This is a genomic window from Hyphomicrobium sp. MC8b, from assembly GCF_905067615.1.
GTDB lineage: Bacteria > Pseudomonadota > Alphaproteobacteria > Rhizobiales > Hyphomicrobiaceae > Hyphomicrobium_B.
The window spans coordinates 3,564,360-3,622,030 of sequence record NZ_LR898465.1 but is presented as its reverse complement, the minus strand read 5'-3'; the positions used below and the strand labels follow the sequence as shown (position 1 = coordinate 3,622,030).

Genomic DNA, 57,671 nt, shown 5'->3' with positions numbered 1-57,671 from the left:
TTCGGTTCTGTTGGCGGCGGCGGTCGCTACGACGATCTCATCGCGCGCTTCACCGGCCAGCAAGTTGCTGCCACGGGCTTCTCCATTGGCGTGTCGCGCTTGCAGGCTGCGCTGTCACTCATCAATGAGAGCAAGATCCAAGCGCTCGGCCCAGTGGTCGTTCTCGTCATGGATAAGGACGCCGACTCGGTGGCCGGTTATCAAAAAATGACGCAAGCGCTCCGCAACGCCGGTATCCGCGCCGAGATGTACCTCGGAAACGCAAAATCATTCGGCGACCAAATTAAATACGCCGACAAGCGCAACAGCCCGTGCGTCATCATTCAAGGTTCGGATGAGCGCGCCAAGGGCGAGGTGACGATCAAGGATCTGATCGAAGGCGCGAAAGCCGCCGCCGCGATCAAGGACAACAAGGAATGGAAAGAGACGCGCCCGGCTCAGTTCTCTGTTTCCGAAGCGCACCTCGTGCAAGAAGTTCACAATCTCATCAAGCGGCACCAGGAATAGCTATGACCGCTGAGACAGTCCAAAATCTCGAAGCGCTGGCAAGCCAAGCGCAGACGATGATGTCGGTCTTCATCAAGGCCGGCTACGATGCCGTCGCGCCGCCGATCATCCAGCCCGCTGACGTCTTTCTCGACGTCATCGGCGAGAGCCTGCGCGCGCGAACGTACGTCTTCACTGATCAGGACGGCGCCGAGCTGTGCCTGCGCCCCGACATCACCGTGCCGACCTGCCGCCTGCACTTAGAGCGTCATGCTGATCCGATGACGCCCGCGCGCTATTGCTACAACGGCCCGGCGTTCCGATTTCAGCCGCAAGGCGCAACCGCCGCGCACCCGCGCGAGTTCCGCCAAGCCGGTATCGAGCGCTTCGGCGATAAGTCGCGCGAAGTGGCCGAAGCTGAGACAGTCGCGATCATCATCAAGGCCATCGAGAAGACGGGCTTCAAGGACTGGACGATGCGCCTCGGCGATCTCGGCCTGTTTTCGAGCGTGCTCGATGCCGCTGGCCTGTCCCCGAACTGGAAAAAGCGTCTCGACGATGCGTTCCTGCGGCCGCTTTCGTTCCGTGAAGCCCTGAAAGGCTATGCGGCAAGCGTGCGCCCGGCGTCTTCGAGCATCCCGGAAGAGGTTCTCTCCTCGCTTCGCCGCGACGACATGGAGGCAAGCGAAGCCGCGGTCGCCGTCTATCTCGAAGAAGAAGCCATCGAGCTGATCGGTACGCGCTCGCTCACCGACATCACGACGCACCTCATCGACATCGCCGAGGATCGCCAGGAGAAGCCGCTCGACACGCAAACCATCGAGCTGATCGAGCGTTACATCAATGTCTCCGGTCCGGCGATCACGGCGGGCGAAAAGATCTCTGCGCTGATCAAGGAAGCGCCGAACGGTTCTGGCTACGCGCTCGAAACCTACGACCGCCGCCTGGCTCTCCTCGCCAACGCCGGCATCGACCTCGACCGCGTGACGTTTTCCGCCGAGTTCGGCCGCACACTCGCATATTATACCGGCCTCGTCTTCGAGGTGAACGCCGCGGAACTTGGCGCCAAAAGTCCGATCGCCGGAGGTGGTCGTTATGACGGTTTGATGCGCGCCGCGGGCTCGAACGAAGACATTCCGGCCGTCGGCGCGGCGGTTCATTCCGAGCGCTTGCTGGCAGTCCGGGGAGGCAAAGCATGAGCAAGCTGACGCTCGCTATCCCCTCAAAGGGCCGTCTGATGGAACAGACGACCGACATGTTCGCGCGAGCTGGTCTTGTCGTGCGCAAGGTCGGCCACGTTCGCGGCTATCGCGGCGAGATCGAAGGCCTTCCCGGCGTCGACGTCGCGTATGTGTCGTCGAGCGAAATCGCAGAAGCCTTGAAGTCCGGCAGCGTCCACCTCGGTATTACCGGCGAAGACTTGATCCGCGAGAACATCTCCGACGCCGCTACGCGCATTCGTTTCCTGCACAAGCTTGGCTTCGGTTTCGCTGACGTCGTCGTTGCAGTGCCGACGTGCTGGATCGATGTTTCGACCGTGGCCGAACTCGAAGAGATCGCCATTCCGTTTCGCCGCAAGCACGGCCGCTGGCCTCGCGTCGCGACGAAATACATCAACCTGACGCGCCGCTTCTTCGGCTCCAAGGGTTACGGTGATTATCGCATCATCGAAAGCGCCGGCGCGACCGAGGGAGCCCCGTCATCCGGCATGGCGGAGCTGATCGTCGACATAACGACGACGGGCGAAACGCTCCGCGCCAACGGTCTCAAGATTTTGGACGACGGCGTGATCCTCAAATCGCAAGCCAACCTGTTCGCGACGAACGCCGCGCCATGGACGCCGGAACTCGAAGCGCTTTGCGCTGAACTGACGGGCAAGCTGTCCGCCTCGATCCCGGAGAAAGCGACGGCCCGCTAACGCGCCTTCGCCGTACGGCAGCGAAGTTTACATGCTATCCGCGAGCAGGCATTTCAGGATGCCATAGTCGTACTGCCCGTCGAGCGCCGCGAATGCGGGACCAAGCTTGCCGCTATCACGGGTCTGACAACGCTCAAATGCCGCTTCGATTTCGTCGCGCTCCGCCGGCTCGAGCTTCAAGGCATCGTCCGCCGTGACGAGACCGGCTTCGATGGCTTCCGCCAGATGACCGTAAACCGTCGACACCTCGATCCCGCGATCCGCTGCGATCGCTTCGGCATCAAGCCCGCGCAGGTGCGCGGCAAGCGTGACATTCACCGTCGCCGACAAACGGTTGTTTAGTGCCGGATGCTTCTTGAATTGCGAGATCACCTCAAGAAACGCCGCGCCGTAGCGCGCGATCTTGCTGGCGCCGAGGCCCATGATGTCGTGCAGAGCGCTTTCCGTCGTCGGCCGCTTCTCAGATAACTCGATCAGCGTCTTGTCCTGCGCGACCACGTAAGGCGGCAGCTTCGCAGACGCCGCAAGTTTCTGGCGCATCGCGCGCAGTGCGTCGAACAGCGGCTGGTTTTCGCGCGCGACTTTGGGGCTCGCCGATGCCGAACGCTTCGACGATTTCGCGCTCTGCCGCGTCACGCGCAAAAGGAAACGCTCCTCGCCGCGCAGCAAAGGCCGCGACCGTTCGGTCAGCACGAGCGAACCGACGCCCTCTTCGTCGATCGAGAGATAGCCGAGCGCCGTGAGCTGCCGGTAAAGCCCTTTCCACGTTGCCTGCGGCACGTCCTTGCCGATGCCGTAAACAGAAAGTCGGTCATGGCCGTTACGGATGATCCGCTCATCGACGCCGCCGGTCAGAACGTCAACGAGATAGGTAACGCCGAAACGCTGCTCGGTGCGATAGACGGCGGAGAGCGCCTTCTGTGCCAACACCGTGCCATCTTCGGTGTGGGGAGGATTGAGACAGTTATCGCAGTTCCCGCACGGCTCCGAACGCGTCTCGCCGAAATAGGCAAGCAATGCTTGACGGCGGCAGCCCGGCATTTCCGCCAGCCCGATCAGCGCGTCGAGCTTCTGCCGCTGCACCTTCTTGAAGGCGTCCGAACCTTCAGATTGATTGATCCATTGCCGAAGCTGCACGATATCCTGGAAGCCGTAGGCCATCCAGGCATTCGCCGCTTCGCCGTCACGCCCCGCACGGCCCGTCTCCTGATAGTAGGACTCGATCGACTTCGGCAGATTGAGATGCGCGACAAAGCGCACGTCCGGCTTGTCGATTCCCATGCCGAACGCGATCGTGGCGACGATAATAAGCCCGTCTTCCGTGAGAAACTTCGACTGCGCCGCTGCACGCAAGTGTGCATCGAGGCCTGCGTGATAGGCGAGCGCCTTGCGGCCTTTCGATGACAGCCACGCCGCCGTCTCTTCGACCGACTTGCGCGACAGGCAATAGACGATCCCGGCATCGGTCGGATGCTCGCTCTCGATGAACTGCCACAAGCGCTCGCGAGAACTGACGCTGCCGAGTTCCGCGATGGTATAGCGAATGTTCGGCCGGTCGAAGCTGGCAATGAAGGCCGCCGCGTTTTCGAGCGACAACTCCGAAATGATGTCCTGCCGCGTGCGCTCGTCCGCCGTCGCCGTCAGCGCCACACGCGGCACGTTCGGAAAACGCTGCGCCAGGATTTTGAGCTGCCGGTACTCCGGCCGGAAGTCGTGTCCCCATTGCGAGACGCAGTGTGCCTCGTCGATGGCAAAAATCGCGATGTCGCTGCGTTCCAGCAGATTGAGCGTGCGCTCCTGCACGAGCCGTTCGGGAGCGACGTAGAGCAGGTCGAGCCCACCGGCCGCGAATTGCCGCTCGATCTGGTCTTGGGTCGCGCGATCCTGCGTCGAGTTGAGGAACGCGGCCTTCACCCCGAGATCGCGCAGGGCATCGACCTGATCCTGCATCAAGGCGATGAGCGGTGAGACGACAATGCCGGTGCCGGGTCGGACGAGGGCAGGGATTTGATAGCACAGCGACTTGCCGCCTCCGGTCGGCATCAGCGCCAGGCAATCGCCGCCGCTGAGGAGCGTCCGGATGATGTCGCTTTGGTGAGACCGGAAACCCTTGTAGCCGAAGACATTTTCAAGGGTCGCGCGAGCGGCCTCCATCTGGCTGTCCGTGGTTGGCGCAAGCGGAAGGGAAAGCGGCGCGGCGCGGGCCGGCATTCGAAAACCTTTGAACTGAACGATCGAAGCCGGAACGCTAATCTGATTCGAGGGCCGGGGTCTCCGCTCATGGCCCGTGCAACTCAAAAAGTCGTTGATTCTATTGAGGGCTTCCCTGATGCCGAAAGGTTGCGACTATTTAACCCTGCGTTCAGGATGAGTTCATGTTTTCCCGGCTATGTTGCTCCTCAAGCTGGTGTCGACACCTCCCCCCGTGCGCACCAGATGCTGCTGAGCCCGACCGAGCCCCAAGACATCCCCCCGTCTTCCCCGCTTGGTCGGGCCGCAGCCTAATCCTCACAGAAAATCAGAATCTTAGGACCTATGCCGAAGCCGGTGTGGCGGCTGTTGCGTCCTTGGCGCCGAGGGCGATTCCGATAATGCCGAGCGCTGTCGCTCCGGCCTCATCCATGGTGATGGCTCTGGCCGAACCAAGATCTGCGGGAATATGGACGAAGCCTACCGCTCCTGACCCGCGCGCTTCGGCGCTCGCGAGCGATTGATAGAGCACGGCATTGCAGAGATAGCCCCCGGCGTCGTCGGAAATCGTGCAGGTTGTGCCACGTGCCCGCAAGGCGGCTGCAATCGCGGCGTTATCGATGCTGGCGCGGCGTTCCGACGGTCCGCCGGCACACAGTGAGGTCGCGAGCGGTAGCAACCCCGCAGCATCGGGTGCCGCCCGGCACACATTTCCCGCGCATGTCTCAAGCCGAATGCCCAGCTCACCCGATGCCACACCGATATGCAGCGTTAGGCTCGGACGAAAGCGATCGTGTAGCGTCGCGACAAGTTCAGGCGCGCGCCGCCATTCCGTCGGCAGCACCGCGGCGACGAAATGAAATGCCGGAAATGCCCGGCGTGCAAGGCGAACGACAACCCTGACAACTTCTCCAGACACATTAACCGGGACACCCGGAAATGGGCCAAAACCCGTCAGCAGGACCGTCGGAGATGAAGCGAGCTCGTCGGAATTGGGCATCTGCCGACTATAGCGGCTGTCCGTTATCCCTTGAACGGCCGGGATCGCATGTCTCACGCCTCACCGACCGGCGTCTCACGGCGTCTTCGGAGGCTCCTTGCTGAACACTAGCCGGCCCTCCTCAGCTTTGTTGAAGTACTGGCTCGCGATGAGCCATCCCTTGAGAGGCCGCAGTGGCGGAATGCACGTCAGCAGGATCAACGGCAGGCTGGTGACGAGATGCACCCAGTACGGAGGGGAATGCGCGACCTCCAGCCAGACCGCGAACAAGGCGCTCGGAATACAGGCGAAGCACATTACGAAAAACGCCGGTCCATCGGCCGGATCGGCAAATGACAGGTCCAGTCCGCACACAGGGCAGGCCTTCTTGAGCGTCAGGAATCCGTCGAAAATCTTGCCCTTGCCGCAGCGCGGGCAAAGGCCCCACAGCCCCGTTTTCGTTGGGGGAAGTTCCGGCCATTGATGTTCCGCACACATGATAACAATCCTTTTTTAGTCAGTTTCAGACCACGTGCACACATAATGTATGGCTTATGGGCCGGACATTATAGCTATTGTATGGCTCAGCGTCTTTTGGTCTAAAAGGCTTCAAAACACGACAAGATACGAGTAAATAGCTACTTTCGTCAGACTCGGAAGTCAACGGTGGCGAAACTGTATGATTTGCACTTCCGTGTATTTGCCATACATGATAGAACCATATATGGCTTCTGTATTCAAGGATATCGGAAATGTCTTGGAAACCTTGGCTGGTTGAAGGTAGCCAGCTCAAATACCGCGGCATTGTCGAAGCCATCGAGGCGGACCTGAAGGAAGGGCACATTCAGCCCGGCGATCGGCTGCCGCCGCAAAGGACGATCGCCGAGGTGCTGGGGGTCGACCTCACGACGGTTACGCGTGCGTTCAACGAGGCGCGGCGGCGTGGACTTGTGGAAGCCAATGCCGGACGCGGGACGTTTATTCGCCGCCGCATTGATGATGGCCGCATGTTGGGTCTCGGATCACCGCCTGCCGTCGATCTCAGCATGAATATTCCCCCACAGCCGACAAGTGCGAATCTCAAGCGCCTGATTCCGGAGACCGTCGCCAATCTCCTCTCCGAAGAACATGGCATGCTCCACCTGCACTATCAGGAGAGCACCGGCAGCGACACCGATCGCGCCGCGGCGGCAACATGGCTTGGGCGTCGCATCAATCAGGTTCGGCCATCGTCGATCGTGTTGGCGAGTGGCGCCCAGAGCGCGCTCTTCGCCATTTGCGAATGCGTGCTCGCTGCAGGCGATACGATTGCCGCCGGCTGCGTCACCTATCCTGGGCTGAAGGCAGTCGCACAGCAGCGCGGGTTTGCTTTGTATCCGCTGGCAATGGATGACAAAGGTATCGTTCCGCAGTCGTTCGAGGCCTGCTGCCTGAAACGGCCGCCGAAGGCGCTCTATGTCATCCCGTCCATCGACAACCCGACGACGGCAACCCTTCCCGAAGAACGCCGCCGCGAGATCGTCGCCATCGCCCGACGCTACGGCGTGACGATCATTGAGGACGATCCTTATTCGGCACTGCAGTTCGAGCCGCTGGCACCGCTCGCGGCTTTAGCGCCGGAGTTGACATGGCATATTGCGACCTTATCGAAGTGCGCAACACCAGCGCTGCGTATCGCCTACGTCGTTGCGCCCGGCGCAGCCCAGGCGATGCGGCTGGCGGGCGTCATCCGCGCCGTCAACTTGATGGTGCCGCCGATCAATGCCGCCGTCGCTTCGCGTTGGATTTCGACGGGCATCGTCGACGATCTGACTGTCGCCATTCGCGATGAAAATATCGCCCGTCAGCGTTTGGCAAAAACAGTCCTCGGCGACGCCAATATCGCAGCCGACCGCTGCGGCCATCACATCTGGCTGAAAATGCCGGTGCATTGGCGTGCTGCGGATTTCGCCGATCACGCAGGCCGATCAGGAATTTCCGTTGTCCCGAGTTCCGCTTTTGCGACGGGCACCGAAGAACCTGAAGCGCTGCGGCTCTCGCTTGGCGTCGCACCCGACCGCGAGTCGCTGGTCGAAGCGCTAAAGCAGGTCGCGACCATCATCTCGCAACCGGCAGTCGCCGTAAAGGCGATCGTCTGAAATTTGAAAGCAAGGTTCGGGGTGTATTGAAATGGGCCTCGCGCTACGATGCGCGCACCATGACATCCCGAACCGCAATGGCCCGCAAAGATAAAGCTCCACAGAAATCCGCTGAGACGGCCGAGCCGGATGCGGAGCGCTGGGCCGCCGTCCTTGCGCGCGATAGATCTGCCGACGGAGCGTTTTTTTTCTCCGTCACGTCGACGGGCGTCTATTGCCGGCCGTCATGCCCATCGCGTCGCGCTAAGCGAGAGAACGTGGCATTTCATGTAACGCCGGCGGCCGCCGAAGCCGCAGGCTTTCGCCCCTGCAAGCGTTGTCGTCCCGATGAGATGTCGCTGGTTGCGCGTCGCGCCGAAATCATCGCTGCCGCATGCCGTGCGCTGGAGGACGGCAGCGATGTTCCAAACCTCGACGAACTGGCGAAGGCGAGCGGCCTCAGCCGGTTTCACTTCCATCGGATCTTCAAGGAGATCGTCGGCGTGACACCGAAAGAGTTTGCGCTCGCGCATCGCCGCAAAGCCGTTCGCAAGGAATTGCAGAGGAGCACGTCCGTGACAGAAGCAATTTACGATGCTGGCTTCAATTCGAGCGCTCGCTTTTATGCGAACGCCTCCGAGTCGCTTGGCATGTCGCCGAAAACGTTCCGTCGCGGCGGCAAAAACGAGGTGCTGACGTTTGCCTATGGACGCAGCTCTCTGGGAGATATTCTGGTCGCCGCAAGCGCTAAGGGAATAGCCGCCATTCTGATCGGCGACGACCGCGAGCAACTGATCGCAGACCTTGAAGCTATTTTTCCCCACGCCGAACGCATTGCCGGAGATCGCCAGTTCGAAAAAATCGTCTCGGACGTCGTCGGTCTGGTCGAGCATCCGCAACAGCCGGTTGACCTGCCGCTCGATATTCGCGGCACGGCATTTCAGCAGCGCGTCTGGAAGGCGCTTCGGGACATACCGCTCGGCGCAACTGCCACGTACACGGAAATTGCTGACCGGGTCGGCCGTCCCAAAGCTGTCCGGGCCGTCGCGAGGGCCTGCGCAACCAACCCGTTGGCGATTGCCGTTCCCTGCCATCGCGTCGTTCGTGCCGACGGCAGCCTGGCTGGTTACCGCTGGGGCGTGGAGCGTAAAAGCATGTTGATCGCGCGCGAGGCGGGTAGTGCCAAAAAGCCAAAGCCGCGCGGTTAATGGCGCACCGAAGGTCGATTGAACCTCATGTGTCGCGTATCCCGGCGACGGCCTTTAGGAGTCGAAGTTTGAACTAAGTCTGGATTATGCTTCCAAACGACCCGTTGCAAACGCTCCCGCCCTAGATATCCTTGCGACTATATCGCAATCGATCATCAGGGTGGGTCTGGAAATGCTCGCGGCGTCGATTCTGTCACGTCTGTCTCTGCGTATCGCCCTTGCCGGCCTCATGCTGGTTTCAACGCTTTGGGCCGACGCCCAGGCGCAAAACACCGGTACATCAACCATCACTATCTTCGCCGCAGCCAGTCTGAGGAACGCACTCAACGACGCCGCCAAGGCCTATGAGAAGAGCACCGGCAACAAGATCGTCATCTCTTACGCGGGTTCATCCGCGCTCGCTAAGCAGATCGAGCAGGGGGCACCTGCCGACATCTTCATTTCGGCCGATCTCGACTGGATGGATTACGTCCAGAAAAAAGATCTGATCAAGACCGACACGCGCTTCAACCTGCTTGGCAACCGCCTTGTCCTGATTGCTCCGAAAGACAGCACGGTCTCGTTGAAGATCGCGAAGGATTTCCCGCTCGCCGCGACCCTGGGCGACAATCACATCGCGATGGCGAACGTCAAATCGGTGCCGGCCGGCAAGTATGGACATGCCGCACTTGAAAAGCTGGGCGTTTGGAAGGATGTCGAACCCAAAGTCGCGCAAGCCGATAATGTCCGCGCCGCCTTGGCGCTCGTTGCGCAGGGCGAAGCACCACTCGGTATCGTCTACGAAACGGACGCTGCTGCGGAGCCCAAGGTTAAGATCGTCGACGCGTTCCCCGCCGACACGCATCCGCCGATCATCTATCCCATTGCGATCATCGCCGCATCGAAGAATGCAGACGCCGATACGGCCTTCGTCAGCTATCTGAAGACGCCAGAAGCACACGCATTCTTCACGAAGCAAGGCTTCACCGTTCTCAACAAATAGCGAAACGATCCGCGAAATTGCGAATGAAAGGCGGCTAGGGTGCTAGGATTTTCCCCCGACGAATGGACGGCCATTCTGCTTAGCCTGCGCGTCGCAACGGTCGGCACGCTTGTCGGACTGCCGATCGCGCTTTTTCTGGCCTACGTTCTCGCGAGGTGGCGGTTTCCAGGGAAGGTCATTCTTGACGGGTTCCTCCACTTGCCGCTCGTCCTGCCTCCCGTCGTTACCGGCTATTTTCTGCTGCTGACGTTCGGCCGCCATGGGCCGGTGGGCAGAGAGCTCTATGACCTTTTCGGTATCACCTTTTCTTTTCGGTGGACGGGCGCCGCGCTCGCATGTGGCGTCATGGGCTTTCCATTGATGTTGCGCGCGATAAGGCTGTCTTTTGAAGCCATCGACCGCCGCCTCGAAACAGCGGCGTCTACGCTCGGCGCCAATGCCTGGTGGACCTTCACACTTGTGACACTGCCGTTGGCGCTGCCCGGAATCCTGGTCGGCGCCATTCTCTGTTTCGCGAAGGCGCTCGGCGAATTCGGCGCGACGATCACCTTCGTTTCCAACATCCCAGGCGAAACACAAACGATACCCTCGGCGATTTACACCTATACGCAGGTGCCGGGCGGCGACTATCAGGCTCTCCGGCTGGCGGCAGTCTCGATTTTCATCGCCATGATCGCATTGATTGTGTCCGAAATGCTGAACCGCCGCATCCAGAAGCGGATTGCCGTATTCGAATGACGAGCATGGAGCCGGCACTCAGCGTCTGGGCGTTTCAAAAGCGAAACGGATTTACCCTCGACATCGCCTTCGAGAGCAATTGTCCGCTGACGGCGCTTTTCGGGCCGTCCGGCTCGGGCAAGACGTCGGTCTTGAATATGATCGCTGGCGTTCACAGGCCTGACAAGGGCCGCATCGTTGTTTCAGGTCACGTGCTGACCGATATCGAAGCCGGCATCTTCGTGCCGCGCCATCGCCGCCGCGTCGGGCTGGTCTTTCAGGACGCCCAGCTTTTCCCGCATCTCACCGTCCGGCAGAACATCAAGTTCGGGCAATGGTTCAGGCGGAGCGAAGGCAACGCTTTGCCCGAAGACGCGATTATCGCCGTGCTTGGTATCGGTCACCTTTTGAAGCGCCGACCTGCAACGCTTTCGGGCGGCGAGAGGCATCGTGTGGCTATGGCGCGGGCGCTTTTGTCCTCGCCGCGCATTCTGCTGATGGACGAACCCTTGTCGGGCCTCGATGACGCGCGACGCATGGAAATCATGACCCTGATCGAGCGCGTCCGCGATGAATTTAAGGTGCCGATCGTTTTTGTGACGCACAACACCGACGAGGTGCGCCGGCTGGCGTCGCGCGTCATTAAGATTGCAGATGGCCGACTAGTCGCCGTAGGCACGCCCGCCGAGGTGTTGAGCCGCTAGCTCGCGATCACGTCCGAGCTGGCTGCGATCCTTTTTTCGGTGGCTTGGCTGCTGGCTTTTCGACTTCCGCCAGATGTTTCTCCATTGCCGAAAGCGGTTTCGCAAAGACGGTCAGCGCTCTGGCTTCCATCTCCCGGTATTGACGGACCAGCTCGGCGCCGAACGGGGTGAGCTTCGCGGCCCCACCGCCCTTGCCGCCATGCTGACGCTCGATCAGCGGGTCGGCAAACATCGAATTGAACGCGTCCATCAAATACCAGGCGCGCTTGTATGACATGTCCATGGCCTTCGCGGCCTTGGCTATGGAGCCGTGCTGGCCGATCAGCTCCAAGAGCTGAATCCGGCCATGACCGATGTAGCGGTCGTCGTCGAAGTCGATCCGGATCTTAATGACTGTCATTTCGCACCGTGTCGTATTTTCGGAGAGGCGCTGAAGCTCGCCGGTCTTTCATCGTTTGGCCTATCCGGCAGGAAGCACGTTCCGTTAAGAGCGCATTGGCGCACTCTACGTGACAACCAATTGCGACCACAGGACATTTTCGCATCTGCTCAGCAAACGAGTCGCTTCAGGCCTCTCTGGCGTGTCCGAAAATCCTGAACTAACATCCCTTCCGGTATAACCCGGCGAAGAGGTTTGGGCGGCTCTTGGTGCCCGCTGCTTCGTCGCGGCGTGCAATCGGAGGAGTAAGCACACATGACGCCCACCCGGAAGACACTAGTAGCATCGTCAGCGATTCTTTTGTTGGGCAGCTTCTCCGCTTGGGGCGAGCCTTTGAAGTCCATCGGACCGGGCGAGGGTGAGGTCGATATTGTCGCTTGGCCCGGCTACATCGAGCGCGGCGAGTCCGATAAGAACTACGATTGGGTCACGGGCTTCGAAAAAGAGACGGGCTGCAAGGTCAACGTGAAGACCGCAGCGACGTCCGATGAAATGGTCACTCTGATGAACCAGGGCGGCTTCGATCTCGTCACGGCATCGGGCGACGCCTCACTTCGCCTCGTCGCAGGCAAGAAAGTCCAGCCGATCAACATCGACCTGATCCCGAGCTGGAAGACCATCGACCCGCGCCTTCAGAACGCGCCGTGGCATACCGTCGACGGCGTCCATTACGGCGTCCCGTACCAATGGGGCCCGAACGTCCTCGCCTACAACACGACGGTCTTTAAGGAGGCGCCTAAGAGCTGGTCGGTCGTGTTCGAAGAGCAGACGCTGCCCGATGGCAAGAGCAACAAGGGCCGCGTTCAGGCCTATGACGGCCCGATCTATATCGCTGATGCCGCGCTCTTCCTCAGCAAGAAGAAGCCCGAGCTTGGCATCAAGAACCCATACGAGCTGAATAAGGAGCAGTACGCCGCAGCCATTGCGCTGTTGCAGTCGCAGCGCGCCTTGATCGGCCGCTATTGGCACGATGCCACCGTCCAGGTCGATGACTTCAAGAACGAAGGCGTCGTTGCCTCGTCGTCGTGGCCGTATCAGGTCAACCTTCTCCAGGCCGACAAGAAGCCCATCGCCTCGACCATTCCGGAAGAGGGTGCCACGGGTTGGGCCGACACGACCATGATGCATGTGAATGCCGCCCATCCGAACTGCGCCTACAAGTGGATGGAGCACTCGCTGAACCCGAAGCTGCAGGGCGATCTGGCGTCCTGGTTCGGTTCCGTCCCGACCGTTCCCGCCGCCTGTAAGGGCAATGCGTTGCTGGGCGACAAGGGCTGCGAAACGAACGGTTCAGAAAACTTCGAAAAGATCTGGTTCTGGCGTACACCGACTGCGAAGTGCGAAAAGGAAAGCTCTTGCGTCCCCTATTCGCAGTGGGCGAAAGATTTCATCGCGATCCTCGGTAAATAAAGGTTACACGTCCTGCGGTCGGCCATCTGACGGCCGGCCGCATGACCCAAAAGAGTTTCATGTCTCCAGCAGTCCGCTTCCAGAACGTATCGCGTCGCTTTGGCTCCGTGCGTGCCGTTGACGGCGTCTCGCTCGACATTGAGCCGGGCGAATTCTTCGCGCTCCTGGGCCCATCGGGCTCTGGCAAGACGACGTGCCTCCGGCTGATCGCCGGATTTGAGCAGCCTGACGACGGCCACATCGAAATTTTCGGCGAAACCGCTGAGGGTGTTCCCCCCTATCGGCGCAACGTCAACACCGTCTTTCAGGACTACGCACTTTTCCCGCACATGACCGTCGGCGAGAACGTCGCCTATGGCCTGATGATCAAGGGCGTTGCGAAAGCCGAGCGCGAGGCGAAAGCCAAGGATGCGCTCGCCCTCGTCAAGCTCGCAGGCTACGAGACGCGCCGCACGGCACAGCTTTCCGGTGGTCAGCGTCAGCGCGTCGCTCTGGCCCGCGCCCTCGTCAACGGCCCGAAGGTCCTGCTGCTCGACGAACCGCTCGGCGCGCTCGATCTGAAACTGCGCGAGCAGATGCAGGAAGAGTTGAAATCCCTGCAGACGAGCCTCGGCATCACGTTCGTCTTCGTCACGCACGACCAGGGCGAAGCCCTCTCGATGGCGAACCGCGTCGCGATTTTCAACGAAGGCAAGATCGTTCAGGTCGGAACGCCGTCCGACGTCTATGAGCGTCCGACAACCCGTTTCGTCGCCGATTTCGTTGGATCTTCGAACGTGCTGCCGCCAGAATTCGCGATTGCTCATGGCGGCACGGCGTCCTGGACGAGCCTCCGTCCCGAACGGATCGACGTCGTACCGGAAAGCGCCACCGTCGCTGCCGACTATGCCTCCGCTAGGGGCACGGTCAGTGCCGTCAGCTATCAAGGTGCAGTGACCCGCGTCACTGTCGTCACCGAGAAACTATCGCTGATCGCCACGATCCCGGCAGGCGCATCGCTCCATAAAGACGAGCGCGTCATGCTCGTGTGGCCGAAATCCGCAATGGTCGCGATGGGAGATGGCGCGTGACGATTGCGGCAGAAAGACCGCGCGGGATCGCAGGCGCTATATCGGACGTCTTCTTCGCCCGCCCGCAACTGTTGACGTTCCTGCTGCTGGCGCCGCCGTTGCTCTGGATCGGCATCGTCTACGTCGGCTCGCTATTTGCGCTTCTTCTGCAGAGCTTCTATTCGCTCGACGACTTCTCCGGTCTCGTGATCCACGAGTTTACGCTCTCGACCTACGAGCAGCTTTTCGATGGTTCCAACGTCCAAATCATCTTGCGCACCGTGACAATGGCGGCGCTGGTCACGATCGCGAGTGCGTTTATCGCTTTTCCGATCGCCTATTACGCTGCCCGTTACGCGCGCGGTTGGATGAAGGCGCTCTTCTATCTGGCGGTGATGATGCCGCTGTGGTCGAGCTATCTGGTCAAGGTCTACGCCTGGAAGCTCATTCTGGCGAAGGAGGGTGTCATCACCTGGTTTGCCGGGATTTTGCATCTCAATTGGCTGCTCGATGGCATTTTGGCGTTGCCTGTCATTGGCGGCCCGTCGCTATCGTTTAGTTATCTCGGCACGTTTCTGGTGTTCGTCTACATCTGGCTGCCGTACATGATCCTGCCGACCCAAGCTGCGCTCGAACGCGTTCCGACGAATTTCATCGAAGCATCGGCCGATTTGGGTGCCGAGCCCGGACAGACCTTTCGCACGGTGATCTTTCCGCTGGCGCTGCCGGGCATCGTCGCAGGCTCGATCTTCACGTTTTCGCTGACGCTCGGCGACTACATCATTCCGCAGATCGTCGGCAATTCGCGCCTGATGATCGGCCAGGCGGTCTATACACTTCAAGGCACGGCCGGAAATATCCCGCTGGCAGCGGCCTTCACCGTCGTGCCGATGGTGATCATGGCCTTCTATCTCTGGATGGCAAAGCGCATGGGGGCCTTCGATGTCCTCTAACGGCAAGGCGAAATCGCCCGTTGGTTTGCGCATCTCCGCGACGGCCGGATTGCTGTTCCTGCATCTGCCGCTCTTCTTCATTTTCCTCTACGCCTTTACGACCGAGGAAAAGAGTTTCGAGTTTCCGCCGCCGGGGCTGACTACGAAGTGGTTCGGCGTCGCCTGGAATTCACGGCCCGACATCTGGCCGCCGCTTTACCTGTCGCTGCAAGTCGCAGCGATTGCGACCATTCTCGCGCTGATCTTCGGCACGCTCGCTGCGGCAGCGCTCTCACGCGCGAAGTTCTTTGGACGCGAAACGATCTCGCTGCTGTTCGTCTTGCCGATTGCGCTGCCCGGCATCATCACCGGTATCGCGCTGCGATCGGCCTTCGACATCATGAGCATACCGTTCTCGGTCTGGACAATCATGCTCGGCCACGCCACGTTCTGCATCGTCGTCGTCTATAACAATGCTGTTGCACGCTTCCGGCGACTGTCCGGCAATCTCGTCGAGGCATCGATGGACCTCGGCGCCGACGGCTTCCAGACGTTCCGCTATGTCATCCTGCCGCAAATCGGCACCGCACTGCTCGCAGGCGGCATGCTCGCATTCGCGCTATCGTTCGACGAGGTCATCGTCACCACGTTTACGGCCGGACAACAGACGACATTGCCAATCTGGATGCTGTCCGAACTGATCCGTCCGCGGCAGCGGCCGGTGACGAACGTCGTCGCCGTCTTCGTCTTTCTCGTAACGCTATTGCCCATTCTCGCGGCCTACTACCTGACGCGGGAAGGCGAACACACTGGCGGCTCCTCGAAGTAGCGAGGCGCCCGAGCGACCATTGGAGGAAACCATGCTCGAAACCAATATGCTGATCGGTTCGGACTTCGTCGCCGGCACTGACGCTCCGGAACCGATCGTCAACCCGAAGACGGAAGAGGTCATCACCAATCTTCCAGACGCGTCCGTCGCGCAAGTGGATGCGGCCGTCAGCGCTGCCGAAAAGGCCTTCAAGACCTGGTCGCAGACGACGCCCGCCGAACGCTCGACCCTGCTCTTGAAGCTCGCCGATGCGGTCGAAAAGGAATCGGAAGCCTTCGCAGCGCTCGAAGCGCTGAATACCGGCAAGCCGCGCATCCGCGTCCTGCAGGATGAAATGCCCGCGATCGTAGATTGCTTCCGCTATTTCGCCGCCGCCGTCCGCAATATGCACGGCCCTGTTGCGGGCGAATACCTCGCCGGTCACACCTCGATGATCCGTCGCGATCCGGTCGGCGTCGTCGGTTCGATCGCGCCGTGGAACTACCCGCTGATGATGGCGGCTTGGAAGCTCGGCCCGGCGCTCGCAGGCGGCAATACCATCGTGCTGAAGCCCTCCGAGCAGACACCGCTGACGCTGCTGAAACTCGGCAAGCTCATCGCCGACATCTTCCCCGAAGGCGTCGTCAATATCGTTGTCGGCAAGGGCGCAACCACCGGTTCGGCGCTCATCAACCATCCGAAGGTTGCGATGGTTTCGCTGACCGGCAGCATCGGGACCGGCCAGAAAGTGCTTCAGGCCGCAGTCTCAAACATCAAGCGCACACATCTCGAACTCGGCGGCAAGGCACCGGTCATCGTGTTCGACGATGCCGACATTGCTTCCGTTGTCGAAGGCGTGAAGATCTTCGGCTTTTACAATGCCGGTCAGGATTGCACCGCCGCTTGCCGCATCTACGCCGGTAAGAAGGTCTACGACAATCTCGTCGCCGACCTCGCCAGCGCCGTTAGCAGCCTGAAGTTCAATCAGCCGAATGACGACGACAACGATCTCGGCCCGCTGATCTCATCGGCTCAGAAAGGCCGCGTGCAGGGCTTCGTCGAGCGTGCGTCGCAGTTGAACCATGTCAGCGTTGCGGCTGGCGGCAAGGCGCCAACGGGCAAAGGCTTCTTCTTTGAGCCGACGCTTATTGCCGGTGCGCAGCAGGAAGACGAAATCGTGCGCAAGGAAGTCTTCGGCCCGGTTGTTTCAGTCACGCCGTTCGACGACGCCGACGAAGCCATCGCCTGGGCGAACGACAGCGACTACGGCCTCGCATCGTCGGTCTGGACGTCGGATATCGGCAAGGGCATGAAGGTCGCCTCCCGCCTTCAATACGGCTGCACCTGGGTCAACACCCACTTCATGCTTTGCAGCGAGATGCCTCACGGCGGCCTCAAGATGTCGGGCTACGGCAAAGATCTCTCGATGTACGCGCTTGAGGATTACACCGTGCCGCGTCACGTGATGGTGAAGCTCTGATACCGTAAATATTGCGCGGCAGCACGATGCGCTGCCCTGTCAACTGCGGCGGCGAAGAGGTCAAGTCCTCTTTGCCGTCGCTTCATAGTGTGCTCTCAACGGAAATTGGTGTGGTCGACGAGTCGGATCGCACGGGAACACACGGGATTTCGAACCACAATGAAGGGTTCCGACGAACTAACCCACGAAGAGCTGCTGCAACGCCTCCAACACGTGGCAGAACGTTCGGTAAAGCGGTTCGGCCTGCCCGCCGGCGTCCACGTCAAACTCATCAACGTATCCGAAAACGCGACGTACAAGGTCGAAGACAGCACCGGCCGCAAGTGGGCGCTGCGCGTCCACCGCGAGGGATATCATTCGCGCACGGCGATTGCGTCGGAACTGGCCTGGCTTGCATCGCTGCGCGAAACCGGCGGCGTTGCGACGCCGGTGCCTGTCCGCGGCCTTGACGGTGAATACATCCAGACCGTCGCAGGCGAGGGCCTGCCCAATCCGCGCAATGTGGTGCTCTTCGATTGGGAAAATGGTGCCGAGCCCGAACGCACGGACGTCGCGGGATTTGAGCTTTTGGGCGAGACGGCCGCGCGCATGCACGCCCACGTCCGCAAATGGCGCCGCCCTGTCTGGTTCGAACGACATTCTTGGGATTTCGAGACCAGTCTCGGCAGCCGCCCGCATTGGGGCTATTGGAAAAACGGCATGGGCATGACGGCGGAGGCGATGGAAGCCTTCACCGAAACGGTCGCCCTGATCGAGCAGCGCCTTGAAGCATTCGGCAAGTCGCCAGACCGCTTCAACTTGGTCCACGGCGACATGCGCTTGGCCAACCTCCTGATGGACGGCAGCACCGTCAAGGTGATCGATTTCGACGACTGCGGCTTTTCTTGGCTGCTTTACGATTGCGCGACCACGGTCTCTTTCTTCGAACATACGCCGGAAGTTCCCGAGCTTCTGCAAGCCTGGGTGCGGGGATACCGCCGTATCGGGACCTTGAGCGCTGAGGAAGAGAACGAAATCGCGACGTTCGTAATGTTGCGCCGCCTGCTGCTCGTCGCCTGGATCGGTTCGCACTCGGAGACAGAGTTGGCGCAGTCTATGGGAGTCGACTACACGCGCGAGTCGATACCGCTTTGCGAAAAATATCTCTCAGCGTACGGCCGGCCCAACGTCAGCACGGTTGCGGCGCCAGTCCCCAAAAAAGGCGTTCTTGGTCGCCTGTTCGGCTGATTGCTGCAGCGCAATTGTGCAGTTGCTAGTATTGAATGCCGAATAATTCAGCGTGCGCGCCGGTTGACCACGCGGTGGCATCTGATAGCCTTTTTCTCTTCGAGATAGGCATCTTCTCATCAGGAACCGATGGGAACCGGTATTGGCGATATAATGGCGTCGGACGCCGGCAGCGCGATTGGCAGAGGTGCCGATCCCTCGGTTCTTGCGTCCGCCGCAACCGGCATCGTCAAGTTCATCGAACGCCAGCGCGGCGACGTCGATCGCATTTTCGGCAATGCCGGCATCTCGCCGGAAATGGCCGGATCGCCGACGCTTCAGCTCAGCCTCAGTTCCTATTGCCGCCTGTTTGAGGAAAGTGCGCGTATCACGCGCAACGATAACTTCGGACTGTGGTTCGGCCACGCTTTTGATCCGCGCGATCTCGGTCTCTGGGGCTACGCCTCGTTGTCGGCGCCGACGGTAGGCGCGGCGCTCGAAACTCTCGTCGGTCTCTTTCCGCTGCACCAGCAGTCGTCCTCGATGGCGCTCAAGATGTCGCCTGAAGGCCTGATGCGGCTGGAATACCGGGTGGATGCTCCTCAAATTGTCGAGCGCCGCCAGGACGCCGAGCTGTCGCTCGGTATGTTCCTGAATTTCATTCGTGAGGCGATGGGCCAGAGCTGGGCGCCAGAAGAGGTTCATTTCGAGCATCCCAAGCCCGAACAATGGCGCGAGCACGAACGCGCTTTCGCGGCGCCTGCTTTCTTCGCCCAGCCGACAAACGCCATCGTCTTCCGCCCGCAGATCCTAAGGCATATCATGCCGGCCGCCGATCCGCGGCTGATGTCGGCGATGAAGCTTTGTCTCGAACGGCTTTCCGAACGTCAGGACGTCCGCTTCAGCGTGACCGATCGCGTTCGCAGCGCCGTCCGCGCCAAGCTGCCTGAAGGGTTTCCGCCGATTGAAGGCGTCGCTGCCGAGTTGCGATTGCCGCTCTCGACCATCCAACGCGAACTTCATTACGACGGCCTGAGCTACAGCACGCTGGTCGAGAACACGCGCCGCGATCTAGCGCTGTCTTATGTACGCCAGCGCCAGCTGTCGTTTTCGGAAATCGCTTTTTTGGTGGGATATTCCGAGCTTTCCGCTTTCAGCCGTGCGGTCCGCCGCTGGACGGGGCTGTCGCCGCGAGCGTTGCGTGCCGAGGTTCTCCGTAACCACGGGTGATCTTCGACGACGTCGCGCTCGCGGCGCATGATCTAACTCTGCACCATCTTAGGCTTGCGCCAGCGCGTCCATGCTCTCCGGCAAGATCTGGCCGCCATCTACGATGATCGTTTGCCCGGTAATGTAAGCGGCTTCTTTCGAGGCCAGGAACAGTGCCGCATAGCCGATGTCTTCTACGGTGCCGAGCTTGTTGAGCGGGATCGACGCCGCCATCGATTTCTCATAGTCGGGCCCGAGTTCGGCCAGGCCTTCCGTCTTGATGTTGCCCGGTAGAACGGCGTTGACTGTGATGCCGTATTTCGCGAACTCGATGCACGCCGTTCGCATGAAGCCCAGCTGACCGGCTTTCGTTGCACCGTAGTGCGCCCAGCCTGGAAAGCCGGTGACCGGCCCGGTGATCGACGACGTGATGACGATCCGTCCCTGGTCCGATTTTTTTAGGTACGGTAGGCAGGCCTTGATCGGCAGGAACGTGCCCTTGAGGTTCGTCGAAGAAACGAAATCCCAATCTTCGGGCGACAGATCCTCGATTTTGGTCTGTGGGAAGATACCGGCGTTGGCGCAAAGAATGTCGATACCGCCATGAGCGCTCGCAGCCGCCTCCGCAAGCATCTGCATATCGCCCATGCTGGTGATGTCAGCTGCCAATCCCTTCGCCGTCCCGCCGGCCTTGCGGAATTCCTCTGCCGTTGCTTCCGCCTCGTCGAGATGGCGCGACACCACGAAAACCTTGCCGCCGTTCTTCGCGAACACGCTGGCGATGCCTTTGCCGATCCCTTTGCTGCCGCCGGTCACGATGACCGACTTGCCTGCGATAGATGTGAGCATTGCGCTTGCTCCCCTTTGTCGTGCGTTTGCGTGATGAAAAGGCGGGCGCCGGGTTCAGCGTCCGCCTTTTGGGTTTCGTTCTATATGAGCGTCGACTACTCGTTCAGGACCATACGGCCGATACGGGCGTGCGCGGCAGGTGAGATCACCCGCAGCGCCAGGCCCCAGACCAGACCGACGCCCAGAATGATGAAGGCGATCAGCGGAATACGGCTGCCAAAGCTGCCCGTACCGCCGAACGTCTCGAGGTTCATAACCAGCAGGTAGACGAGATAGACCTGGGAGATGAACGCTATGACCGGCGCGATCAAACCTGCAAAGACGTTGACTTCGCCCGGATGGTTGGCCCGGAAGTAGACGATAATCGCGATCGAGACGACGGCCTGCAGGATAAGCAGAAGCATCGTACCGAGAACGGCGAGCATCGTATAGACGCCGAGATACGCCTGGGCGTTCGGATCATTGGTTCCTGCGAAGTAGGCGAACAAAAGGATCCACAAAGCGGCTAACAGCGACTGGACGACGGATGCCACGTGGGGGCTCTTGTGCGTCGGATGCGTCTTGCCGAGAACGCCTGGCAGCACGCCCTCACGACCGAGCGAGTACATGTAGCGGGCCGCCGTATTATGGAACGCCATGCTGCAAGCGAACGAGCTGGTCAGGATCAGAAGGGCCATGGCTTCCGTTGCCCACTGCCCGACGAACTCCGTCAGCGGCGCCAGGAAGAAGTTACCAGAGTCACCGACGGCTTTTGCCAGCATTTCGCCCTCGGTCGGATAAGCCGAGATCGCGCACCAGCTCGTGATAATGTAAAAAATGCCAAGACCGATGACGGAATAGTATAGCGACCGCGGAATGATGTGCTTCGGATTGACCGATTCTTCCGCATAGTTCGGCGCCATCTCGAAGCCGACCCATGACCAGAACGCCATGAACACGCCGACCGCCGCCGCGCCGGCTGCGATATCGACCGTGCCGACTTTCTGGGCGACCACGGGGGTCATGACGTGGAGCACGTTGAGCGATTCCAGGTTGAATGCGCCCGGGCCTTTGGCGAGGAACACGCCAACGTCGAAGATCGTCAGCATGACGACTTCGAACACAAGCGCGGCGCCCAGGACCTTCACCGACAGCTGCACGTCCTGGTAGGAGAGGATAGAGCTCAGGACGACGACAAAGAGGGCGAGATAGATCCACGGCACATTAATGCCGAAGTGGGATTGGAGCCACGAGTTGCCGAAGAAGGCGAACAAGCCGGTAAGGGAGGCTTCGAAAACGCTGTAGGACGCCAACGAGGCAATGCCTGCCGCCATGCCGACGTCGCGCCCCAGGCCCATGCTGATGAAGGAATAAAAGCCGCCAACCGACGAAACCTTGCTGGCCATCGCGGCGTATCCGACCGAGAAGATGGTGAGCACGATCGTGGCGAGCAAGAACGCCGCCGGAACGTAGATGCCGTTGCCGAAGCCCGCCGCGAACGGCACGTTGCCGAGCATGGCGGATTCGGGTGCAGCGCCGGTCACCGTCAAGAATAACACGCCAATCAAGCCGATGGCCTTGGCGTGCAACTTGTCGACCGACCCATCCTTACTTACATCGAAGCTCTCTGTGGCTTCGAGAGTACTGGTGTTTGGTGATGTCACGTTGGCTACTCCCCCTGGGTTGTGGTCAGCCGAACATCCAGGATCTGTTCGGCGCGATATTAAATCGTACACGTACTATCCGGCGGTGATTCACGGCGGATCGCCATGCATCAGGTATTCCAGGCAGTGCGCACATAGTCGACGAGCGTATATGTGCGGCGCAGTGCAAGGTTTGACATTGCGCTGTCAAAACTTGACCTACTTCAGTCCAGGCCCATGATCTGTTTGAGTTCCGTGCTCGACATGACGTGGCAGTAGATCATATTTATGATCTCGAGCTCCTTATGGTGAAGCTCGTCCGAGCCAGCCGCGCAGCAGTCCTCGACGACGACGACAGCGAAACTTTCATCCGCCAAGCTCCTCACCGTCGATGAGACACATTGGTCGGTAAAGATCCCGCAGCATACGACGGTCTTGATCCCGAGGTTGGTAAGGATAAGGCGCAGGTTCGTTCCCGTCAGTGCGCTATCCGTTGTCTTCGTCACGACGATTTCATCGCCGACGGGGGCAAGGTCCGGCACGATCTGCGACGGCAGCTCGTCCTTCGGCAGTAGCAGGTTGTTCCAGCCCGGCATCTTCTGCGATAGCGACCGGTCCCGCCCGTCTTTGGTGTGGCAGGCGATGCGGGCGAACAGGCATTCGATGCCGTTTTTGCGAAAGGTAGCGAGCAAATCCTTGGTTCGCGGCAGCACGGTTTGATGCATGCGGTCGTGGAAAGGCGTCCAGGCGTCGTACCGGCGTTGGTCTTCGGCCGAAAGCGACGCCCGGTCCGGCCGTTCGAGGTAGGTGTTCTGGACGTCGATGATGAGGAGGGCGGCGTGGGCTTTGGAAAGGTCGGGATCGGCTGGCTCCGGCGCGCCGTCGTAATAAATGGACCGGTAGGCTGTCTTCCAGCTCATGCGTGACCTTTCAATATCGCTTCTTGTAGAGAGAGCGGCGCTCATAAACGTCTGCGGCTTCCTCGATGAAGGCCGCGACGCCGTTGGCGCCGTAGACCTCCCGCAGCTCCTTGGCGGCCGCCAGCAGTTCGTCCTTCGACCCCGCTCGGCCGGGGCGCAGCAGTTCGTAAGTCCGCATGATCACGTCCTGAGGCACGTCCACAAGCTCGGCGCCACGCTCGAAGTTGGCCGCCAGTGTCGGCCGCCCGGCGGCTTTCGCGACCTCAGCCTGCTGCCGCAGCGCCCGGCCCGTGATCCGTAGATCTTCAAGCCCGACCTTGTCAGTCAAGACTGCGTCAAGGCTGATATCATCGAGCGTTCTGCCGGTTTTCGTTTCGACGATGTCCGGGCGTCGCTCGGCCAGCGGATAATCGGCAACGGAAAGAGGTTTGTCGCTCATGCTGCCGCTCCGAGGAATTTGATGTCGATCTCTTCGGGCTCGGCGCCTTCGGATGTCATCTCGGTTTCGATGGCGTAAATCATCGAAACGCGGGCGTGGTAGCGAGAGCCCATGGCCTCCCCGCGCGTCGGCACGATCACGGGCTCCGGCATTTCGCCGCGCGCATAGGCGGCCGCGTTGAGGCCCATCCGCTTGTAATGGTCGAGCTTGGTAATCGGCGAGTTCGAGAACAGTTCAAGGTTATTATGCGGCAGCCGGTCCTTCTGGTGAATGACGGCCGTGCCCTTCGCCTGGATCCCGATCCCGACGCCGGACCCCGCCAGCCGAGCCGCGCTGAGGCCGAGAAACGATGTGTCAGCGGTATGCAGCATCCGCACGACCCGTGCCGTGCAGCCGCCTTCCGTGATTCCGGCGATCAACACCCGCAAAATGGCCGACAGCGGATGGCCCGCGACCGTTTGGAACAGCTTGACCCCGAATGCCGGGCTGATGCCGATGACGACCTCGCGTAGATTGCCGGTCACTGCCGCCGGTCCGACCGGACGATAGGCGATGCGGGTCACTTCGGCCGGACGATATTGTGCTTCGCCGCGGAGCACTTCCTGCCGGGTCAGCACATCGCGGATGGCGACCAGTTCCTCGCGCCGGGCCTCACTGACGCGGTAGCCCGTGCCTGGTCCCTGGTACTCGTTCGGATCATTGACGGCGCTGACGATCTTGCCGTCGCGGACGACAGCCGAGGTCTGCAGGTAGTCGCCTGAGACCCGCAGGCGCACCAGCTTTAACAGGTTTTCCGCTTCCTCGCGGAACCCGCGGGCCGCCAGCGCCTTGATGACGTCGATGACCGTGATCGACCGCGCAAAGATCGTCTCGCTGATCTGCCCGACTTCCCGGCCGGAGAACGTCCGCGTCTCGTCCGAGCCGGATGCAGCAATAACGCTCTGCTTCATGTCGGCGGTTGGCTTGGCGAGGCCCAGCTCTTCAAGGACCGCACTGATGGCGTCCACCGCTCGGGCGCGCAGATCCATGATCTGCGCTTCGCCGACGGGCGTCAGCCCGCCGTCGGCCTCGAAGTCCCGCTGCAGAACCAGATAATCCTCCAGCTCTTCGCCGTTGAGCAGCGACGGGTTGAACGAGTTGTCGTACTTCAGGATCGAGCCGAAGCCCGAGCAGATGAGATCGGACCCAGCGATCAAGTACGGCAGGATTTTCGCCCCGACGCGAATTTCGGATTCGGTCGCCCGCGCATCATTGCCCGAAGCACATTCGAGGTCGAGCCAGACAGCGATCAGGTTCTCAGCCATCAGTTCGCGCATGCCGCCGGGAACCGTGCAGGTCACCGGCGCGCCATCAACGCCACCGTTCTGCGTGCCTTGCACGCCCATGGCGCGCTGGAGGCAGAGACAGCGGGCTTCGAGATAAAGCAGGGACTTGCGCTCGTGAAATCCCATCAACAACTCGGACCCGGCGCCGGACGTGCATCGCATCTTGATACCGCGCGACGCGTAAGCCGCAGCCAGAAACGCCTTCGACCAGGGCGTATCGTCGCCGTCGATGAAGCTCTTTTCAGTGCCGTAAACCGACAGCGTTTCCGCATACGAGGTGAAGCCCGCCATGCCGATCTTCAGCTCTTCGGCTTCCTCGCTCGAACACTGAAACAGCGTGCCCCAACGCCCGACCGACGCTCCGACCGCGCAGGCCACGGCATTCGACCACGAATTCCGCGCCACCCGCATCGTCGTCTCGATCTCATCGAAGCCGAACGCGACGGCCGTAGCGGCATCGGCTGCCATTTGCAGCGGGTCGTCCTTGGCGTTCGTGACGTGCGCCTGGTTACCGGGCGTCTGCCGCGCCCGCATCTTGCCGTAGGCGAACGCGATCTCCAGCGACGACAGATGCGCAACGACTTCGGCAAGCTTAGCGGGCGTCATGCCGTGCGCCAGCCTGACGAGCGTGCTGCGCGGCACGTTCATATCGACCAGCATCCGTGCCACCTCGATCGAAGGCATCGCCATCGCTTCCGGCGCAATTTCGGGATCGAGATGATATTTCGATATGAAGATGTCGATCATATCGAAGTCGCGGACCGCAACGCCATCCATGGACTCGACGACGCCTTTCCCCATCGCAATGCCTGGCTTGGGATCGTCGGGGCTCTTGAAAGCGGCAAAGCCGCTCGATGCGTCCTCGATAGCGAACTTGTCGAGACGCAGCGGCCGCTCGTCCCAGTCGGAAAACCGCTTCCAGCGATTGGCGCGAACGTGCGACTCTTCGGTCATGGCGTCTGTTCTCTGCGATGGCGGCATCGAATTGAATCGCAGTCACGATACCCCGGTATCCGTACCGGGATTTGACCTCAGCCGCCCTGAAGTTGACGTATTGCGCGCAAGGCCAATGGCGACCAAGCCGGCAAACTGAACAGACAATGCAATTGACGGTCAAGCCGCCTGACCGCGGGGCTCCTATATAGCCATTGGGAATGTGCCAAACGGCACCGCATTTATGAAGGAGCCTCTCCGAGGTCGGCATGGAAGTCACAAAAAAAATCCTCGAGCTCAACGCCTTCGACATGAATGCAGCCGCGGGGCTCTCGCCGGAGGTGGTAACGCTGATCGGCCGACGCCGGGCGACCTTCGGCCCGACCTCCATGTTGTTCTACGAAAAGCCGCTCAACCTCGTGCGCGGCGAAGGCGTGTGGCTTCACGATGCCGACGGCACGCGTTACCTCGACGCCTACAATAATGTGCCGTCCGTCGGCCATTGCCACCCGCGCGTCGTTGAGGCAGTTGCCCGCCAAATGGGCACGCTTAATACCCACACGCGCTATCTCTATTCGAACGTCTACACCTATGCGGAGCGATTGCTCGGGACGATGCCGGCCGCCGTCTCGAATATCGTCTTCACCTGTACCGGCAGCGAAAGCGCCGACTTTGCCCTTCGTGTCGCCCGAGCGGTGACTGGTGGAACCGGCTTCATCGTTACCGACAACGCCTATCACGGCAACACCTCGGCCGTGACTGAAATCTCGCCATCCTCCGCCAGCGCCGAGCCTCGCCCGCCGTACGTTTTCGTCGTACCCGCACCCGACACCTATCGCGAGATTTCCGAAGCCGTCGGGCGGCGCTTGGCGCGAGACGTTCGCACGGCCATCGCGAAAATGAATGCCATCGGCATACGCTTTGCGGGCTTTATCGCCGACAGCATCTTTTCGAGCGACGGCGTCTTTCCCGGAGAACCCGGGTTCTTGAGAGAAACGCTGGAAGCCGTGCACGCGGCGGGCGGCCTTTACATCGCCGACGAAGTGCAACCGGGATTCGGCCGCACGGGCGAAAAAATGTGGGGCTTCGATCGGCATGGACTCGTGCCGGACATGGTCGTCATGGGCAAACCCATGGGCAACGGCTTTCCGATGGGTGGTGTTGCCATCAAGCCCGACCTGCTGAAGACCTTCGGTGAGACGTCCGGCTATTTCAATACGTTTGGCGGCAATCCGGTCGCAGCCGCCGCGGGACTGGCCGTTTTGGATGTGCTGAAAGACGAAGGCCTGCAGCAGAACAGTTTCGAGACAGGTGCCTACCTGCGCTCGGAAATTCGCATCGTCGGTTCGGAGGGGGGCTGCATCGGCGACGTTCGTGGAGCCGGGCTCTACATCGGCGTCGACATCGTCAAGGATACGCAGACGCGCGAACCCGATCGCGACACCGCCGAGAAGATCGTCAACGGCATGCGTGACCGCAACATCCTCATTGGCATAGCAGGCGGCCATGGGAACGTCTTGAAGATCCGTCCGCCGCTCTGCTTTAATCGCGAGCACGCTGATATCTTTCTAGACGGATTGAGGGGCGCGTTGGCCGACGCATCCTGACGCCCCGCCGTGTTTCGTTTCAAGCAGGAGCCGTAATGCAATCGAAGCTTTTCATCGACGGAAAGTGGACCGACGCCCGTGAGGGCGGCACGCTCGACGTCATCAATCCCGCCGATGAGCGCGTGTTTCACAAATGTGCAGCCGGAACAGCTGCCGACATCGACGCCGCAGTCGCCGCTGCCAAAGCCGCAATGGCCGGCCCTTGGTCACGCACCTCCGGCCATGATCGCGCCGGATATCTCCGCGCCATCGCAGCGAAAATCGAAGAGCAGAAGCAGGCACTGGCGGAAATCGAAGTTCGCGACAACGGCAAGCCGCTGCCCGAAGCACTTTGGGACGTGGGCGACGCCGCTTACTGCTTCAATCTCTATGCAACCTATGCCGAAGAGCTGGATGGTCGCCAGGGCGAAGTCATCGGCGTGCCGGACGAGCGCTTTCAGTCGCGCGTGAAATATATGCCGGCCGGCGTCGCGGGTCTCATCGTTCCGTGGAACTATCCGCTGTTGATGGCCGCCTGGAAAGTCGCGCCCGCGATTGCCGCCGGCTGCGCCGTTGTCTTGAAGCCATCGGAATATACGCCTTTAACGGCGCTGGAACTCGGCCGTATCGCCGCCGAAGTCGGCTTGCCTAACGGTGTGTTGAATGTCGTGACGGGTTACGGCGCTACCGCCGGCGCACGGCTGTCAACGCATCCAGACGTGCGCAAGCTGGCCTTTACCGGCTCGGTGCCGACCGGCATTGCCGTGGCATCGGCCGCCGCGCGCGATGTGAAAAGCGTGAGCCTGGAACTCGGCGGCAAATCGCCCATCGTCGTCTTCGACGACGCCGACATCGAACAAACCGTGGAATGGGTGATGTTCGGCATTTTCTGGAACCAGGGACAGGTTTGCAGCGCGACCTCGCGTATGATCGTTGAGAAAGGCATCGCGCCGAAACTCATCGACCGCCTTTCGGAAGAAGCCAAGAAGATCACCATCGGTGATGGCATGGCGCCTGGCACGCTTCTGGGTCCGCTCGTCAGCAGGACGCAATACGACAAGGTCCTGAACTACATGGACGTCGGCAAGAACGAGGCGACGCTCGTGACGGGCGGCGCGCGGCCGTCGCATCTCAATGAGGGCTACTTCCTTGAGCCGACGATTTTCGCCGACGTGCCATCCAGCGCGCGCATCTGGAACGAAGAAATCTTCGGCCCCGTCCTCGCCGTTTCGACGTTCGAAACCGAAGACGAAGCCTTGAAGCTAGCCAACGACAGCGAGTTCGGTCTCGCCGCCGCCGTCATGTCGCAGGATCACAAGCGCGCCGAGCGCGTCGCCGATGCGTTTGAAGCGGGAGTCGTCTGGATCAACTGCTCGCAGCCGAATTTTCTTGAGCCTCCATGGGGCGGCGTCAAGAAAAGCGGCATCGGCCGCGAACTCGGCACGTGGGGCCTTAACAACTTTTTGGAGCCCAAGCAGATCACGAAATATCTGAGCAGTGATCCTTGGGGCTGGTATCTGAAAGGCTGACGGCTCTCGCCGTCACGCCTTCAGGCGATAGCCCGTCCTGAAGATCCACCAGACGATGCCCATGCAGATCGCGAGAAACACAAAGATCATCAGCACGCTGACGCCGACATTCACATCCGAAATCTCATAGAAGCTCCAGCGGAAGCCGCTGATGAGATAGACGATGGGATTGAAAAGCGTCGCCGTCTGCCAAGCGGGCGGCAGCATCTTGATGGAATAGAACGTGCCGCCCAGAAACACGAGCGGCGTGATGATGAGAAGCGGCACCGCTTGCAGCTTCTCGAAGCCGTCCGCCCAGACGCCGATGACGAACCCCAGCATGCTGAAGGTCGCGGCCGTCAGGATCAGAAAGCCCAGCATCCAGAACGGGTGCGCGATATGGATCGGCACGAACAGGCTCGCCGTCGCTAAAATAAGCAGCCCCAGCAGGACCGCTTTCGTCATCGCTGCGCCGACATAACCCAGCACGATCTCGAACGGCGAGATCGGCGCTGAGAGATGCTCATAGATCGTCCCGGTGAAGCGCGGAAAATAGATGCCGAACGAAGCGTTCGACGTACTTTCCGTCAATAGCGACAGCATCATCAACCCCGGCACGATAAACGCCGCATAGCTGACGCCCTCGATGTTCGATATCCGCGAGCCGATGGCCGCGCCGAATACGATAAAATAGAGCGAGGTCGAGAGGACGGGCGAAATTACGCTCTGCATGAACGTGCGTTTCCACCGCGACATCTCGAAGGTGTAGATGGCTCGAACGGCTTCGATGTTCATCGCTTTTCCTTCACGAGATCGACGAATATGTCTTCCAGCGAACTTTGCGTCGTCGACAGATCCTTGAACGTGATGCCGGCCGCGCGCATGTCGTTCAGCAGCGCCGTGATGCCGGTGCGCTCTGCGCGTGTGTCGTAGGTGTAGATCAGCTCGCTCTTGTCGGCTCCGAACTGAAGGCCGTAAGCACCGAGCGTTTCCGGAATAACGTCGACGGGAGCGGAAAGCTGCAGCTGAAGCTGCTTCTTGCCGAGCTTGCGCATCAGCTCGTTCTTTTCTTCGACAAGAATGATCCGCCCCTTGGCGATGACGCCGACGCGATCGGCCATCTCCTCGGCTTCTTCGATGTAGTGCGTCGTCAGGATAATGGTGACGCCCGTTGCGCGAAGTTCGCGAACGATGTTCCACATTTCGCGGCGAAGTTCGACGTCGACGCCGGCCGTCGGCTCATCGAGAAAAAGAATGCGCGGTTCATGCGCCAACGCTTTCGCGATGAGCAGACGCCGCTTCATGCCGCCGGAAAGCGTCATGATGCGCGCATCCTTCTTGTCCCACAGCGACAGGTCGCGCAGCACCTTTTCGACCAACGCCGGATTGCGCGGCTTGCCGAACAGGCCCCGGCTGAAATTGACGGTCGCCCACGGCGTCTCGAACATGTCGGTTGAGAGTTCCTGCGGCACCAGGCCGATCATCGCGCGAACGGCGCGATAGTCCGTGACGATATCCTTGCCATCGACGGTGATCCTCCCGGCTGACGGATTGACGATGCCGCAGATCGTGCTGATCAGAGTGGTCTTGCCTGCGCCGTTTGGACCGAGCAGAGCGAAGATCTCGCCCTGCTTGATCTCAAGATTGATATCTTTCAGGGCCGTGAAGCCGGAGGCGTAGGTTTTCGAGAGATCGGCAACGCGAATGATCGTTGTCATATTCAGGACTGTTCTGCTCTTTTGGCTGCGAGCGCCGGGAGGGGATCGCAGCCCAACCAGCATGTTGTCAATGGTATCCGCCTGCGACCCGGATAGTTTCGCCCGAGACCCAGCCGGAATTGTCCGAAGCGAGGAATAGCACGACTTTTGCGACATCATCGGGTTGTCCGATCCGGCCGAGAGGCGTTCCCGCAACCATCTGTTTCTCTAAATCGGTGCCAATGAGGCCGAGCGTATGAACACCTTCCGTTTCGACGGGGCCGGGAGCGATGCCGTTGACACGGATTTTTTTCGGACCGAGTTCCGCGGCGAGCACGCGTGTTACGGCGTCGATCGCCCCTTTAGTCGCCGAATACGAAACGGTTGTCGGCATTGAGGCGGTGCTCGCAATAGAGCTAACGTTGATGATGCTGCCGCCGTTCGGACCGAAATTCTTGAGTGCTTCTCGCGCTGTTAAGATGGTGCCGAGTACATTGATGTTGAAGAGACGATGAAACTCGTCTTCAGTCAACGCGTCGAGAGGTTGGAAGGCGTAGACACCGGCATTGTTGACCAGGATATCGAGAGAACCGAACGCTTTTTTCGTCTCGGTGAAAATGTGCTCGACGTCGGCCGCTTTCGCGACGTCGCCTTTGATGGCAATTGCTTTGCCGCCTTTGGCAGTAATGTCCGCGACCACGCGGTCAGCGCCTTCTTTGCTCGATGCGTAGTTGACTGCAACAGAGGCGCCCGCTTCTGCCAGTGTTCGTGAAATTTCAGCGCCGATGCCCTTCGACGCGCCAGTTACGATGGCCACTTTGCCTTGCAAGATGCCCATAGGGGTTCTCCTCCTATTGCTTGTTCGATTGTGAATCTTCGCGCCAATTATTTATTCAGCCGGAACGGGTGGGGCGTGACCGTGCGATTCGTGTGAATGCGCCACCGGAGCCAAGACATCGCCCGTATGCTTCAGCGGTCTGTTGCCGCTGAGCTTGCGCAGGATGACGTAGAACACCGGCGTCAGGAATATGCCGAATACCGTCACGCCGATCATGCCGGAAAACACGGCGACGCCCATGGCACGTCGCATTTCCGCGCCCGCTCCGATGGAAGTGACAAGCGGCACAACACCCATGATGAAGGCCATGGACGTCATCAAGATCGGCCGCAGCCTGAGCCTGCTTGCTTCAATCGCGGCCTGCACCGGATTGCGTCCGGCAAATTCCAGCTCTCGCGCAAATTCCACGATGAGAATGGCGTTCTTCGCCGACAAGCCCACGAGCACGATCAAACCGATCTGCGTGAAGACGTTATTGTCGCCGTGCGAAAGATAGACGCCCGTAATCGCCGCCAGCAAACCCATCGGCACGATAAGGATGATCGACAGCGGCAGCACGAGGCTTTCGTACTGCGCCGCAAGTACCAGGAAGACCAGGAACACAGACAGCGGGAAGACCCAGATGCCGGAGTTGCCAGCAAGAATTTCCTGATACGTGAGATCAGTCCACTCGAAGCCGATTCCTTTGGGAAGCACCTGTGCCGCGATACGCTCGACGGCAGCCTTCGCTTGCCCCGACGAATATCCCGGCGCCGCGCCGCCATTGACGTCGGCCGTCAGGAAGCCGTTGTAACGCATGGCGCGTTCCGGTCCGGCAATCTGCTTGATGTTGAGCAACGCCGAAAGTTGAATCATCGCGCCGGAATTCGAACGGACTTTCAGCAAGCCGATGTCTTCCGGCCGCGCGCGATACTTCGCGTCCGCCTGCACGCGAACCGAATACGTGCGTCCGAATTTGTTGAAGTCGTTGACGTAGAGCGATCCGAGATAGATCTGCATCGTATCGAACACGTCTTGCACAGCGACGCCAAGCTGCCGCGCTTTCGTGCGGTCGATGGCGGCGTAAAGCTGCGGCACGTTCACCTGATAGGACGTGAAGATTCCCGCAAGTTCCGGCGCTTTGTTCAAGGCCGCCGTGAAATCCGTCATCGCCTTGGTCAGTGCGTCGTAGCCCAAGCCTGCGCGGTCTTCGACCTGCAGCTTGAAACCGCCAATGGTTCCGAGCCCCTGCACCGGCGGCGGCGGGAACATGACAATGAACGCATCTTTGATGACCGCATATTCCTGATTGAGCTTACCCGCGATGGCCGGGCCGCTGAGATCGGGCGATCGCCGCTCGGCAAAGGGTTTTAGCGTCGCAAAGACGATGCCGGAGTTGGAGCTATTGGTGAAACCGTTAATCGACAGGCCGGGGAACGCCACCGCGCTTTCGACGCCCGGCGTCTTCAACGTGATTTCGCTCATCTTACGAATGACGTCTTCCGTCCGGTCAAGCGTTGCACCATCGGGAAGCTGCGCAAAGCCGACGAGATACTGCTTGTCCTGTCCCGGCACGAAGCCGCCGGGGACCGACTGGAACAGACCGTAGGTTACGCCGATCAAGCCGAGATAGATGAAAAACGCCAGCGCCTTGTGGCCAAGGATGCGTTTGACGCCGCCGCTGTAGGCATCAGAGCCCCAGCTGAAGGCGCGGTTGAAGCGTCGGAAGAACCAGCCGAATGCGAAGTCCATGCCGCGCGTCAGCCAGTCCTTCGGCTCATCGTGTCCTTTGAGCAGAACGGCGGCGAGAGCAGGGGAGAGCGTCAGCGAATTGACGGCCGAGATCACCGTCGAGATCGCAATCGTCAACGCAAACTGCTTGTAGAATTGCCCTGTCAAACCTGTGATGAGCGCCAGTGGCACGAACACCGCGACGAGCACAAGGGCAATGGCGATGATCGGTCCGGACACCTCGCGCATGGCCTGAATGCTCGCGTCGCGCGCGGACAGGCCGTTCTCGATATTGCGTTCGACGTTTTCGACGACGACGATCGCGTCGTCCACCACAATGCCGATGGCGAGCACCAGCCCGAACAGCGTCAGCGCGTTGATCGAAAATCCGAACACATGCATCACCGCAAACGTGCCGATGATCGACACCGGAACGGCAATCAGCGGAATGATCGACGCACGCCACGTCTGCAGGAACAGAATAACAACGAGAACAACCAGCGCCACCGCTTCGAGCAGCGTGTGAATGACGGCCTCGATTGACGCCCGCACGAACTGCGTCGGATCGTAAACGATCCGGTAATCGACGCCTTCGGGCATGTACTTCTTCAGTTCCGCCATTGTCGCGCGGACGTTGTCTGAGATCTCGATGGCGTTCGAGCCGGGCGACTGGAAAATCGGAATAGCGACAGCCTGCTTGTTGTCGAGCAGCGAGCGTAACGAATAATCGGCGGCGCCAAGTTCAATGCGCGCAACATCGCGCAGGCGCGTCACCTGATTGTTATCACCTGCTTTGACGACAATGTTGCCAAACTCCTCTTCCGTCGTCAGGCGTCCTTGCGCATTGACGGAAAGCTGGAAATCGAGGTTCGGCAGCGACGGTGATGAGCCGACGACACCCACGGCGGCTTGAACATTTTCGGCGCGCACGGCGTTGACGATGTCCATCGCAGAAAGGCCAAGCTCCGCAGCCTTCGCCGGATCGACCCAAACGCGCATCGAATAGTCGCCCGAGCCGAATAGCTGTACGTCGCCGACGCCGTTGATGCGCGCCAGGCGATCCTTGACGTTGATCACCGCGTAATTGCGCAGATACGTCATGTCGTAGCGGTTGTTTGGCGACAGCAAGTGCACGACCATCGTCAGGTCGGGCGAACTTTTTACCGTTGTGATGCCGAGCGCGCGTACGTCTTCAGGCAGGCGCGGCTCCGCCTGTGCTACGCGGTTTTGTACCAGCTGTTGCGCCTTGTCGGGATCGGTCCCCAGACGGAACGTTACCGTGAGTGTCATCAAACCGTCGGTCGTCGCCTGGCTGCTCATATAGAGCATGCCTTCGACGCCGTTGACCTGCTCCTCGATTGGCGTCGCAACGGTCTCCGCAATCACCTTTGGGTTGGCGCCCGGATAGTTGGCGCGCACCACGACCTGCGGAGGGACGACCTCCGGATATTCCGAGATTGGCATTGCCGGCAGCGAGATCAGGCCGCCGAGAAAAATTAACGTCGACAGCACGCCCGCGAAGATCGGACGGTCGATAAAGAACTTCGAGATATTCATGACAAGCGTGCCTGACGAGGTTGGTATGAAGCCTTGCTGTGTTGAGGCTTATTGTTGAGGAATGTCCGCGGACGCGTGCTCTTCCGTCAGCGGCTGGCCGTTCATTGCCACTGACTCCGGAGCCACTTCGTCGCCAGGCTTCACGTGCTGAAGACCCGCGACGATGATGCGATCGCCCGTATTGAGGCCTTTCGTGATGATGCGCAGATCGTCCGTCATCGCGCCGAGCTTCACTTCGCGATAGACGGTCTTGTTGTCCGGGTTGACGATCATCACGTACTTTTTGTCTTGGTCCGTTCCGATCGCCCGTTCGCTGATCGCGACCACCGGCGCGGGTTGGAACCGGGCCAGCCGGACGCGAACGAATTGCCCGGCAATCAGCCGCCCATCGCTATTGTCGAAGCGCGCGCGCAGGCGCACGGTGCCGCTCCCGACGTCGACTTTATTGTCGACGAACTGAAGCGCGCCTGGCTGCCAGACGCCTTCGTTGATGGCAGTCGACATCTGGACGGCGATCTTCTCGACGTGCGCCGACGCGTTGGCTTCCGGCGAGAGCGTCGCAAGGGCGCGCGCGACGACGTTTTCATCGGCGTTGAAGCTCGCGTAGATCGGATTGACAGACACGAGCGTCGTCAGCAGCGGCGCGTTTGGCCCAGCCTCGACAAGATTGCCGACTGTAATCTCTCGACGCCCCACGCGCCCGGAAACCGGCGCGCGCACTTCCGTCCATTCGAGATTGAGTTTCGCAGTCCGCAGCGCCGCTTGCGCGCTTTTCAGATTGGCGACGGCCGCATCGTAGGCATTCGCGCGTGTATCGAGTTCGCGTTCGGAAAGCGCATCGCCGATGATCTGCCGTGCGCGCGCAACGTCGGCCTTGGTGAAGACCACCTGAGCTTGTGCAGCCGCGACGACGCCGTTCAGCCGGTCCACCTCCGCTGCATAAGGCGCCGGGTCGATCGTCACCAGCGAGTCGCCAGCCTTCACCATCGCGCCTTCGCGGAAGTGAATGGCGACGATCTGCCCGGCGACGCGGGGGCGCAGATCGACACGCTCGACTGCTTCGAGGCGACCTGAGAATTCATCCCAGACGCTTGCCTCGCGCGCCTTGACGGTTGCGACCGAAACGGCGACCGGGGCGTGAGCCGGTGCCTCTTGCGCGAAAGTCGCGTCGAACGGCACGCCGACGAGTGCTATCGCGACTGCCGACGCCGCTAGGCCGTTCAAAAATTTGGATCGTGTTTTGCTGCTCATGATCGTCGATCTCTTCGAGGTTTGCTGGTCGCACGGCCCCAAGACCGACCCTTGCCGGACCGGCCGTGCGCGCGAAAATTTGGGGAGCGAGAACGCCAGCCGTTGCGCCGGCTGCCGTTCTCGGACGGCTTTAGGAGAAATTGTCGAGGCTGAGCCCCGGATGCCAACGGTCGTCACGCTCGCTGAGTTCAGTCGGCGTTGGCGCCTGGCGATATCCACAGGCGGATACAACAAACGGGACGTGATCCTCGTCGGCCATTGTCTTGCCGCCGCGACCAGCGAACCATCCTGTCAAACCCCGAAGGGCCGCTGCGGTCGTAAAAGTGAGAGAGCTTTTCATGACGAGCGCGTTCCCTATATATATACCGAGCGGTACGGATATAGGTCGCGGTAAGGTGCTGTCAACTACTATTTGTACTGATGAGTACGTAAATGTATAGTGGGTCAGCGAAGAAAACGAAGTTCGGGAGAGAAGCGGTGCAAAAAGAAGCGGTGCATAAAGGCCGCCCGCGCGAGTTCGACGTCGAAAAGGCGCTGGACAAGGCGCTCCACGTCTTCTGGCAGCATGGCTATGAGGGCGCCTCTCTGTCGGACCTGACGGAGGCCATGGGCATCAGTCGCCCAAGTCTCTACGCGGCCTTCGGTAACAAAGAGGAGCTTTTTCGCCGCGCTCTTGACCGCTACGCCGAAAAGGGCCCAGGCGCGATCCAGTCGGAAGCCCTGGCGGAACCGACCTCCAGAAAGGTCGTCGAACATCTTCTGCATTCGGTCGTGCTGTCGCTGACCGACCCCTGTAATCCTGCCGGATGCCTTGCCGTACAAGGCGCGCTGACGTGCAGCTCGGCCGCTGAATCGATCAAGCAGGAGCTTTGCAAACGCCGTTCCGAAGCTGAGGAAAATCTCCGCTGTCGCTTCGAGAAAGCCAAGGCTGAGGGCGATCTTGGCGCCGATTCAGATCCTGCCGCCCTCGCGCGTTATGTCTCGACCGTGACCCAGGGCATGTCGGTGCAGGCCTCGGGTGGTGCCTCTCGCAATGAGCTGCTTGCCGTCGCGGAGATGGCCCTGAAGGCCTGGCCAGCCTGATGGCGGACATGCCGAGAACCGCGCTTGCCTGCGGCGGCCGGGTCTTGTAGGTCGCGCCAGGCACGGCCACGTCTCTTCACAACTGAAAATAATCTGCGGAGCATGCGCTTATGGCGAATGGCTTGATCACGCGTCTTGTCGGAAACCGATCTCGCCGAGTGGGTTTCAACGCAGCAGCTTTCGTCCTAGCCACGCTGGCGATATCGCCGCTGTCGGCAGTCGATCGCGCGCGGGCCGACGAAACCTGTCCTGACGGCAATGCGGGCCTCAAGTTGCCCAAGGGGTTCTGCGCCACGATTTTCGCCGACAATGTCGGCTCACCCCGCCACTTGGCCGTTTCCGCCGATAACGTCGTTTACGCCAACAACCAGAAATCGTTGCTTGCGCTCAAAGACACGAAGGGTGTGGGGCACGCCGATGTCATCGAAAAATTCGGGCCGCCCGGCGAGGGCGGCACGGGCATCGGCGTTTACAGGAATTGGCTTTATGCTGAGATCGGTGATGAGATCGTTCGCTATCAGTTGAAACCCGGCGAGATCGCTCCAACCAGCAAGCCGGAGGCGATTGTTTCGCAATTGCCTATCGACGGCGATCACCGGCCGCGCCCGTTCGCAATCACGCCTAAAGGCGAGATGTTCGTCGATCTCGGCTCGGCGACGAATTCTTGTCAGGAAGAGAACCGCACCAAAGGGTCTCCCGGCATCGACCCGTGCACAGAGCTTGAAACGCGCGCCGGTATTTGGCGTTTCGATGCCGATACGCCGGGCCAGATCTTCTCATCCGCTCAGCGTTACGCGACAGGTCTGCGAAACGCCGAAGGCATCGACTACGGCGCAGACGGCCGCCTCTACGCCACCCAGCATGGGCGCGATCAGCTTTCTCAAACTTGGCCGAAGCTTTACTCATCCGAGCAAAGCTCCGATCTTCCGGCCGAAGAACTCGTCGAAGTGCGCGATGGCGGCGACTACGGCTGGCCGTATTGTTATTACGACGGTTTTCAGAAAAAACTGGTCCTCGCACCGGAATACGGCGGTGATGGCGGCAAGGCCGTTGGGCGCTGCGCCGACAAACTCCCGCCGGTTGCCGCCTACCCAGGACACTGGGCGCCGAACGATCTGAAAATCTATAAGGCGAAGCAGTTCCCTGACACATATCAGGGCGGCGCATTCATCGCCTTCCACGGTTCGTGGAATCGGTCGTCCGGCGGCCAGCAGGGCTATAATGTCGTCTTCCAGCCGTTGAAGGATGGCAAAGCCTCTGGCCCGTATATCATTTTTGCTGATGGCTTCCGGAACGGAGACGGAACAGGCGTCGAGCATCGTCCCACAGGGCTTGCAGTCGGTCCCGACGGTGCGCTTTACGTTGCCGACGACGCTGCCGGCCGCATCTGGCGGATCGTCTACAAAGGCTGACGTTTTAGATCGTATTCGCGAGCGGGGCGCGGAGACTTGGCAGCAAAAGACATCGCGTTCCTGACAGGCGCTTCGGGCTTCGTCGGCTCGGCCGTCGCACGCAAACTTCTCGACGATGGGTTTGCGGTGCGCGCGCTGGTTCGTAAGAGCAGCAATCGCGCTAATCTCGCAGACATTCCGCTCGACATCGTCGAGGGCGATATCCGCGATGCGGCTCTCGTCGAAAAGGCCATGCAGGGCGCGCGTTACGTCTTCCACGTCGCCGCCGACTATCGCCTGTGGGCGCCCGATCCTGAGGAGATCGTCAGAACTAATACAGAAGGCACGCGCGCCATCATGAGTGCCGCGCAGAAGGCCAGCGCCGAACGGATCGTCTACACATCGAGCGTCGCCACTTTGCGCTTGGCTGGTGATGGCACGCCGTCCGACGAAACGATGCCACTCAAGGCGGAAGACGCCATCGGCGCCTATAAGAAAAGCAAGGTGCTGGCCGAGCGTCTTGTCGAACGCATGATTGCCGACGACAACCTGCCGGCGGTTATCGTTAATCCCTCCACACCGATCGGCCCCCGCGACGTGCGGCCAACGCCGACCGGCCGCATTGTCGTCGAGGCTGCGGTTGGCCGGATGCCTGCCTACGTCGAGACGGGCCTGAACCTGGTCCATGTCGATGATGTCGCGGAAGGTCACGTTGCCGCCTTGAAGAAGGGGCGAATTGGCGAGCGATATATCTTGGGGGGCCAAGACATGACGCTCGGGCAAATGCTCGCCGAAATCGCGCAACTCGCCGGACGCCGCGCGCCGACGATCAAGCTGCCGCGTGGGCTGATCTATCCGATCGCCTATGGCGCCGAACTCGCCGCCCGCGTGACGGGCCGCGAGCCTTTCGCGACTGTCGATGGCTTGCGCATGGCGAAGTACAAAATGTTCTTCTCCTCCGCGAAGGCGGAGCGCGAGCTTGGCTATCGGGCGCGTCCGGCACGCGAAGCTTTGGCGGAAGCCTTCAATTGGTTTCAGCGCGCGGGGTACCTCAAGTGACCGCGCTGACCGTCATCGCGAGTATCGGCCTCGTCGCGTGGCTCTATCTTCTCCTTTTCAACGGCGGCTTCTGGCTGAGCAGCGAACGCGAGGAAGCTGAGCAGAACAAATATCCTGAACCCAAAGTTTGGCCGCGCGTCACAGCCGTTATCCCGGCACGTAACGAAGCCGATATGCTGCCAGGATCTCTGACGTCGCTCGTTAAGCAGGATTATCCCGGCGCCTTTTCGATCGTCCTTGTCGATGACCAGAGCACCGACGGGACCGCCGACGTCGCTCGTGCCATTGCCGCGGCGTCGAACCGCGAGATTACCATCGTCAGCGGCGCACCGCTGCCGCCACGCTGGACCGGCAAAGTCTGGGCCATGCATCAAGGCATCGCGACGGCATCGGCAGGAGACGCGCCGCCGGAATACCTGCTCTTGACGGATGCCGACATCGGCTATCGTCCTGATGTTCTGAAATCGCTGGTTGTTGGCTCGACCGCGAAGGGCCGCGCCATGACGTCCGTGATGGCCAAGCTCAAATGTGACAGCCTCGCCGAGCAGTGGCTGGTCCCCGCCTTCATCTTCTTTTTCGAGATGCTTTACCCGTTCCGTCGCGTCAACCGGCGCGCTGATCGCACCGCCGCCGCAGCGGGCGGCTGCATGCTTGTCGAACGCACTGCACTTGAGCGCGCAGGCGGCATCGCTGGCATCCGCGGCGCCCTTATCGACGACTGTGCGCTCGGAAAACTGTTGAAAACGCAGGGTCCGATTTGGCTTGGACTTTCCGACCGTGTCCTGAGCCTCAGACCCTATGAGACCTTCGAAGATATTCGCCGAATGGTTGCGCGATCGGCCTATGCCCAGTTGCGTTATTCGCCGGTTTTGCTGGTCGGAACGGTCCTCGCGATGCTCGCAATTTATGTTGCGCCGCCCGCTCTGGCTGTACTCGCCGCCTATCCGGCGAATATGCTCGCTGCCGTAACGTACCTATTGATGTTTATCGCATATCAGCCGACGTTGCGCTTTTACAACCGTTCGCCACTTTGGGGCTTGGCGCTACCACTTATTGCGACGGTGTATGTGGGTTTCACGTTAGATTCGGCGTATCAGCATGTACGGGGTCGAGGCGGTCTGTGGAAGGGCCGCGTTCAAGCCGAAGTAGGGCGGCAATGACAGTCGATACGAAGTACAAATCCGGCAAGTCGGAGTGTGACGAGAACTTTCCCGTCGCTTCGCGTATCGTCGCTGCGCGCCATCGCGCGCCGATCCTGGCGTTCTACCGTTTTGCTCGCGCCGCTGACGACGCCGCCGACCATCCGACGCTCGATCCGCAATCGAAGCTTTCGATCCTTGATGCACTTGAAGACACGCTGCTCGGTCGTTCCGATGCTGCAACGGATGCGATCGCGCTGCGCGAGCAGCTGCAGCTTCGAAACCTCAGCTCGCAGCATGCGCTCGATCTTTTGAAAGCCTTCCGGCAGGACGTCACGAAGCTCCGCTACGAGACGTGGGAAGAACTTCTCGATTATTGCCGCTATTCGGCGATGCCGGTCGGCCGCTTCGTGCTCGATGTCCACGGCGAGTCCAAGTCGACGTGGCCGGCATCGGACGCGTTGTGCGCAGCACTGCAGATCATCAATCATCTGCAGGACTGCGCGAAGGACTATCGCAATATCGACCGCGTCTACATTCCGCGAATGGATCTCGCCGCGCATGGTATCGGTGTCGAAGCGTTGGCGGAGCCGCAGGCATCTCCCGCGCTTCTGGCGTGTATCCACGCTCTGGCCGAGCGAACCGAGACGCTGATGCCCGATGCCGCGTTGCTTCCGCCGGGCGTTTCCGATCTTCGTCTTGCCGCCGAGACGTCTGTCATTGTTGAACTCGCGCGCAAGCTGATTGCCATTTTGAAAACGCGCGATCCACTGTCGGAGCGCGTGCATCTGTCAAAATTGCAGGCGGCGATGGTCGCTTCACGCGCCACAGCTGCTACGGTCGCGAGCCGGGCTCTTGCACGTTTCGCGTTTTCGAAGTCGACGGGGATGATGCCGCATGAGCGCTGAAGTTGATACCTTGAGTGCCGAAGACGTTCCGGCAGCGGCAAGCAGCTCATTCTATGCCGCGATGCGGGTGCTCCCGCGCTCGCAACGGGATGCGATGTATCACGTTTACGCCTTTTGCCGGGCGGTCGATGACATCGCCGACAACGGCGGCTCGCGCGAGGTGCGCCACGCCGACCTCGAACGCTATCGCACCGACATTGAGCAATTGTACGCTACCGGCCGCACGACGCCGCGCACCCGCGATCTGCTCGTGCCGATCCGGCAGTATGGTCTTCTGATGGACGATTTCATCGCCGTCATTGACGGCATGGAGATGGACATCCTCCGCGATCTACGCGCGCCGGAATGGAAAGTTCTCGATCTCTATTGCGATCGCGCCGCCTCTGCGGTCGGACGTCTGTCGGTGCGCATTTTCGGCATGGATGAGAAGCCTGGGATCGAGCTGTCGCACAATCTCGGCCGTGCTTTGCAGTTGACGAACATTCTGCGCGACATCGACGAAGACGCCGCGATGGGCCGCCTCTATTTGCCCAAGGAAGCGCTGCGTGATGCCGGTATCGACGACACATCGATTGACGGCATTCTTGCCAATCCGGCATTGGATCGTGTCTGTCGCGGCATCGCCCAGATCACACGGAAATACTACGATCGCTCCGAAGCGATTATGGCCGCCGCGCCGCGTCGCGCAGTGCGGTCGCCGCGCATGATGGCGACGGTCTATCGCGGCATTCTCGAAAAGCTGATCGCCCGTGGCTGGAAAGCGCCGCGCGTGGACGTGCGTCGTTCGAAGCGCACCGTCATCTGGGCGGTTCTGCGTGACGGCATCTTCTGAATGACGAGCGGCACCGTTCACATCGTCGGGGCCGGTCTCGCCGGCCTTTCGGCGGCGGTTGCGCTGGTCGGTCAAGGACAAAAGGTCGTCGTCCACGAACTCGCGCGCCACGCAGGCGGCCGCTGTCGATCCTATTTCGAGCCGGCGCTCGGAATGACGATCGATAACGGCAATCATCTTCTGCTGTCGGGAAACGCCAGCGCGCTTGCCTTTCTCGACAAAGTCGGCGGCAGGCATCTTCTCGATGAGCCGCAGCACGCCGAATTCCATTTCTTCGACCTCGCTGCCAAAAACAGCTGGGTGCTGCGGCCGAACGACGGCCCTGTGCCGTGGTGGATATTCAGCAAGGACCGCCGCGTGCCGCAGACGCGGGCGAGCGACTATCTTCGTCTCGGCCGCCTCTTGAAGGCCGCGCCATGCGAAACGGTCACGGAAAAGATCGACTCGAACTCGGTGCTCTATAAGCGGCTGATGGAGCCGGTACTGCTTGCGGCGTTGAATTGCGATCCTAAGGAAGGGTCGGCGCAACTCGCAGCTGCCGTCATTCGCGAAACGCTCGGGCGGGGCGGCAAGGCCTGCCGTCCGCTGTTCGCCGCCAATGGTCTCGGACCCGCGCTCGTCGATCCAGCAATTGCATTCATCGAGAAAAACGGTGGCGAAGTACGCTTCGATCATTCTCTCCGCGCCATCGAATGGCAGGACGCGCGCGCTCGCGCCCTGCAATTCGACGACGGCCGGGTCGAGTTTGGTCGCGACGACCGCATCGTCCTCGCCGTACCGGCCTGGGTGGCGAAAACGCTTGTCCCCGAATTGCGCGTGCCGACCAAATACCGTTCGATCTTCAACGCCCACTTCGCGTATCCATCGCCGAAAGGCGTGCCGAAGATTACCGGCGTCATCAATGCCACGACGGAATGGCTGTTTGCCTTCGACGACAGGCTATCGGTAACGGTTAGCTCAGCCGATCGATTCAACGAAGCCGAGCGCGAGCCACTCGCCCGCCGCATCTGGTCCGAGGTTGCGACAATCGCCGGGATCGACGCCAACCTTCCGCGATGGCAGATCGTCAAGGAACGCCGTGCGACTTTTGCGGCAACGCCGGACGAGAATACCTTGCGACCTCGCGCGCAAACGCACTGGAAAAACCTTTTTCTTGCCGGAGATTGGACCGCCACCGGCCTTCCCGCGACAATTGAGGGCGCGATAAGGTCAGGCGAAGCCGCTGCCAAACTGGCGATGGCGACACAACTCTGATACGACGCTCGGACTTCTGGAGAGCCCGAAATGACTTTCGAATCCACATCGCAATCTACGCGCTTGGCGTCTGAGATCACGGCACGTGAGTTGACGCCGTCGGAGATCGAAGGCGCGATCGCGGCGGCAAAAAATGCTCTCCTTGCGCTCCAGCGCGATGACGGCCATTTCGTCTTCGAGCTGGAAGCCGACGCGACGATTCCCGCCGAATACGTTCTGATGCGCCACTATCTTGCTGAGCCGGTCGATGCCGTGCTCGAAGGCAAGATCGCCAACTATCTTCGCCGTATCCAGTCGGAGGACGGCGGCTGGCCGCTGGTTCACGACGGGGCGTCCAACATCAGCGCCAGCGTCAAGGCTTACTTCGCTCTGAAGATGATCGGTGTCGGCATCGACGAGCCGTACATGAAGAAAGCGCGCGGCTGGATCTTGTCGCAAGGCGGCGCCTCACACAGCAACGTCTTTACGCGCAACCTGCTCGCCCTTTTCGGCGTCATTCCGTGGACGGGCGTTCCGGTGATGCCGGTCGAGATCATGGTGCTGCCGCGCTGGTTTCCGTTTCACCTCGATAAGATTTCCTATTGGGCCCGCACCGTTGTCGTTCCGCTGACGGTCTTGAATGCCTTGAAGCCGAAAGCGCGCAATCCGCTTGGCGTCGGCATCGCCGAGCTTTTCACCATTCCGCCGGACGAGGTGAAGGTCTGGCCAAAAGGGCCGCATCAGAAATCGCCGTGGTCCGAAATCTTCGGCGCCATCGACCGCGTCTTGCGCTTCACCGAACCACACTTCCCGAAGTCGCTACGGAAGAAGTCCATCGATAAGGCTGTCGCGTTTGTCGATGAGCGTTTGAACGGCGAGGATGGGCTCGGTGCGATCTTCCCGGCGATGGTCAACGCACTGCTCGTTTACGATGCGCTCGGTTATTCCAAGGATCATCCGAACTATCAGACCGCGCGCGGCTCGATCGAAAAGCTTGTTACCGTCAACGACGATGAAGCCTACTGCCAGCCATGCCTCTCGCCGGTTTGGGATACGGCGCTGTCGGCCCATGCACTGATGGAAGTCGGGGACGCCGAAACCGAGGCTGCCTCCGACCGCGCGTTGCAGTGGTTGAAGCCTTTGCAGGTACTCGACACCGTGGGCGACTGGGCAGCGACGCGTCCGAACGTCCGTCCCGGCGGCTGGGCCTTCCAATATGCAAACCCGCACTATCCCGATACCGACGATACCGCCGTCGTGGCAATGGCGATGGATCGCACGCTGGGGCGTACCCAGCAGCCTGACACGACGTATCGCGAAGCCATTTCGCGTGCCCGCGAGTGGATCGTCGGCATGCAGAGCAAGAATGGCGGCTGGGGCGCATTCGATGCCGATAACACCTACGAATATCTGAACCAGATCCCCTTTTCCGATCACGGCGCGCTGCTCGATCCGCCGACGGCAGACGTCACCGCGCGCTGCCTCTCCATGCTGGCTCAACTCGGTGACCGTCCCGGGAACAGCTACGAACTCGATAGGGGGATCGCCTATCTCAAGTGCACCCAGGAAAAGGACGGCAGCTGGTACGGCCGCTGGGGAATGAACTATATCTACGGCACGTGGTCAGTGCTGTGTGCGCTAAACGCTGCCGGTGTCGAGCCGTCTTCGAGCGTCGTGCGCAAGGCCGTCGATTGGCTGCTTGCTATTCAGAACAAGGACGGCGGCTGGGGCGAAGACAGCGAAAGCTACAGGCTCGATTATCGCGGTTACGAAGCGGCGCCTAGCACCGCGTCTCAAACTGCCTGGGCGCTGATGGGTCTGATGGCCGCCGGTGAGATCGACAACCCGGCCGTGAAAAAAGGTATCGCCTATCTCACGTCGACCCAAGCCTCGGACGGCTTCTGGAATGAGAAGCGTTTTACGGCGACAGGCTTTCCCCGCGTCTTCTATCTCCGCTATCACGGCTATTCGAAGTTCTTCCCGATGTGGGCACTAGCACGCTATCGTAACTTGAAGGCCTCGAACGCCAAGGCCGTGCTCGTCGGGATGTAAGGTGGCTCTAGGTTTCGTCATCGCCGCAACGGGATTGAAGGCTGAGGCGCGCATCGCCGAGCAGCCGGGACGCGTGAAAGCCGTTATCGGTGGTGGCCGCGAAGACCGCCTCGCAACGCTACTTCAAGAGGGCCTGTCGGAAAGCACGCGCGGCCTTATCAGCTTTGGCATAGCAGGCGGGCTCCGGCCCGGACTGAAGCCCGGCACAATCATCGTCGGCACGTCGGTGCTGCACAGTAGCGGCAGGATCTATCCAGCAGATGTGCGCTGGAGCGATCGGCTGTTCGAGGCTCTACCGAACGCCGAAAGCGGTCCGGTTACAGGTTCGAGCACCATCATCGCCAATCGCGACGAGAAGCACGCGATCTATCTCAAATCTGGTGCCTTTGCGGCCGATATGGAAAGTCACGTCGTGGCGCAGATGGCCGCCGAGAGGGGACTACCGTTTGCGGTCCTGCGAGTGATAGCCGACCCGTCGACGCTGAGCCTGCCGCCCGCAGCCGTCAACGGTCTCAATCCGGACGGCTCGCCGAACATTCCGGCCGTTTTGAAATCGCTCGCGACGCAACCGAGCCAGCTATGGGACATCATCCGCATAGCCGGCGCGACGCGTCGCGCGATGAAGAGTTTACTCCGCTGCCACCGGCTTCTGGGCCCGGGCCTCGGCTGCACTGATCTCAGCTAGCTTGTTCTCGACATGCCGTGAAAACACGAACTCGGCCGGACGCTGCTTGTCGAGCGCGATTTCGGGCGCCATCGGACCGTCCGTCTTCACGCCGCGAAGCGCGACGGCCGCGATCTTCCAAGGTTTCTTGACGGCATCCATGACGGCGGTCGCCTCAAAGCCCGAATGCACCATGCAGTCGGCGCACTTCTCGTAGTTGCCGGTGCCGTACTTGTCCCAGTCCGTGCTTTCCATCAGCTCCTTGAAGGTTTTCGTATAACCTTCGCCGAGCAGATAGCAGGGCTTCTGCCAGCCGAACACGGTGCGCGTCGGGTTGCCCCACGGCGTGCAATTGTAGGTCTGATTGCCCGCGAGGAAGTCGAGGAACAGCGCCGACTGGAAGAACGGCCAAGCGCGTCCGCCCCTGCCGAGCTTGAAGATGTCGCGGAACAGTTGCTTCGTCTTCGTGCGGTTGAGGAAGTGCTGCTGATCGGGAGCGCGCTCGTAGGCGTAGCCTGGCGAGATCGTGACGCCGCCGATATCGAGCTTCTTCATCTCGTCGAGGAAACTCGCGACCTGCTCGGCCTTGGCGTCGCTGAACAGAGTCGTGTTGATGTTGACGCGGAAGCCTTTTGCCTTGGCAACCTTGATCGCTTCCACAGCGCGATCATAGACGCCCTTTTGGCAAACGGAACGGTCATGCATCTCCTTGTCACCGTCGAGATGGATCGACCAGTTGAAATTCTTGTGCGGCTTGTAGAGATGAATTTTTTTCTCAAGCAGCAGCGCGTTCGTGCACACCGTGACGAACTTGCCCTTCTTGAGCGCACCTTCGACGATCTCCGGCAGCTCTTTGTGCAGCAAAGGTTCGCCGCCAGCCAGCACGACGACCGGCGCGCCGCATTCGTCCATCGAATGCAAAGCATCGGCGACGGAAATGCGCTGGTTCAAAATCTTGTCGGGATAATCGATCTTGCCGCAGCCCGCGCACGCGAGGTTGCAGCGAAAGAGCGGCTCGAGCATCAGCACGAGCGGATAGCGCTTGTTCCCCCTGAGGTGCTGTCCGATGACGTAGGCACCCACAGACAAAGCTTGGTTTAGCGGAATTCCCACCCCAACGGGCTCCTTCTAGTGAGGCTCGAACCAGCAGGCGTCCCGGTCATGATGCTTCGAGCAATTCAGGCGGCAGGCGGAAGGTTATCTTTTCTTCGACGCCGTCAAGCGTCTCGATTTCGATTGGCCCCGCCTTACCTATCGCAGCTAATACGTCCTGGACAAGGACGTCAGGCGCCGAGGCACCCGCAGTTACGCCGACCGTCGCAACTCCGGCGAGCCAAGCCAAATCGACTTCGCTGCCGTCGGCGACGAGATAACTTGGAACCCCACATTCCGACCCGATTTCCCTCAGGCGGTTCGAGTTCGAGCTGTTGCTCGCCCCGACCACCAGCAAAAGCTCGACATGCCGGCAAAGGTCCCGCACTGCCGTCTGCCGATTTTGCGTGGCATAGCAGATGTCACGCGTTTCCGGCCCAATTACGTCCGTGAACCGCTTTTTGACGGCCTCGATCGTCGACCGGGTATCATCGACGCTGAGCGTCGTCTGGGTGATGTAGGCGACGGGGGTATCATCCGGAATATCGAGTTTCGCGACATCCTCGCCGTTTTCCACAAGGTAAACGGGACCGGAGATGCGCCCCAATGTCCCTTCGATCTCGACGTGCCCAGCATGCCCGATCAGGATGATCGTTCTGCCCAGTGACGAATAGCGCTGGCCCTGCTTATGGACCTTCGAGACGAGGGGGCAGGTCGCATCGACGACATTAAGACGACGAAGGCGCGCCTCGTCCTCGACGGAATGGGAAACGCCGTGAGCACTGAAGATCGTGACGGAGCCGTTCGGCACGTCCGCTAGGTCCTCGACAAAACGGGCGCCCTTGGCCTTCAAATCTTCGACGACGTGCCGGTTGTGGACGATTTCGTGGCGCACATAAACAGGCCCATCACGATGAGCAAGTGCGCGCTCGACGGTGTCGATCGCACGAACGACGCCTGCGCAAAATCCCCGGGGCTGTGCCAGAATCACTTTCATGCAGAAACCCCCCGTTTTCTGCCAACCGGGCATCGCCGTTGCGGGCTTCAGCCTTAAATCCGTACGTCAAAGACTGATAACTTTGACGTGCCCACCCTCTAATACTTCTGACATTACGCGCGAACGCTGTGCGGGGCAGCAAAGCCAGCGTCGCGCCATTCACGCTGGCGGTATGACGTGTCTCAAAAGCAACACAGATCGCATGCTCCTCACCCTAGCGGCTCGACATGACGGCCGTCCGGAGTGCAGTGGTTGGGAGGGATGCCCTTTGCTTACGAATAGGAAGAGCCGCCGCAGAATGGCCAAACACGACACTTCGCAATGCCGCCCAAACGTGACGGTGCTCGAAGCATGATCGAGCGCGTCGTTGCGGGCATTGTTGCAGCCTCGGTGCGGCTGTCGTGGCTGACGATTTTGCTTGGCCTCGCTGTCTCTGCGGGCGCGATTTATTACGTCGTCAATAATTTTGCGATTACCACCGACACGAGTCAGCTGATTTCGCCAGAGCTTGATTGGCGTAAGCGCGAACGTCAGTTCGACGCGGCGTTTTCCCAGCACACCGACACGATCGATATAGTCATCGACGGTAAAACGCCGGAGCTGACAGAGAGCGCCGCCGCCGAGCTCGCAGCCGCTCTCAGCAAATCAAAGCCGGACCCGTTCCAGATCGTACGCCGACGCGATGGCGGACCGTTCTTCGACAAGAACGGCTTGCTCTATCTGTCGCTGCCCGAGGTACAAGACATCACGGCAGGCCTCATCAAGGCACAGCCGGTGCTCGGCACGCTATCGGCTGATCCGACCCTCAATGGCTTGGCGAAAGCATTGGCGCTCGTCCCGCTCGGCATCAAAGAAGATCGGGCGAAGTGGATCGATTTCGAGAAGCCTTTGGGTGTGATGGCCAATGCCATGGACGGCATGCTGACCGGCAAGCCGACGTACTTTTCATGGGGGCAGTTGCTGACTGGCGGCGCGCCGAGCCCGTCGGAGCTACGCCGCTTCCTCGAAGTAAAACCGGTTTTGAATTATTCCGATCTCGAACCCGGTGCCGAAGCGACCGATCTCATTCGCGCTACGGCCAAACAGCTGGGGTTGACCCCTGAGAATGGCGTTCGGGTCCGTCTCACCGGCTCAGTCCCGATGGCGGATGAGGAGTTCGGCACGGTCGCGGAAGGCGCAGCACTCAATACTACGCTTACCATTGCTGCTGTGCTGGTCATTCTTTGGCTGGCGTTGCGATCCGGCAAGATCATCTTTGCCGTGCTTGTCGGCCTGTTTTCCGGCCTCGCAATTACAGCGGCGCTGGGTCTCTATCTCGTCGGCGCGCTGAATCTCATCTCGGTTGCTTTTGCGGTTTTGTTCGTCGGCATCGGCGTCGATTTCGGCATCCAATATGCCGTTCGCTATCGGCATGAGCGCTATAGCCGCCAGGGTCTGCGCGAGTCGCTTGTTGCGGCAGGACGCAATGCCGGCAAGCCCTTGGCGCTCGCTGCCGCGGCCACAACCGCTGGATTTTATGCCTTCTTGCCGACCGATTACGTCGGCGTTTCCGAACTAGGTCTCATCGCCGGTAGCGGCATGATCGTCGCGTTTTTAACCAGCATAACGCTGCTTCCGGCGCTTCTGGAGGTGTTGAACCCACCCGGTGAGTTGCACGATGTCGGCTACCGCTCGCTGCAGCCGGTCGATCGCTTCATGGCCCGGCATCGCAAGATCATTCTTGCGCTCACGGCAATTGGCGTGATGGCTGGATTACCGCTGCTCGCAAAGCTCGAATTCGACTTCAATCCGATCAATCTGCGCAGCCAAAAAGTCGAATCCGTCTCGACCTTCAATGACCTGATGCGCGATCCGAACACCGCGCCGAACACGATCGAAATTCTGACACCGAACCTCGCCGACGCCGAAAAACTCGCGACGAAGCTCGACAAGCTGCCCGAGGTCGATCGCACCGTAACGCTCGCAAGCTTCGTTCCCGATCATCAGGATGAAAAGCTGGCGCTCATCCGCGATTGCTACGATTTGATCGGCCCGACAATCGAGCCGGACGAGGTCGCGGACGTCCCGACAGACGCGGACACGAGGCAGACGCTTCTCGATACTGCCAAAGACTTCGAGGACGTCAGCAAATTGCCCGGCGCTTCGCCGCTCGCTGCGCACATGGCAAGCACGCTGCGCAAGCTCGCTGACGCAACCCCTGATGTCCGCGCCAAGATCGGCACCGCATTGCTCGACGGCATGAAATTGCGCCTGACACAGATCCGCGCCGCTCTTAAAGCGGAGCCGATTACGTTGAAAAACCTGCCGCCCGAAATCGTCGCCGACTGGGTGACAGCCGATGGCCGTGCCCGCGTCGAGGTCGGCCCCAAGGGAGACGGCAACGACAACGCCAATTTGCGCCGCTTCGCGTCTGCTGTTCTCGCCGTCGATCCGAACGCAACTGGCGTCCCGATCCTGATCCAGGAATCGGCGAAGACGGTCGTTCGTGCCTTCATTCAGGCGGGGCTGCTGGCGTTCGTTTCGATCACGATCATTCTGTTCGTGGCGCTGCGCCGGGTGACGGACGTGCTGCTGACGCTCGTGCCGCTGCTGCTCGCAGGTGTCGTAACGCTGGAGCTTTGCGTGCTGCTGAAACTGCCGCTCAATTTCGCAAATATCATCGCGCTGCCGGTGCTGCTCGGCGTCGGAGTGGCGTTCAAGATTTATTATGTGCTGGCGTGGCGCGCGGGTGAAACGAGCCTGCTTGCGTCGCCGTTGACGCGCGCAGTCATGTTCAGCGCGATGACGACGGCGGTGGCGTTCGGGAGTCTGTTCTTTTCAAGCCATCCCGGCACGTCAAGCATGGGCGAATTGCTCGCCCTTTCGCTGGTGACGACGCTCGCGGCTGCCGTTCTATTCCAGCCCATATTAATGGGCCCGCCACGTACGGTAGCGAGCCCTCAGGACAACAAAATTCCAGAGGCCATTGAGCCTTAAGTGAGCTCTAAGCGGCGGCGCTGCGGCGCTCGCGCAGGAACTGGAAGAATTCCACGCCCTCGCGAAGGCGGCGCTTCATCATGTCGGGCTGTGTCACCATCTCTCCGACGATCGCGGCGATCTTCGGCACCCGGAAGTAGAACTTGCGATAGAAGTCCTCGACCGAGTTGAAGATTTCGGTGTGCGACAGGCCGGGATAGTGCAGCGGTGCGATCTGGATGCCGTTGTCGTTGATGAGTTCGGCGTTGTCGACATCGAGCCAACCGTTCTCGGACGCCTGCTTGTAAAGGAACGTCCCCGGATAGGGCGCTGCCAACGAGACCTGGATCGTATGTGGATTGATCCGCGTCGCGAACTTGATGGTCTCCTGGATCGTTTCTTTCGACTCGCCCGGAAGACCGAGGATGAAGGTGCCGTGGATCTTAATGCCAAGCTCGTGGCAGTCTTTGGTGAACCGCTCGGCAACTTCGACCCGCATACCCTTTTTGATGTTGTGCAGGATCTGCTGATTGCCGCTCTCGTAGCCAACGAGAAGCAAACGCAGGCCGTTGTCCTTCAGCACTTTCAGCGTTTCGCGCGGCACGTTTGCCTTGGCATTGCACGACCACGTAACGCCGAGCTTGCCGAGTTCCTTCGCAATCGCTTCCGCGCGCGGCAGGTCGTCGGTGAAGGTGTCGTCGTCGAACATCAGCTCTTTCATCTGCGGGAACGCCTTGAGGATGTATTTCACTTCCTCGATGACGTGCCCAACGGAGCGGGTCCGGTAGCGATGGCCGCCGACCGTTTGTGGCCACAGGCAGAACGTGCAGCGGCTTTTGCAGCCGCGACCCGTGTAGAACGAGATGTACGGATGCTTGAGATAGCCGATGAAGTAATTCTCCATCACGAGGTCGCGTTTGTAGACCGGCGTAACGAAGGGAAGCGTGTCCATGTCGTGCATCACGGGGCGGTCTTCGTTGTGCACGATCACGCCCTGGGGGTTGCGATAAGACAGGCCCTTGATGTCGCTCCAGGCCTTGCCGTCGGCGACGTCTTTGATGGTGAAGTCGAACTCGTTACGCGCCACGAAGTCGACGATCGGCGCGTCCTTCAAGCTCTCATCGAATTGAACCGCGACCTTAGCGCCGATCAACCCAACCTTGAGGTTCGGGTTCGTCGCCTTCATTGCCTCGATGACCTTGACGTCGGAATCGAATGATGGCGTCGAAGTGTGCAGCACCGCTAGATCGTAATCGCGAACTTGGCTGAGCACGTCCTGAAGACTTGTGCGGTGAGGCGGCGCATCGATCAGCTTGGAGTTCTCGACGAGCGCGGCGGGCTGCGCCAGCCAGGTCGGATACCAGAACGATTGGATCTCTCGGCGCGCCTGATAGCGCGAACCGGCTCCGCCGTCGAAGCCATCGAACGAAGGGGCCTGCAGGAAGAGTGTGCGCATCTTGGCGCCTTTCATATCGGCGTGACGGTTCCATCGGAGCCGACGCTATAGCGACGGCCTCTCCAGTTGACGGCTCCGGGCATGAAGCTCGCGACGAACACCGCGAAGCTCAGCAGATCCCTCAGCGGACTGAGCCACCACGTGCTCTTGCCCCCACCCGCCAACTTCTCAACTTGTATCGGAACAAAAAGGCGGCAGGCAAGCGTTCCTGCGAGGATCATCCACGCTATGGCGCTGAAGCCACTGAGCGGCAACGCTGCCAGTGCAAAAGGCAGGGGATGCGTCACGATGGATCCTGCGTACCCCATGGGGTCGACAAGACGAATCGTCCGCGCCCAACGGAGTTCATGCGCCCAAAGCTCTTTAAACGACGCTTCCGAAAACGTATGCCCGACCGTGAACGGGGCAATTTCGACCTTCAGACCGAGACGGCGGACGGCGTCCCCCATCGCGTAATCATCAGCAAGAGTATCAGCGAAAGCCTCGAAGCCGCCGATTCGTTCAAGCGTGCGTCGCCTCAGCGCGATCGTTGAACCGAAACAGGGCTTTGCCAGTCCAACGGCGAGGCCGACAAGCACACTCGGAAGAAAGTGCTGATCGACGGCCGAGGCTGCCATCCGCGACCAAAAGCCTGTGAGCGCCGTGCCACGGTAGAGACACGTGACGAGCCCAACTCCGGGTTGCTGCAAGATCGCAGAAACGTGCTGCGCATAGTCGGGAGCGACCCGCATGTCGCTGTCGCTGAGAATAAGAAAATCATGCTTCGCAGCCGGAAACATGTCGGCGATGTTTTCGACTTTCGGATTTCCCCCGCCGCGTCGCTTGCCGACGACCAGTTCAAGGTCGCGCGACGGGAACCGCCGTTGCAAACTGTGGACAACTGCGATGGCCGCGTCCGCCGGGTCCTGGACCCCGCACAGCATTTGCAGATCGCTGGGGTAATTCTGCGCGCAAAAGGAGGCGAGACTCACGTCAAGGCCGGTTTCTGCACCGTAGAGCGGCTTTATCAGCGTGACATTTTCGAAGCGTTCCAGTTTAGGCTTGGGTTCACGGGCAAATCGTGCCACCAAAAAAGTCGCAAACAGGGCGTAGACGCAGCCGATTAAGGCAATGAGGGTGCATACAAGCCACAGACAGGACGTCATTCGGACGTTACTTTCTGGTTTGAGTTGGGAGCAAGCCTGTCGGCAGTGGCAGGAAGGCTAGCGCCTCGTGCGCGATTACGGTAGATCTGGAATTGCTCGGCTGGTGGGGCCAAGCAGGGGGAATATCGGGACGTGAAAGTCAGCGCCATCCTAAATTGGGTCGGCTGCGTTTTCGTTGGTGTGGGCCTTTCGGCTTGCGCCAGCACGTCACCGCCTGCGCTGGAGCCCCAGCATCTTGCCGCCACTGGCGACGACACCACACCGAAGCCGGTGTCTGATCCGAACGAGGCGTTCAACCGCCAGATGTTCGACAATAGCCAGGACTTCAACCACAACGTTCTTTATCCGGCGGCGGAAGCTTATAACAACAACGTACCGGAAAGCGTCCGTGATCGCATTGATGCGTTCACGACGAACCTTTCCGAGCCGATGACGTTTGCCAACAACGTGCTGCAGCTTCGCCCTGGGGCCGCGGTGACGACGCTTGGGCGTTTCGCGCTGAACTCGACATTGGGCCTGGGTGGCCTGTTCGATGTCGCGGCTGAACAGGGCATGACGCATCAATCGGGTGACTTCGGCCAGACGATGTACGTCTGGGGGTATCGCGACAGCGCCTATGTCTATCTCCCCGTTCTGGGTCCGACGACGGTGCGAGATGCGATCGGCAGTGGGGTTGAATTCGGTGCGTCCTTACCTGCTGCGGCTTTGATCCCGACGAAATTCGCGACCCTCGCAAGCCGGGTTGATCTCGCCGGAACCGTGACCAGCCCGCTCTCGAACCTCAGCAAGGCTGAGGACATGAAGACGCTGGAAGACAGCTCGATCGATTTCTATTCGATGCTTCGCAGTGTCAGTCAGCAGAAGCGGCAGGCCGACCTAGATGAAGCCATAAACACGAGCGTCCTGACGAGCACCAACCCGCCGGTCCGCGATCCCAATGCGATCGAACCGGTGACGGAACTCGTCTCATCGCCGATGATGCTCGAAGATCGCCGCCGGGTCACCGACGTTCCAAAGATGACGCGTACCGCCGACCGCAGGCCGTTCGTCGTTGTCGGACCGCCGACCGCCGTTCAGGCGTCGCCAGCCGAGGAGCAGGCGTCTCCCGCCGAAGAAATGTCTCCGGCGCAAGAACAGCCGTCTCCGGCCGAAGAGCAAAAATCGCCTGCCGAAGAATAATCGGCGGTCGATCGTGACGCCGCGCGTCGCGATCTCGAAATCCGTACAGTCAGACGATTTGCCATCGCACGAATGATTCGGGCATGGCACGATGGCCGCTATGAGCGCCCTGTTTACGTGCCACGAGATCCGTGAAGCTATGGGCTTGATCCGCCGACGTGGGCTCCTATAGCGGCTTTCACCCTGTCAAAAAAAATTAAGGGCGCCGATTGCTACGGCGCCCTCAAAATATCCGAGCTATCGAGAGGCGTGATCTCTCTCAGCTGCCCGAGAGCAGTTTGTCGCCCTGCTTCTTCAGCGACGCAATGAGCGCATCCGGTCCGCCGGCCTTCAGGATGGATGAAAACTCAGAGCGCCGGCTCGCCAGTTCGCTGATGGTGCCGTCGAGATAGATGTCGACGATCTTCCAGTCCGGTCCCGATTTCCGCATGAGATAGTTGATCGCCACAGGCTTGCCGTTGCTCTGGATGATCTGCGTCTTGACCATCTTGTCAGCCGCGCCGCGGTTGGAAATCTCGACGATCCGGAAGCTTTCTCCCGAGAATCCATCGAAGCGCTTCGCGTAGGTCGCGATCATCATGCGCCGGAACAAATCGATGATTGACGCCTGCTGTGCAGGAGGCAGAGATCCCCACGTTTGGCCCACCGCCAAGCGCGTCATCAGCGGTGTATCGTAAATCTTCGACAGTACCGGTGCGAGCGCTTGATAGCGCCCTTGCACGCCCAGGGACTGAGCCTGCTTCATGGTGTCCAGAAGTGCCGTGTTGAGGCCGTCAATCGTCGCTTCCGGAGAATCGGCCGCCTGCGCCGTCGTAAATGACGCAGCCGCGACGGATACCATCACAAATGCCGCCAACGATAACCCAAACGCCTGCAATTTCCTGATCAGGAGCATTGCCCCTCCCTCGATATCTTCAATGTATGCCTTAGCCCCGCCATTATCAGCGTTTCGGCTATAAGGACCTAGGCAGTTACAATGGCGGTATTTAGTCGGCCATCCTTCTAATTTGTGAGGCTTGGCTGCAACACATCCCCGCAGAGTCCACTCTGCGCTGTATGATCCATTTTTTGCGACGTGTCATAGGTTCATAATTTGCCATCGAGCTCGGGACTCGAGCGGCAGTTGGGGGAGTTCGGTCATGGATGCAAGGGTCACTCGGCCATCCAAAACACCGCTTTTGGATCAAGTCGATACGCCGGACGATCTCAAGCAATTGTCCGAAAGCGAACTACCGCAGCTCGCGGACGAGCTTCGCACGGAATTGATCGAAGCCGTTTCGCAGACGGGTGGCCATTTGGGTGCTGGTCTTGGCGTCGTCGAGTTGACGGTTGCTCTGCATTACCTCTTCGATACGCCGCGCGACCGTCTGATCTGGGACGTCAGCCACCAGTCTTATCCGCACAAAATTCTCACCGGTCGCCGCGATCGCATTCGCACGCTTCGCCAGCCTGGAGGTCTTTCCGGTTTCACGAAGCGCACCGAGAGCGAATACGATCCGTTTGGCGCCGCGCATTCCTCGACGTCCATTTCGGCTGGCCTCGGCATGGCCGTTGCCCGCGAGATGTCGGGCGGCACGAACAACGTCGTTTGCGTCATCGGCGATGGCGCAATGAGCGCGGGCATGGCCTACGAGGCGATGAACAATGCCGGCGCGCGCAGCGAACGGCTGATTGTTATCCTGAATGACAACGAGATGTCGATTGCGCCGCCGACAGGCGCGTTGTCGTCCTATCTCGCCCGCACGACATCGAGCGATTCCTATCTCTACGTTCGCGATCTCGCGAAGCAGCTTGCCAAGCGCCTTCCGAAAAGCTGGGGAGAGCGCGCCGCGCGCGTCGAAGAATATACTCGCAGCCTCTGGCACGGCGGCGCGTGGTTCGAAGAACTGGGTTTCTACTACATCGGCCCGATCGACGGTCATGATCTCAGCCAGCTCGTGCCGATCTTGCGCAACGTCCGCGATGCCGAGCAGGGGCCGATCCTCGTCCACGTCGTGACGAAAAAGGGTAAGGGCTACGCTCCGGCTGAAGCTTCCGCCGACAAGTATCACGGCGTGACGAAGTTCAACGTCGTCACCGGCGTGCAGACGAAAGCTCCGGCCTCGGCGCCGTCATACACGCGCGTGTTCGCCGATAGCCTCATCGACGAAGCTAAGAAGGACGACAAGATCGTCGCCATCACCGCGGCCATGCCGGACGGCACGGGTCTCGATGTTTTTGGCCGCGCATTCCCGGATCGCACGTTCGATGTCGGCATCGCCGAGCAGCACGCCGTGACATTCGCAGCCGGGCTCGCAACTGAAGGTATGAAGCCGTTCTGCGCGCTCTATTCCACGTTCCTGCAGCGCGGCTACGACCAGGTCGTGCATGACGTCGCGCTGCAAAGCCTGCCGGTGCGCTTCGCCATCGACCGCGCT

General features: G+C 60.4%; 47 protein-coding genes and 1 pseudogene (2 of these 48 cut by a window edge). 29 read left to right on the top strand and 19 right to left on the bottom strand.

Going from position 1 to position 57,671, the window contains the following annotated elements; translation table 11 throughout:
• The 3 genes and pseudogenes from hisS to hisG form a co-directional block, all read left to right on the top strand.
• Positions 1-507: the final stretch of a histidine--tRNA ligase gene (hisS, locus tag ACLB1Z_RS17450; protein WP_409560985.1), read on the top strand. Its footprint begins 990 nt before the window's first position; 507 of the gene's 1,497 nt are visible here — the last part of the coding sequence; its start codon lies off the left edge, out of view; the stop codon is at positions 505-507.
• Between the two features lie 2 nt (positions 508-509).
• Entirely contained in the window at positions 510-1,685 is a 1,176-nt protein-coding gene (locus ACLB1Z_RS17445; RefSeq protein ID WP_409560984.1) for an ATP phosphoribosyltransferase regulatory subunit, read from the top strand.
• Positions 1,682-2,332, top strand: a pseudogene (gene hisG, locus ACLB1Z_RS17440) (ATP phosphoribosyltransferase); the annotation flags it as partial. The gene ACLB1Z_RS17445 and the pseudogene hisG, both read left to right, overlap by 4 nt.
• A 99-nt stretch (positions 2,333-2,431) precedes the next feature.
• On the opposite strand, the gene recQ reads toward hisG, so the two are convergent.
• The 3 genes from recQ to ACLB1Z_RS17425 form a co-directional block, all read right to left on the bottom strand.
• Positions 2,432-4,615: a DNA helicase RecQ gene (gene recQ, locus ACLB1Z_RS17435; protein ID WP_409560983.1), complete on the bottom strand. Its 2,184-nt coding sequence runs from the start codon at positions 4,613-4,615 to the stop codon at positions 2,432-2,434.
• Between the two features lie 322 nt (positions 4,616-4,937).
• On the bottom strand, positions 4,938-5,513 hold the full coding sequence (locus tag ACLB1Z_RS17430; RefSeq protein ID WP_409560982.1) for a pyroglutamyl-peptidase I: 576 nt from the start codon (positions 5,511-5,513) through the stop codon (positions 4,938-4,940).
• A 156-nt stretch (positions 5,514-5,669) separates the two neighbouring features.
• Positions 5,670-6,071, bottom strand: a complete 402-nt coding sequence (locus tag ACLB1Z_RS17425; RefSeq protein WP_409560981.1) for a DUF983 domain-containing protein — start codon at positions 6,069-6,071, stop codon at positions 5,670-5,672.
• A 254-nt stretch (positions 6,072-6,325) separates the two neighbouring features.
• Between ACLB1Z_RS17425 and ACLB1Z_RS17420 the strand changes: the two genes are divergently transcribed.
• From ACLB1Z_RS17420 to modC, 5 genes are all read left to right on the top strand, one after another.
• Positions 6,326-7,711 (top strand): PLP-dependent aminotransferase family protein, encoded by a 1,386-nt coding sequence (locus ACLB1Z_RS17420; RefSeq protein ID WP_409560980.1) that lies wholly within the window; start codon positions 6,326-6,328, stop codon positions 7,709-7,711.
• A gap of 77 nt (positions 7,712-7,788) precedes the next feature.
• Entirely contained in the window at positions 7,789-8,898 is a 1,110-nt protein-coding gene (ada, locus tag ACLB1Z_RS17415; RefSeq protein ID WP_409563299.1) for a bifunctional DNA-binding transcriptional regulator/O6-methylguanine-DNA methyltransferase Ada, read from the top strand.
• Positions 8,899-9,070: 172 nt separating this feature from the next.
• Positions 9,071-9,880, top strand: a complete 810-nt coding sequence (gene modA / locus ACLB1Z_RS17410) for a molybdate ABC transporter substrate-binding protein (RefSeq protein WP_409560979.1) — start codon at positions 9,071-9,073, stop codon at positions 9,878-9,880.
• Positions 9,881-9,919: 39 nt separating this feature from the next.
• On the top strand, positions 9,920-10,618 hold the full coding sequence (modB, locus tag ACLB1Z_RS17405) for a molybdate ABC transporter permease subunit (protein ID WP_409560978.1): 699 nt from the start codon (positions 9,920-9,922) through the stop codon (positions 10,616-10,618).
• Entirely contained in the window at positions 10,615-11,301 is a 687-nt protein-coding gene (gene modC, locus ACLB1Z_RS17400) for a molybdenum ABC transporter ATP-binding protein (protein WP_409560977.1), read from the top strand. Before modB ends, modC begins: the two co-directional genes overlap by 4 nt.
• A 7-nt stretch (positions 11,302-11,308) precedes the next feature.
• Here the strand turns inward: modC and ACLB1Z_RS17395 are convergent, their stop codons facing one another.
• A complete protein-coding gene (locus ACLB1Z_RS17395) occupies positions 11,309-11,701 on the bottom strand; it encodes a winged helix-turn-helix domain-containing protein (RefSeq protein ID WP_013949402.1) in 393 nt (130 codons plus the stop codon).
• 294 nt (positions 11,702-11,995) lie between these two features.
• Between ACLB1Z_RS17395 and ACLB1Z_RS17390 the strand changes: the two genes are divergently transcribed.
• The 7 genes from ACLB1Z_RS17390 to ACLB1Z_RS17360 all read left to right on the top strand — a co-directional run bounded on the left by ACLB1Z_RS17390 (position 11,996) and on the right by ACLB1Z_RS17360 (position 19,855).
• Positions 11,996-13,150, top strand: coding sequence for an ABC transporter substrate-binding protein (locus tag ACLB1Z_RS17390; RefSeq protein ID WP_409560976.1), 1,155 nt, complete (start codon positions 11,996-11,998; stop codon positions 13,148-13,150).
• 59 nt (positions 13,151-13,209) lie between these two features.
• Complete coding sequence (locus ACLB1Z_RS17385) at positions 13,210-14,220, top strand: ABC transporter ATP-binding protein (protein WP_409560975.1); 1,011 nt, start codon at positions 13,210-13,212, stop codon at positions 14,218-14,220.
• On the top strand, positions 14,217-15,152 hold the full coding sequence (locus ACLB1Z_RS17380; RefSeq protein WP_409560974.1) for an ABC transporter permease: 936 nt from the start codon (positions 14,217-14,219) through the stop codon (positions 15,150-15,152). Before ACLB1Z_RS17385 ends, ACLB1Z_RS17380 begins: the two co-directional genes overlap by 4 nt.
• Positions 15,142-15,960: an ABC transporter permease gene (locus tag ACLB1Z_RS17375; protein ID WP_409560973.1), complete on the top strand. Its 819-nt coding sequence runs from the start codon at positions 15,142-15,144 to the stop codon at positions 15,958-15,960. The genes ACLB1Z_RS17380 and ACLB1Z_RS17375 overlap by 11 nt, the downstream gene beginning before the upstream one ends.
• A 31-nt stretch (positions 15,961-15,991) precedes the next feature.
• A complete protein-coding gene (locus ACLB1Z_RS17370) occupies positions 15,992-17,419 on the top strand; it encodes a gamma-aminobutyraldehyde dehydrogenase (RefSeq protein WP_409560972.1) in 1,428 nt (475 codons plus the stop codon).
• 159 nt (positions 17,420-17,578) lie between these two features.
• Positions 17,579-18,646 (top strand): phosphotransferase enzyme family protein, encoded by a 1,068-nt coding sequence (locus tag ACLB1Z_RS17365; protein WP_409560971.1) that lies wholly within the window; start codon positions 17,579-17,581, stop codon positions 18,644-18,646.
• A 153-nt stretch (positions 18,647-18,799) separates the two neighbouring features.
• Positions 18,800-19,855: an AraC family transcriptional regulator gene (locus ACLB1Z_RS17360; RefSeq protein WP_409560970.1), complete on the top strand. Its 1,056-nt coding sequence runs from the start codon at positions 18,800-18,802 to the stop codon at positions 19,853-19,855.
• Positions 19,856-19,903: 48 nt separating this feature from the next.
• Here ACLB1Z_RS17360 and fabG read toward each other — a convergent pair whose 3' ends face one another.
• The 5 genes from fabG to ACLB1Z_RS17335 form a co-directional block, all read right to left on the bottom strand.
• Entirely contained in the window at positions 19,904-20,683 is a 780-nt protein-coding gene (gene fabG / locus ACLB1Z_RS17355; protein WP_409560969.1) for a 3-oxoacyl-ACP reductase FabG, read from the bottom strand.
• 95 nt (positions 20,684-20,778) lie between these two features.
• The gene (locus ACLB1Z_RS17350) at positions 20,779-22,326 is read right to left on the bottom strand and encodes an APC family permease (RefSeq protein ID WP_409560968.1); all 1,548 of its coding nucleotides are present in this window, start codon (positions 22,324-22,326) and stop codon (positions 20,779-20,781) included.
• 203 nt (positions 22,327-22,529) lie between these two features.
• Positions 22,530-23,225 carry a cysteine hydrolase family protein gene (locus ACLB1Z_RS17345; RefSeq protein ID WP_409560967.1) on the bottom strand — a complete coding sequence of 232 codons (696 nt, stop codon included), beginning with the start codon at positions 23,223-23,225 and terminating at the stop codon, positions 22,530-22,532.
• Positions 23,226-23,235: 10 nt separating this feature from the next.
• A complete protein-coding gene (locus tag ACLB1Z_RS17340; protein WP_409560966.1) occupies positions 23,236-23,664 on the bottom strand; it encodes a diol dehydratase small subunit in 429 nt (142 codons plus the stop codon).
• A complete protein-coding gene (locus ACLB1Z_RS17335; protein WP_409560965.1) occupies positions 23,661-25,943 on the bottom strand; it encodes a propanediol/glycerol family dehydratase large subunit in 2,283 nt (760 codons plus the stop codon). The genes ACLB1Z_RS17340 and ACLB1Z_RS17335 overlap by 4 nt, the downstream gene beginning before the upstream one ends.
• A 248-nt stretch (positions 25,944-26,191) precedes the next feature.
• On the opposite strand from ACLB1Z_RS17335, the gene ACLB1Z_RS17330 reads away from it, so the two are divergent.
• Together ACLB1Z_RS17330 and ACLB1Z_RS17325 are read left to right on the top strand one after the other, a co-directional pair.
• Entirely contained in the window at positions 26,192-27,529 is a 1,338-nt protein-coding gene (locus ACLB1Z_RS17330) for an aspartate aminotransferase family protein (protein ID WP_409560964.1), read from the top strand.
• Positions 27,530-27,564: 35 nt separating this feature from the next.
• On the top strand, positions 27,565-29,037 hold the full coding sequence (locus ACLB1Z_RS17325; protein WP_409560963.1) for an aldehyde dehydrogenase family protein: 1,473 nt from the start codon (positions 27,565-27,567) through the stop codon (positions 29,035-29,037).
• A 12-nt stretch (positions 29,038-29,049) separates the two neighbouring features.
• Here ACLB1Z_RS17325 and ACLB1Z_RS17320 read toward each other — a convergent pair whose 3' ends face one another.
• From ACLB1Z_RS17320 to ACLB1Z_RS17300, 5 genes are all read right to left on the bottom strand, one after another.
• Positions 29,050-29,811, bottom strand: a complete 762-nt coding sequence (locus ACLB1Z_RS17320; protein WP_409560962.1) for an ABC transporter permease — start codon at positions 29,809-29,811, stop codon at positions 29,050-29,052.
• A complete protein-coding gene (locus ACLB1Z_RS17315; protein WP_409560961.1) occupies positions 29,808-30,734 on the bottom strand; it encodes an ABC transporter ATP-binding protein in 927 nt (308 codons plus the stop codon). The genes ACLB1Z_RS17320 and ACLB1Z_RS17315 overlap by 4 nt, the downstream gene beginning before the upstream one ends.
• Before the next feature lie 67 nt (positions 30,735-30,801).
• Positions 30,802-31,551 carry an SDR family NAD(P)-dependent oxidoreductase gene (locus tag ACLB1Z_RS17310; RefSeq protein ID WP_409560960.1) on the bottom strand — a complete coding sequence of 250 codons (750 nt, stop codon included), beginning with the start codon at positions 31,549-31,551 and terminating at the stop codon, positions 30,802-30,804.
• A gap of 51 nt (positions 31,552-31,602) precedes the next feature.
• The gene (locus ACLB1Z_RS17305; RefSeq protein ID WP_409560959.1) at positions 31,603-34,818 is read right to left on the bottom strand and encodes an efflux RND transporter permease subunit; all 3,216 of its coding nucleotides are present in this window, start codon (positions 34,816-34,818) and stop codon (positions 31,603-31,605) included.
• 48 nt (positions 34,819-34,866) lie between these two features.
• Positions 34,867-36,069, bottom strand: a complete 1,203-nt coding sequence (locus ACLB1Z_RS17300; protein ID WP_409560958.1) for an efflux RND transporter periplasmic adaptor subunit — start codon at positions 36,067-36,069, stop codon at positions 34,867-34,869.
• A gap of 432 nt (positions 36,070-36,501) precedes the next feature.
• Between ACLB1Z_RS17300 and ACLB1Z_RS17295 the strand changes: the two genes are divergently transcribed.
• From ACLB1Z_RS17295 to ACLB1Z_RS17255, 9 genes are all read left to right on the top strand, one after another.
• Positions 36,502-37,152 (top strand): TetR/AcrR family transcriptional regulator, encoded by a 651-nt coding sequence (locus tag ACLB1Z_RS17295; protein WP_409560957.1) that lies wholly within the window; start codon positions 36,502-36,504, stop codon positions 37,150-37,152.
• Positions 37,153-37,310: 158 nt separating this feature from the next.
• The gene (locus tag ACLB1Z_RS17290; RefSeq protein ID WP_409560956.1) at positions 37,311-38,564 is read left to right on the top strand and encodes a PQQ-dependent sugar dehydrogenase; all 1,254 of its coding nucleotides are present in this window, start codon (positions 37,311-37,313) and stop codon (positions 38,562-38,564) included.
• 36 nt (positions 38,565-38,600) lie between these two features.
• On the top strand, positions 38,601-39,602 hold the full coding sequence (hpnA, locus tag ACLB1Z_RS17285; RefSeq protein WP_409560955.1) for a hopanoid-associated sugar epimerase: 1,002 nt from the start codon (positions 38,601-38,603) through the stop codon (positions 39,600-39,602).
• A complete protein-coding gene (locus ACLB1Z_RS17280; protein ID WP_409560954.1) occupies positions 39,599-40,762 on the top strand; it encodes a glycosyltransferase in 1,164 nt (387 codons plus the stop codon). Before hpnA ends, ACLB1Z_RS17280 begins: the two co-directional genes overlap by 4 nt.
• A complete protein-coding gene (hpnC, locus tag ACLB1Z_RS17275; protein ID WP_409560953.1) occupies positions 40,759-41,649 on the top strand; it encodes a squalene synthase HpnC in 891 nt (296 codons plus the stop codon). Before ACLB1Z_RS17280 ends, hpnC begins: the two co-directional genes overlap by 4 nt.
• Positions 41,639-42,481, top strand: coding sequence for a presqualene diphosphate synthase HpnD (gene hpnD / locus ACLB1Z_RS17270; RefSeq protein WP_409560952.1), 843 nt, complete (start codon positions 41,639-41,641; stop codon positions 42,479-42,481). Before hpnC ends, hpnD begins: the two co-directional genes overlap by 11 nt.
• A complete protein-coding gene (hpnE, locus tag ACLB1Z_RS17265) occupies positions 42,482-43,735 on the top strand; it encodes a hydroxysqualene dehydroxylase HpnE (protein WP_409560951.1) in 1,254 nt (417 codons plus the stop codon).
• 30 nt (positions 43,736-43,765) lie between these two features.
• A complete protein-coding gene (gene shc, locus ACLB1Z_RS17260; protein WP_409560950.1) occupies positions 43,766-45,766 on the top strand; it encodes a squalene--hopene cyclase in 2,001 nt (666 codons plus the stop codon).
• Between the two features lies 1 nt (position 45,767).
• Positions 45,768-46,451, top strand: a complete 684-nt coding sequence (locus ACLB1Z_RS17255; protein WP_409560949.1) for a phosphorylase — start codon at positions 45,768-45,770, stop codon at positions 46,449-46,451.
• Here ACLB1Z_RS17255 and hpnH read toward each other — a convergent pair.
• Both hpnH and ispH read right to left on the bottom strand, forming a co-directional pair.
• Positions 46,395-47,543 carry an adenosyl-hopene transferase HpnH gene (gene hpnH, locus ACLB1Z_RS17250; protein ID WP_409560948.1) on the bottom strand — a complete coding sequence of 383 codons (1,149 nt, stop codon included), beginning with the start codon at positions 47,541-47,543 and terminating at the stop codon, positions 46,395-46,397. The two genes, ACLB1Z_RS17255 and hpnH, sit on opposite strands and share 57 nt — an antisense overlap.
• A 46-nt stretch (positions 47,544-47,589) precedes the next feature.
• The gene (ispH, locus tag ACLB1Z_RS17245; protein ID WP_409560947.1) at positions 47,590-48,519 is read right to left on the bottom strand and encodes a 4-hydroxy-3-methylbut-2-enyl diphosphate reductase; all 930 of its coding nucleotides are present in this window, start codon (positions 48,517-48,519) and stop codon (positions 47,590-47,592) included.
• Positions 48,520-48,870: 351 nt separating this feature from the next.
• Here ispH and ACLB1Z_RS17240 point away from each other — a divergent pair, with 351 nt between their 5' ends.
• The gene (locus ACLB1Z_RS17240) at positions 48,871-51,495 is read left to right on the top strand and encodes an MMPL family transporter (RefSeq protein ID WP_409563298.1); all 2,625 of its coding nucleotides are present in this window, start codon (positions 48,871-48,873) and stop codon (positions 51,493-51,495) included.
• A 7-nt stretch (positions 51,496-51,502) separates the two neighbouring features.
• On the opposite strand, the gene hpnJ is transcribed toward ACLB1Z_RS17240, so the two are convergent.
• Positions 51,503-52,930: a hopanoid biosynthesis associated radical SAM protein HpnJ gene (gene hpnJ / locus ACLB1Z_RS17235; RefSeq protein ID WP_409560946.1), complete on the bottom strand. Its 1,428-nt coding sequence runs from the start codon at positions 52,928-52,930 to the stop codon at positions 51,503-51,505.
• A gap of 11 nt (positions 52,931-52,941) precedes the next feature.
• On the bottom strand, positions 52,942-54,075 hold the full coding sequence (gene hpnI, locus ACLB1Z_RS17230; protein ID WP_409560945.1) for a bacteriohopanetetrol glucosamine biosynthesis glycosyltransferase HpnI: 1,134 nt from the start codon (positions 54,073-54,075) through the stop codon (positions 52,942-52,944).
• Positions 54,076-54,207: 132 nt separating this feature from the next.
• On the opposite strand from hpnI, the gene ACLB1Z_RS17225 reads away from it, so the two are divergent.
• Positions 54,208-55,254, top strand: coding sequence for a VacJ family lipoprotein (locus ACLB1Z_RS17225; protein WP_409560944.1), 1,047 nt, complete (start codon positions 54,208-54,210; stop codon positions 55,252-55,254).
• Between the two features lie 259 nt (positions 55,255-55,513).
• Here the strand turns inward: ACLB1Z_RS17225 and ACLB1Z_RS17220 are convergent, their stop codons facing one another.
• On the bottom strand, positions 55,514-56,149 hold the full coding sequence (locus ACLB1Z_RS17220) for an ABC transporter substrate-binding protein (protein WP_409560943.1): 636 nt from the start codon (positions 56,147-56,149) through the stop codon (positions 55,514-55,516).
• A 244-nt stretch (positions 56,150-56,393) separates the two neighbouring features.
• Here ACLB1Z_RS17220 and dxs point away from each other — a divergent pair, with 244 nt between their 5' ends.
• On the top strand, positions 56,394-57,671 hold the 5' portion of the coding sequence (gene dxs, locus ACLB1Z_RS17215) for a 1-deoxy-D-xylulose-5-phosphate synthase (protein ID WP_409560942.1). 669 nt of this gene lie beyond the right edge of the window; the window shows 1,278 of its 1,947 coding nt (coding positions 1-1,278); the start codon lies at positions 56,394-56,396; its stop codon lies beyond the right edge, outside the window.

Bases quoted from the DNA above. Each gene is read 5' to 3' on its own strand.
- ACLB1Z_RS17305 (WP_409560959.1), bottom strand. From the start codon at position 34,818: ATGAATATCTCGAAGTTCTTTATCGACCGTCCGATCTTCGCGGGCGTG.
- ACLB1Z_RS17425 (WP_409560981.1), bottom strand. From the start codon at position 6,071: ATGTGTGCGGAACATCAATGGCCGGAACTTCCCCCAACGAAAACGGGG.
- ACLB1Z_RS17295 (WP_409560957.1), top strand. From the start codon at position 36,502: ATGTATAGTGGGTCAGCGAAGAAAACGAAGTTCGGGAGAGAAGCGGTG.
- ACLB1Z_RS17300 (WP_409560958.1), bottom strand. From the start codon at position 36,069: ATGAGCAGCAAAACACGATCCAAATTTTTGAACGGCCTAGCGGCGTCG.
- hpnJ (WP_409560946.1), bottom strand. From the start codon at position 52,930: ATGCGCACACTCTTCCTGCAGGCCCCTTCGTTCGATGGCTTCGACGGC.
- hpnC (WP_409560953.1), top strand. From the start codon at position 40,759: ATGACAGTCGATACGAAGTACAAATCCGGCAAGTCGGAGTGTGACGAG.
- ACLB1Z_RS17385 (WP_409560975.1), top strand. From the start codon at position 13,210: ATGTCTCCAGCAGTCCGCTTCCAGAACGTATCGCGTCGCTTTGGCTCC.
- ACLB1Z_RS17240 (WP_409563298.1), top strand. From the start codon at position 48,871: ATGATCGAGCGCGTCGTTGCGGGCATTGTTGCAGCCTCGGTGCGGCTG.
- ACLB1Z_RS17335 (WP_409560965.1), bottom strand. From the start codon at position 25,943: ATGACCGAAGAGTCGCACGTTCGCGCCAATCGCTGGAAGCGGTTTTCC.
- ACLB1Z_RS17345 (WP_409560967.1), bottom strand. From the start codon at position 23,225: ATGAGCTGGAAGACAGCCTACCGGTCCATTTATTACGACGGCGCGCCG.
- ACLB1Z_RS17395 (WP_013949402.1), bottom strand. From the start codon at position 11,701: ATGACAGTCATTAAGATCCGGATCGACTTCGACGACGACCGCTACATC.
- ada (WP_409563299.1), top strand. From the start codon at position 7,789: ATGGCCCGCAAAGATAAAGCTCCACAGAAATCCGCTGAGACGGCCGAG.
- recQ (WP_409560983.1), bottom strand. From the start codon at position 4,615: ATGCCGGCCCGCGCCGCGCCGCTTTCCCTTCCGCTTGCGCCAACCACG.
- ACLB1Z_RS17340 (WP_409560966.1), bottom strand. From the start codon at position 23,664: ATGAGCGACAAACCTCTTTCCGTTGCCGATTATCCGCTGGCCGAGCGA.
- ACLB1Z_RS17420 (WP_409560980.1), top strand. From the start codon at position 6,326: ATGTCTTGGAAACCTTGGCTGGTTGAAGGTAGCCAGCTCAAATACCGC.
- ACLB1Z_RS17330 (WP_409560964.1), top strand. From the start codon at position 26,192: ATGGAAGTCACAAAAAAAATCCTCGAGCTCAACGCCTTCGACATGAAT.
- hpnE (WP_409560951.1), top strand. From the start codon at position 42,482: ATGACGAGCGGCACCGTTCACATCGTCGGGGCCGGTCTCGCCGGCCTT.
- ACLB1Z_RS17390 (WP_409560976.1), top strand. From the start codon at position 11,996: ATGACGCCCACCCGGAAGACACTAGTAGCATCGTCAGCGATTCTTTTG.
- ACLB1Z_RS17370 (WP_409560972.1), top strand. From the start codon at position 15,992: ATGCTCGAAACCAATATGCTGATCGGTTCGGACTTCGTCGCCGGCACT.
- ispH (WP_409560947.1), bottom strand. From the start codon at position 48,519: ATGAAAGTGATTCTGGCACAGCCCCGGGGATTTTGCGCAGGCGTCGTT.
- modC (WP_409560977.1), top strand. From the start codon at position 10,615: ATGACGAGCATGGAGCCGGCACTCAGCGTCTGGGCGTTTCAAAAGCGA.
- ACLB1Z_RS17310 (WP_409560960.1), bottom strand. From the start codon at position 31,551: ATGGGCATCTTGCAAGGCAAAGTGGCCATCGTAACTGGCGCGTCGAAG.
- ACLB1Z_RS17375 (WP_409560973.1), top strand. From the start codon at position 15,142: ATGTCCTCTAACGGCAAGGCGAAATCGCCCGTTGGTTTGCGCATCTCC.
- modA (WP_409560979.1), top strand. From the start codon at position 9,071: ATGCTCGCGGCGTCGATTCTGTCACGTCTGTCTCTGCGTATCGCCCTT.
- hpnI (WP_409560945.1), bottom strand. From the start codon at position 54,075: ATGACGTCCTGTCTGTGGCTTGTATGCACCCTCATTGCCTTAATCGGC.
- ACLB1Z_RS17360 (WP_409560970.1), top strand. From the start codon at position 18,800: ATGGCGTCGGACGCCGGCAGCGCGATTGGCAGAGGTGCCGATCCCTCG.
- ACLB1Z_RS17365 (WP_409560971.1), top strand. From the start codon at position 17,579: ATGAAGGGTTCCGACGAACTAACCCACGAAGAGCTGCTGCAACGCCTC.
- ACLB1Z_RS17325 (WP_409560963.1), top strand. From the start codon at position 27,565: ATGCAATCGAAGCTTTTCATCGACGGAAAGTGGACCGACGCCCGTGAG.
- fabG (WP_409560969.1), bottom strand. From the start codon at position 20,683: ATGCTCACATCTATCGCAGGCAAGTCGGTCATCGTGACCGGCGGCAGC.
- shc (WP_409560950.1), top strand. From the start codon at position 43,766: ATGACTTTCGAATCCACATCGCAATCTACGCGCTTGGCGTCTGAGATC.
- ACLB1Z_RS17315 (WP_409560961.1), bottom strand. From the start codon at position 30,734: ATGACAACGATCATTCGCGTTGCCGATCTCTCGAAAACCTACGCCTCC.
- ACLB1Z_RS17320 (WP_409560962.1), bottom strand. From the start codon at position 29,811: ATGAACATCGAAGCCGTTCGAGCCATCTACACCTTCGAGATGTCGCGG.
- ACLB1Z_RS17445 (WP_409560984.1), top strand. From the start codon at position 510: ATGACCGCTGAGACAGTCCAAAATCTCGAAGCGCTGGCAAGCCAAGCG.
- ACLB1Z_RS17220 (WP_409560943.1), bottom strand. From the start codon at position 56,149: ATGCTCCTGATCAGGAAATTGCAGGCGTTTGGGTTATCGTTGGCGGCA.
- hpnD (WP_409560952.1), top strand. From the start codon at position 41,639: ATGAGCGCTGAAGTTGATACCTTGAGTGCCGAAGACGTTCCGGCAGCG.